This is a genomic window from Brevibacillus sp. BC25, assembly GCF_000282075.1.
In the GTDB taxonomy this organism is placed as follows: domain Bacteria; phylum Bacillota; class Bacilli; order Brevibacillales; family Brevibacillaceae; genus Brevibacillus.
In genome coordinates this window covers 1-56,026 of record NZ_AKIX01000012.1, presented here as the reverse complement: position 1 = coordinate 56,026, position 56,026 = coordinate 1, and the positions used below count along the sequence as shown (strand labels likewise).

Annotated in this window: 69 protein-coding genes (1 of these 69 cut by a window edge); 48 read left to right on the top strand and 21 right to left on the bottom strand. The window is 45.4% G+C overall.

Annotated elements, in window-relative coordinates; translation table 11 throughout:
- The 7 genes from PMI05_RS02455 to PMI05_RS31575 all read left to right on the top strand — a co-directional run.
- Positions 1-369, top strand: the 3' portion of a protein-coding gene (locus PMI05_RS02455) for an RNA polymerase sigma factor (protein WP_007716761.1). Its footprint begins 216 nt before the window's first position; 369 of the gene's 585 nt are visible here — the last part of the coding sequence; its start codon lies beyond the left edge, outside the window; the stop codon is at positions 367-369.
- Positions 344-1,261 carry a hypothetical protein gene (locus PMI05_RS02450; protein WP_007716759.1) on the top strand — a complete coding sequence of 306 codons (918 nt, stop codon included), beginning with the start codon at positions 344-346 and terminating at the stop codon, positions 1,259-1,261. Before PMI05_RS02455 ends, PMI05_RS02450 begins: the two co-directional genes overlap by 26 nt.
- 120 nt (positions 1,262-1,381) lie before the next feature.
- Complete coding sequence (locus tag PMI05_RS02445; protein WP_007716758.1) at positions 1,382-2,863, top strand: DUF4173 domain-containing protein; 1,482 nt, start codon at positions 1,382-1,384, stop codon at positions 2,861-2,863.
- A 144-nt stretch (positions 2,864-3,007) separates the two neighbouring features.
- Entirely contained in the window at positions 3,008-3,391 is a 384-nt protein-coding gene (locus PMI05_RS02440) for a cupredoxin domain-containing protein (protein WP_007716755.1), read from the top strand.
- A 392-nt stretch (positions 3,392-3,783) separates the two neighbouring features.
- On the top strand, positions 3,784-4,143 hold the full coding sequence (locus PMI05_RS02435; RefSeq protein WP_007716752.1) for a hypothetical protein: 360 nt from the start codon (positions 3,784-3,786) through the stop codon (positions 4,141-4,143).
- 42 nt (positions 4,144-4,185) lie between these two features.
- Entirely contained in the window at positions 4,186-4,806 is a 621-nt protein-coding gene (locus PMI05_RS02430) for a hypothetical protein (protein WP_007716747.1), read from the top strand.
- Positions 4,807-4,937: 131 nt separating this feature from the next.
- Entirely contained in the window at positions 4,938-5,072 is a 135-nt protein-coding gene (locus PMI05_RS31575) for a hypothetical protein (protein WP_255344484.1), read from the top strand.
- Positions 5,073-5,239: 167 nt separating this feature from the next.
- Here PMI05_RS31575 and PMI05_RS02425 read toward each other — a convergent pair whose 3' ends face one another.
- Entirely contained in the window at positions 5,240-6,250 is a 1,011-nt protein-coding gene (locus PMI05_RS02425; RefSeq protein WP_007716744.1) for an NAD(P)/FAD-dependent oxidoreductase, read from the bottom strand.
- 349 nt (positions 6,251-6,599) lie between these two features.
- On the opposite strand from PMI05_RS02425, the gene PMI05_RS02420 reads away from it, so the two are divergent.
- The 6 genes from PMI05_RS02420 (at position 6,600) to PMI05_RS02400 (ending at position 10,175) form a co-directional block, all read left to right on the top strand.
- Positions 6,600-7,790, top strand: a complete 1,191-nt coding sequence (locus PMI05_RS02420; RefSeq protein WP_007716743.1) for an NAD(P)/FAD-dependent oxidoreductase — start codon at positions 6,600-6,602, stop codon at positions 7,788-7,790.
- 4 nt (positions 7,791-7,794) lie between these two features.
- Positions 7,795-8,046, top strand: coding sequence for a hypothetical protein (locus tag PMI05_RS02415; protein ID WP_007716742.1), 252 nt, complete (start codon positions 7,795-7,797; stop codon positions 8,044-8,046).
- A 65-nt stretch (positions 8,047-8,111) separates the two neighbouring features.
- Positions 8,112-8,588, top strand: coding sequence for an NUDIX domain-containing protein (locus tag PMI05_RS02410; RefSeq protein WP_007716740.1), 477 nt, complete (start codon positions 8,112-8,114; stop codon positions 8,586-8,588).
- A 160-nt stretch (positions 8,589-8,748) separates the two neighbouring features.
- Positions 8,749-8,913 (top strand): YuiA family protein, encoded by a 165-nt coding sequence (locus PMI05_RS30865; protein ID WP_162130897.1) that lies wholly within the window; start codon positions 8,749-8,751, stop codon positions 8,911-8,913.
- A 206-nt stretch (positions 8,914-9,119) separates the two neighbouring features.
- Positions 9,120-9,380: a YuiB family protein gene (locus PMI05_RS02405; protein ID WP_007716738.1), complete on the top strand. Its 261-nt coding sequence runs from the start codon at positions 9,120-9,122 to the stop codon at positions 9,378-9,380.
- 159 nt (positions 9,381-9,539) lie between these two features.
- A complete protein-coding gene (locus tag PMI05_RS02400; protein ID WP_007716736.1) occupies positions 9,540-10,175 on the top strand; it encodes a 3D domain-containing protein in 636 nt (211 codons plus the stop codon).
- Between the two features lie 90 nt (positions 10,176-10,265).
- On the opposite strand, the gene PMI05_RS02395 is transcribed toward PMI05_RS02400, so the two are convergent.
- Positions 10,266-11,036: a cobalamin-binding protein gene (locus PMI05_RS02395; protein ID WP_007716734.1), complete on the bottom strand. Its 771-nt coding sequence runs from the start codon at positions 11,034-11,036 to the stop codon at positions 10,266-10,268.
- Positions 11,037-11,048: 12 nt separating this feature from the next.
- Positions 11,049-11,525, bottom strand: a complete 477-nt coding sequence (locus tag PMI05_RS02390; RefSeq protein WP_007716732.1) for a divergent PAP2 family protein — start codon at positions 11,523-11,525, stop codon at positions 11,049-11,051.
- Positions 11,526-11,678: 153 nt separating this feature from the next.
- Here PMI05_RS02390 and PMI05_RS02385 point away from each other — a divergent pair, with 153 nt between their 5' ends.
- From PMI05_RS02385 to PMI05_RS30860, 7 genes are all read left to right on the top strand, one after another.
- Positions 11,679-12,053, top strand: coding sequence for a DUF309 domain-containing protein (locus PMI05_RS02385; protein WP_007716730.1), 375 nt, complete (start codon positions 11,679-11,681; stop codon positions 12,051-12,053).
- Between the two features lie 49 nt (positions 12,054-12,102).
- On the top strand, positions 12,103-13,599 hold the full coding sequence (locus PMI05_RS02380) for a leucyl aminopeptidase (protein WP_007716728.1): 1,497 nt from the start codon (positions 12,103-12,105) through the stop codon (positions 13,597-13,599).
- Positions 13,600-13,646: 47 nt separating this feature from the next.
- A complete protein-coding gene (locus PMI05_RS02375; protein WP_007716726.1) occupies positions 13,647-14,078 on the top strand; it encodes a CoA-binding protein in 432 nt (143 codons plus the stop codon).
- Between the two features lie 30 nt (positions 14,079-14,108).
- Complete coding sequence (locus PMI05_RS02370; RefSeq protein ID WP_007716725.1) at positions 14,109-14,705, top strand: sulfite oxidase-like oxidoreductase; 597 nt, start codon at positions 14,109-14,111, stop codon at positions 14,703-14,705.
- A 413-nt stretch (positions 14,706-15,118) separates the two neighbouring features.
- Entirely contained in the window at positions 15,119-15,313 is a 195-nt protein-coding gene (locus PMI05_RS02365) for a bZIP transcription factor (RefSeq protein WP_007716724.1), read from the top strand.
- A gap of 60 nt (positions 15,314-15,373) precedes the next feature.
- Positions 15,374-15,868, top strand: coding sequence for a hypothetical protein (locus tag PMI05_RS02360; RefSeq protein ID WP_007716723.1), 495 nt, complete (start codon positions 15,374-15,376; stop codon positions 15,866-15,868).
- A 440-nt stretch (positions 15,869-16,308) separates the two neighbouring features.
- A complete protein-coding gene (locus PMI05_RS30860) occupies positions 16,309-16,524 on the top strand; it encodes an SOS response-associated peptidase family protein (protein WP_369751180.1) in 216 nt (71 codons plus the stop codon).
- A gap of 19 nt (positions 16,525-16,543) precedes the next feature.
- On the opposite strand, the gene arsC is transcribed toward PMI05_RS30860, so the two are convergent.
- From arsC to PMI05_RS02335, 5 genes are all read right to left on the bottom strand, one after another.
- Positions 16,544-16,948 carry an arsenate reductase (thioredoxin) gene (gene arsC, locus PMI05_RS02355; protein ID WP_007716722.1) on the bottom strand — a complete coding sequence of 135 codons (405 nt, stop codon included), beginning with the start codon at positions 16,946-16,948 and terminating at the stop codon, positions 16,544-16,546.
- A gap of 15 nt (positions 16,949-16,963) precedes the next feature.
- Positions 16,964-18,013, bottom strand: a complete 1,050-nt coding sequence (gene arsB / locus PMI05_RS02350; RefSeq protein ID WP_007716721.1) for an ACR3 family arsenite efflux transporter — start codon at positions 18,011-18,013, stop codon at positions 16,964-16,966.
- Between the two features lie 18 nt (positions 18,014-18,031).
- On the bottom strand, positions 18,032-18,469 hold the full coding sequence (locus PMI05_RS02345; RefSeq protein ID WP_007716714.1) for an ArsI/CadI family heavy metal resistance metalloenzyme: 438 nt from the start codon (positions 18,467-18,469) through the stop codon (positions 18,032-18,034).
- A 64-nt stretch (positions 18,470-18,533) separates the two neighbouring features.
- Positions 18,534-18,848 (bottom strand): arsenical resistance operon transcriptional regulator ArsR, encoded by a 315-nt coding sequence (arsR, locus tag PMI05_RS02340; RefSeq protein WP_007716712.1) that lies wholly within the window; start codon positions 18,846-18,848, stop codon positions 18,534-18,536.
- 204 nt (positions 18,849-19,052) lie between these two features.
- The gene (locus tag PMI05_RS02335) at positions 19,053-19,337 is read right to left on the bottom strand and encodes a hypothetical protein (protein WP_039960077.1); all 285 of its coding nucleotides are present in this window, start codon (positions 19,335-19,337) and stop codon (positions 19,053-19,055) included.
- Between the two features lie 118 nt (positions 19,338-19,455).
- Here PMI05_RS02335 and PMI05_RS02330 point away from each other — a divergent pair, with 118 nt between their 5' ends.
- On the top strand, positions 19,456-19,728 hold the full coding sequence (locus PMI05_RS02330) for a WGxxGxxG family protein (RefSeq protein WP_007716708.1): 273 nt from the start codon (positions 19,456-19,458) through the stop codon (positions 19,726-19,728).
- Between the two features lie 467 nt (positions 19,729-20,195).
- Here the strand turns inward: PMI05_RS02330 and PMI05_RS02325 are convergent, their stop codons facing one another.
- The 3 genes from PMI05_RS02325 to PMI05_RS31235 all read right to left on the bottom strand — a co-directional run bounded on the left by PMI05_RS02325 (position 20,196) and on the right by PMI05_RS31235 (position 21,760).
- Positions 20,196-20,600: a DUF4288 domain-containing protein gene (locus PMI05_RS02325; protein WP_007716706.1), complete on the bottom strand. Its 405-nt coding sequence runs from the start codon at positions 20,598-20,600 to the stop codon at positions 20,196-20,198.
- 21 nt (positions 20,601-20,621) lie between these two features.
- Positions 20,622-20,885 (bottom strand): hypothetical protein, encoded by a 264-nt coding sequence (locus PMI05_RS30615; RefSeq protein WP_157230827.1) that lies wholly within the window; start codon positions 20,883-20,885, stop codon positions 20,622-20,624.
- A gap of 515 nt (positions 20,886-21,400) precedes the next feature.
- Positions 21,401-21,760, bottom strand: a complete 360-nt coding sequence (locus tag PMI05_RS31235; protein WP_238543237.1) for a hypothetical protein — start codon at positions 21,758-21,760, stop codon at positions 21,401-21,403.
- 64 nt (positions 21,761-21,824) lie between these two features.
- On the opposite strand from PMI05_RS31235, the gene PMI05_RS02310 reads away from it, so the two are divergent.
- Positions 21,825-23,591 (top strand): FG-GAP-like repeat-containing protein, encoded by a 1,767-nt coding sequence (locus PMI05_RS02310; RefSeq protein WP_007716701.1) that lies wholly within the window; start codon positions 21,825-21,827, stop codon positions 23,589-23,591.
- A 38-nt stretch (positions 23,592-23,629) separates the two neighbouring features.
- Here the strand turns inward: PMI05_RS02310 and PMI05_RS02305 are convergent, their stop codons facing one another.
- On the bottom strand, positions 23,630-25,447 hold the full coding sequence (locus tag PMI05_RS02305) for an APC family permease (protein ID WP_007716685.1): 1,818 nt from the start codon (positions 25,445-25,447) through the stop codon (positions 23,630-23,632).
- Positions 25,448-25,668: 221 nt separating this feature from the next.
- Positions 25,669-26,562 (bottom strand): hypothetical protein, encoded by an 894-nt coding sequence (locus PMI05_RS02300; protein ID WP_238543236.1) that lies wholly within the window; start codon positions 26,560-26,562, stop codon positions 25,669-25,671.
- A 127-nt stretch (positions 26,563-26,689) separates the two neighbouring features.
- On the opposite strand from PMI05_RS02300, the gene PMI05_RS02295 reads away from it, so the two are divergent.
- The 5 genes from PMI05_RS02295 to PMI05_RS02275 all read left to right on the top strand — a co-directional run bounded on the left by PMI05_RS02295 (position 26,690) and on the right by PMI05_RS02275 (position 30,623).
- Positions 26,690-27,283: a YdeI family protein gene (locus PMI05_RS02295; protein WP_007716681.1), complete on the top strand. Its 594-nt coding sequence runs from the start codon at positions 26,690-26,692 to the stop codon at positions 27,281-27,283.
- Between the two features lie 153 nt (positions 27,284-27,436).
- Entirely contained in the window at positions 27,437-28,012 is a 576-nt protein-coding gene (locus PMI05_RS02290; protein WP_007716679.1) for a sigma-70 family RNA polymerase sigma factor, read from the top strand.
- Entirely contained in the window at positions 28,002-29,063 is a 1,062-nt protein-coding gene (locus PMI05_RS02285) for a hypothetical protein (RefSeq protein ID WP_193375242.1), read from the top strand. Before PMI05_RS02290 ends, PMI05_RS02285 begins: the two co-directional genes overlap by 11 nt.
- A gap of 165 nt (positions 29,064-29,228) precedes the next feature.
- The gene (locus tag PMI05_RS02280; RefSeq protein ID WP_007716675.1) at positions 29,229-29,597 is read left to right on the top strand and encodes a hypothetical protein; all 369 of its coding nucleotides are present in this window, start codon (positions 29,229-29,231) and stop codon (positions 29,595-29,597) included.
- Between the two features lie 192 nt (positions 29,598-29,789).
- Entirely contained in the window at positions 29,790-30,623 is an 834-nt protein-coding gene (locus PMI05_RS02275) for a serine protease (protein WP_007716672.1), read from the top strand.
- Between the two features lie 61 nt (positions 30,624-30,684).
- Here PMI05_RS02275 and hcp read toward each other — a convergent pair whose 3' ends face one another.
- The gene (gene hcp, locus PMI05_RS02270; protein ID WP_007716669.1) at positions 30,685-31,980 is read right to left on the bottom strand and encodes a hydroxylamine reductase; all 1,296 of its coding nucleotides are present in this window, start codon (positions 31,978-31,980) and stop codon (positions 30,685-30,687) included.
- Positions 31,981-32,125: 145 nt separating this feature from the next.
- Between hcp and PMI05_RS02265 the strand changes: the two genes are divergently transcribed.
- Entirely contained in the window at positions 32,126-33,625 is a 1,500-nt protein-coding gene (locus PMI05_RS02265; RefSeq protein WP_007716666.1) for a nitrate/nitrite transporter, read from the top strand.
- Positions 33,626-33,708: 83 nt separating this feature from the next.
- Here the strand turns inward: PMI05_RS02265 and PMI05_RS02260 are convergent, their stop codons facing one another.
- Entirely contained in the window at positions 33,709-34,416 is a 708-nt protein-coding gene (locus PMI05_RS02260; protein WP_007716662.1) for a Crp/Fnr family transcriptional regulator, read from the bottom strand.
- A gap of 187 nt (positions 34,417-34,603) precedes the next feature.
- On the opposite strand from PMI05_RS02260, the gene PMI05_RS02255 reads away from it, so the two are divergent.
- The 9 genes from PMI05_RS02255 (at position 34,604) to PMI05_RS31570 (ending at position 40,978) form a co-directional block, all read left to right on the top strand.
- The gene (locus PMI05_RS02255) at positions 34,604-35,644 is read left to right on the top strand and encodes a hypothetical protein (protein WP_007716658.1); all 1,041 of its coding nucleotides are present in this window, start codon (positions 34,604-34,606) and stop codon (positions 35,642-35,644) included.
- Positions 35,631-37,805 (top strand): molybdopterin oxidoreductase family protein, encoded by a 2,175-nt coding sequence (locus tag PMI05_RS02250; RefSeq protein ID WP_007716656.1) that lies wholly within the window; start codon positions 35,631-35,633, stop codon positions 37,803-37,805. The genes PMI05_RS02255 and PMI05_RS02250 overlap by 14 nt, the downstream gene beginning before the upstream one ends.
- Positions 37,798-38,367 carry a 4Fe-4S dicluster domain-containing protein gene (locus PMI05_RS02245; RefSeq protein WP_007716654.1) on the top strand — a complete coding sequence of 190 codons (570 nt, stop codon included), beginning with the start codon at positions 37,798-37,800 and terminating at the stop codon, positions 38,365-38,367. Before PMI05_RS02250 ends, PMI05_RS02245 begins: the two co-directional genes overlap by 8 nt.
- A 16-nt stretch (positions 38,368-38,383) precedes the next feature.
- Positions 38,384-38,917, top strand: coding sequence for a Rieske (2Fe-2S) protein (locus PMI05_RS02240; protein ID WP_007716653.1), 534 nt, complete (start codon positions 38,384-38,386; stop codon positions 38,915-38,917).
- Entirely contained in the window at positions 38,901-39,104 is a 204-nt protein-coding gene (locus PMI05_RS02235; protein WP_007716652.1) for a hypothetical protein, read from the top strand. The genes PMI05_RS02240 and PMI05_RS02235 overlap by 17 nt, the downstream gene beginning before the upstream one ends.
- A gap of 28 nt (positions 39,105-39,132) precedes the next feature.
- Entirely contained in the window at positions 39,133-39,450 is a 318-nt protein-coding gene (locus PMI05_RS02230) for a hypothetical protein (RefSeq protein WP_039960084.1), read from the top strand.
- 57 nt (positions 39,451-39,507) lie between these two features.
- Positions 39,508-40,020: a hemerythrin domain-containing protein gene (locus tag PMI05_RS02225; RefSeq protein ID WP_039960073.1), complete on the top strand. Its 513-nt coding sequence runs from the start codon at positions 39,508-39,510 to the stop codon at positions 40,018-40,020.
- 164 nt (positions 40,021-40,184) lie between these two features.
- Entirely contained in the window at positions 40,185-40,469 is a 285-nt protein-coding gene (locus tag PMI05_RS02220; protein WP_007716649.1) for a DUF4183 domain-containing protein, read from the top strand.
- Between the two features lie 107 nt (positions 40,470-40,576).
- Positions 40,577-40,978 (top strand): DUF4183 domain-containing protein, encoded by a 402-nt coding sequence (locus PMI05_RS31570; RefSeq protein ID WP_039960071.1) that lies wholly within the window; start codon positions 40,577-40,579, stop codon positions 40,976-40,978.
- Between the two features lie 96 nt (positions 40,979-41,074).
- Here the strand turns inward: PMI05_RS31570 and PMI05_RS02210 are convergent, their stop codons facing one another.
- The 3 genes from PMI05_RS02210 to PMI05_RS02200 form a co-directional block, all read right to left on the bottom strand.
- Positions 41,075-41,674 carry an undecaprenyl-diphosphatase gene (locus PMI05_RS02210; protein WP_007716647.1) on the bottom strand — a complete coding sequence of 200 codons (600 nt, stop codon included), beginning with the start codon at positions 41,672-41,674 and terminating at the stop codon, positions 41,075-41,077.
- Positions 41,675-41,838: 164 nt separating this feature from the next.
- A complete protein-coding gene (locus PMI05_RS02205) occupies positions 41,839-42,489 on the bottom strand; it encodes a hypothetical protein (protein WP_007716645.1) in 651 nt (216 codons plus the stop codon).
- 15 nt (positions 42,490-42,504) lie between these two features.
- Positions 42,505-43,128 (bottom strand): hypothetical protein, encoded by a 624-nt coding sequence (locus tag PMI05_RS02200; RefSeq protein WP_007716643.1) that lies wholly within the window; start codon positions 43,126-43,128, stop codon positions 42,505-42,507.
- A gap of 273 nt (positions 43,129-43,401) precedes the next feature.
- On the opposite strand from PMI05_RS02200, the gene PMI05_RS02195 reads away from it, so the two are divergent.
- The 7 genes from PMI05_RS02195 to murQ all read left to right on the top strand — a co-directional run bounded on the left by PMI05_RS02195 (position 43,402) and on the right by murQ (position 51,155).
- Positions 43,402-44,247, top strand: coding sequence for a MurR/RpiR family transcriptional regulator (locus PMI05_RS02195; protein WP_007716642.1), 846 nt, complete (start codon positions 43,402-43,404; stop codon positions 44,245-44,247).
- A gap of 171 nt (positions 44,248-44,418) precedes the next feature.
- Positions 44,419-45,750: a sugar ABC transporter substrate-binding protein gene (locus PMI05_RS02190; protein ID WP_007716640.1), complete on the top strand. Its 1,332-nt coding sequence runs from the start codon at positions 44,419-44,421 to the stop codon at positions 45,748-45,750.
- A 29-nt stretch (positions 45,751-45,779) separates the two neighbouring features.
- Positions 45,780-46,727 (top strand): carbohydrate ABC transporter permease, encoded by a 948-nt coding sequence (locus PMI05_RS02185; protein WP_007716638.1) that lies wholly within the window; start codon positions 45,780-45,782, stop codon positions 46,725-46,727.
- A gap of 17 nt (positions 46,728-46,744) precedes the next feature.
- Positions 46,745-47,572: a carbohydrate ABC transporter permease gene (locus PMI05_RS02180; RefSeq protein ID WP_007716636.1), complete on the top strand. Its 828-nt coding sequence runs from the start codon at positions 46,745-46,747 to the stop codon at positions 47,570-47,572.
- A gap of 23 nt (positions 47,573-47,595) precedes the next feature.
- Positions 47,596-48,558 carry a GNAT family N-acetyltransferase gene (locus PMI05_RS02175; protein WP_007716635.1) on the top strand — a complete coding sequence of 321 codons (963 nt, stop codon included), beginning with the start codon at positions 47,596-47,598 and terminating at the stop codon, positions 48,556-48,558.
- Between the two features lie 30 nt (positions 48,559-48,588).
- Entirely contained in the window at positions 48,589-50,202 is a 1,614-nt protein-coding gene (locus tag PMI05_RS02170) for a glycoside hydrolase family 3 protein (protein ID WP_007716633.1), read from the top strand.
- A gap of 38 nt (positions 50,203-50,240) precedes the next feature.
- A complete protein-coding gene (murQ, locus tag PMI05_RS02165) occupies positions 50,241-51,155 on the top strand; it encodes an N-acetylmuramic acid 6-phosphate etherase (RefSeq protein WP_007716630.1) in 915 nt (304 codons plus the stop codon).
- 33 nt (positions 51,156-51,188) lie between these two features.
- Here murQ and PMI05_RS02160 read toward each other — a convergent pair whose 3' ends face one another.
- On the bottom strand, positions 51,189-51,575 hold the full coding sequence (locus PMI05_RS02160) for a hypothetical protein (protein WP_007716629.1): 387 nt from the start codon (positions 51,573-51,575) through the stop codon (positions 51,189-51,191).
- 171 nt (positions 51,576-51,746) lie between these two features.
- On the opposite strand from PMI05_RS02160, the gene PMI05_RS02155 reads away from it, so the two are divergent.
- Complete coding sequence (locus tag PMI05_RS02155; protein ID WP_007716627.1) at positions 51,747-52,682, top strand: cation diffusion facilitator family transporter; 936 nt, start codon at positions 51,747-51,749, stop codon at positions 52,680-52,682.
- Between the two features lie 122 nt (positions 52,683-52,804).
- The gene (locus PMI05_RS02150; RefSeq protein ID WP_007716626.1) at positions 52,805-53,422 is read left to right on the top strand and encodes a DUF3267 domain-containing protein; all 618 of its coding nucleotides are present in this window, start codon (positions 52,805-52,807) and stop codon (positions 53,420-53,422) included.
- Here PMI05_RS02150 and PMI05_RS02145 read toward each other — a convergent pair.
- Positions 53,419-53,760, bottom strand: coding sequence for a DoxX family protein (locus PMI05_RS02145; RefSeq protein ID WP_007716624.1), 342 nt, complete (start codon positions 53,758-53,760; stop codon positions 53,419-53,421). The two genes, PMI05_RS02150 and PMI05_RS02145, sit on opposite strands and share 4 nt — an antisense overlap.
- A 109-nt stretch (positions 53,761-53,869) precedes the next feature.
- On the opposite strand from PMI05_RS02145, the gene PMI05_RS02140 reads away from it, so the two are divergent.
- Positions 53,870-54,613, top strand: a complete 744-nt coding sequence (locus tag PMI05_RS02140) for a Crp/Fnr family transcriptional regulator (protein WP_007716623.1) — start codon at positions 53,870-53,872, stop codon at positions 54,611-54,613.
- A 23-nt stretch (positions 54,614-54,636) separates the two neighbouring features.
- Here the strand turns inward: PMI05_RS02140 and PMI05_RS02135 are convergent, their stop codons facing one another.
- Positions 54,637-54,840, bottom strand: a complete 204-nt coding sequence (locus PMI05_RS02135; protein WP_007716621.1) for a DUF2892 domain-containing protein — start codon at positions 54,838-54,840, stop codon at positions 54,637-54,639.
- Between the two features lie 137 nt (positions 54,841-54,977).
- Between PMI05_RS02135 and PMI05_RS02130 the strand changes: the two genes are divergently transcribed.
- Complete coding sequence (locus PMI05_RS02130; RefSeq protein WP_007716619.1) at positions 54,978-55,976, top strand: D-cysteine desulfhydrase; 999 nt, start codon at positions 54,978-54,980, stop codon at positions 55,974-55,976.
- The last annotated feature ends 50 nt before the right edge of the window (positions 55,977-56,026 follow it).

Here is a 56,026-nt window from a genome sequence, read left to right as displayed (position 1 = left end):
TGGATGTATAAGATTGCGTATCATCATTGTCTGAACCTCTTAAACAGAGCGAAGCTGAATCGCGTGGTCACTTTTTTGCGAGCGGGGATTCAGACGGTCAGTCGCCATGAGGGTGAAAAGAAGATAGAAGATACCGAGTATTTGAACACCCCTCTTCATGTGGCCATTTCAAAGCTATCTGTAAAGGAGCGCAATCTCCTGATTTTGCGTGTGGTGGAAGACCGAAGCTACGATGAGCTGGCCTTGTTGTTTGATACGAAGCCAGCTACGCTGCGAAAACAGTATGAACGTGCATTGAAAAAGTGCAAATCCTACATGCTCCAGAATGAAGGCGGTGATAGACATGACTCGATCTCAGCAACCCGATGATTGGAAACAACAGTTAACCGCCGCCGCCGATGATTTCGATGTCAAGGAACAGGTCCTTCAAAAAATCAAGGAACAAAAAATGAGGTCGGAGGGGAAGCAAGTGAAAAAAAGATTGGGATTACTTGTCGCGGCGATTCTTGTGTTTGGGGGAACATCCGCTTATGCAGCCATGAAGGTATACGAATTGAAGAATGAAAAAGGGGAATCCGTTGTAAAAGTGCAGCAGACAGCTACTCCACAACCGCAAAGTAGTGCGGAAAGTATAAAAACCTTTGAGGATGCAAGAAATTCGCTTAAGCCAGGCGAAGGAGCAGCCGTATATATGGTTGGCCCGGACAATCCGAAAAAACGTGTTTCCTTCACCTATATTCCTGTTATTCATGAATCCACACCACCGCTTCAGAAAGAAGTGGGGAGCTTTTATGAGGTACCAGATGAGCTCGCGGGTGGCTACAAATTTGTAAATGGGCATGTAAACTACCCATTTGATTATAGCCAACCAGAGTTATTCGAAGAAATGTACAAGGAGGCAGAGAAGGAGAAGAAACAAATCGTCGTGCGAAAGGTATCTCCTAAGCCAAAATTTGATAGAGTCTATACGTTGTACAAAGGAAGTGAAGGAAAAGAGAGGGAAGGGGACGTATACATCGCCATCACGAACTTTGAAGGTTTGAAATGGATCGAAGAAGAAGCAGGACAGGATGCTATCGTAGAAAAAGTGAAAGTGCAACATTATGAGGGACTGTATATAGCTGGCAAGCTAATGGATGGAACCGAAGAGAAAGTCGTAAAGGTCTATCAAGAGGACAAGAATAGACTCATCGAAGTGGTTGCCTTGAATCATGCTCTGACGAAAAAAGATTTACTGATGATTGCCGAGAAATTAAAATAGATACACCTGACCAAAAATGTAACATTTATCCAAACATACACGTACTTACGAGAGCAGCTCCTTTTTGGAGACTGCTCTTAGCTCACTTGTAGGCAAAAGCATGAGTAAGGAGTGAAGAAGTTGGCTGATGTTACGCAAGAACAAAAAGGCTTGCAGTGGCTATTGCTGGGGGCATTTGGGAGCGGCTTACTGTTTGACTGGATGTTTTACGGTAAAGGATTTGGCATCTCTTTTCTATTGTTCGTAATCGGCTTGTACGGTCTCTTTATTTGGCAGGCTAGGCAACGCATTCATATACGCTTTTCTCGAAAGCAAGTATTCGACTGGATATGGTCGCTTCCGATTTTTCTATTGGCCTTTACCTTTTTTCTATTTTCCAATCCACATTTTCACCTGTTCAACCTGTTACTGATCCCGTTTCTATTCGTGATCCAAACGATCCTGATCACCAAGCGCCATCAAGAGAAATGGTTCGAGGCAGGCTTTTTCATGGAGATGATGGAGACACTGCTTCTTTATACCCCGAAGAATACGCGCCTGCCATTTAGTCTGACAAAGGAATGGGTTAAGGGCAGGTTGAACCAAGAGAAGTATGGGGTGATGAAGAAGGTTTTCATCGGAATCGGCATCTCGGTGCCTCTATTAGTGATTGTACTCTCCTTGCTCTCGAATGCGGATAGTGTGTTTGGCCATTTTCTGGGTCAAATACCGCGAAGGATGATTGATGTCGATTCACTTGAAGCAATTTTTCGAATGATGCTAATCGGGCTCATTACGATCCTTGTGTTTGCTTACATGTATTCTCTTTTCGGGAAACGAGAAGAAGTAGTGGAATTGCCTGTACCCGGAGATGACCAAAAGATCGTCTGGGACGGAGTTATCCTTGTGACGATTCTGGCGATCATCAATATGGTGTACACAGCGTTTACATACATTCAGATATCGTATTTGTTCAGCGGGGCGAAGCGAGTTTTACCAGATGAATTGACGTACGCCGAGTATGCTAGAAATGGTTTCAATGAGCTGGTGACGGTCACCGTCATTAATTTCTTGATTCTCCTATGCACGATGCACTTTGCATCACGGGCAAAACCAATGCTCTACCGGATCATTCAAGTTCTGCTGAGTATGCTGACGATTTGTACGGGTTTCATGCTCGTGTCTGCCTATTTTCGCCTCTCGCTGTATGAGGATGCTTACGGGTATACGCATACGCGGCTGTTAGCTCACGTTTTCATGATATTTCTGTTTGTGCTGTTTATCATTGCTCTCTTGAAAATTTGGCGCGACCGTTTCTCCCTGATCAAGTATTACGCGATTGTGACACTAGTGAGTTACGTCATTCTGAATTACATCAATATGGACGTCATCATTGCCAAAAACAATGTACAGCGCTATCATGCGACTGGACACATCGACATCGAGTATTTGAGCGAGCTGTCTTATGACGCCATACCAGTGGTTATGGAGCTTGTGCGGGATAAAAAGGTAGAAGAGAGGTTTATGGAGATGCTGCAGGAGCGGAAAGAAATTTTGTATGAGGACAATAGCTGGCAGTCCTTTAATCTCTCGGAGTATCGGGCAAAGGCATATCTTCCATGAAATTAGAGACGGAGACGAGGTGATCTATCGTGTGTTCATCAATCGTTCCCCAATTCGTCACTGTTCGTTCACACGATCCCAGATTTTGGATTGATTTCATCGAGTAAGATGGAAGTGTAGAAAAAGAAGAAAGAAGGGGTCATTGTGAACAAGAAGTGGGGTCTGTTGGTTTCTTCAGTTGCATTGTCTGCAATGTTGATTACAGCATGCGGCGGAGGAAAGGATCAAGCTGCTAGCACGGATGCAGCGGCTCCTGCAGCGACTACTGGCACACAAGTGAATATCGAAGCTAGTAACTGGAAATTCAATCAAGAAACCTTTGAAGTAAAAGCTGGCGAAGAGTTCACGCTCAACTTTAAGTCGACAGAAGGCTTTCACGGTATTGGTATCCAAGGGCTGGATGTAGACCTCCAAAAAGATGGCAGCAAAACGATGAAAATCGATACAGCTGGTGAGTACACCATCTTTTGCAACGTGATTTGTGGACCGGACCATGGTAAAATGGTAGCAAAATTAGTCGTGAAATAATTCGATTCTCTTATTGGAATAAAACAACAAACAAGCACTTTGGCCTGCATAGCGGGTCAAGGTGTTTTTTCATTTCACAGGTGGGGACATACTACATGGGCAGCCACTCATCGAGTAAGGGAGGGAACCACATGTCCAAGCACAACAATAAAGACAAACGCCCAACAGAAGCATCTGCCGGCTCACGCAGCACTCCTCCGAAAACGGGAGAGAACACCGGGCATAATTTGCGGAAAGAAGATCGATCGTAGCATACAAGAGAGAAGCTAGCAGGCAAAAGTCCTCCCATAACGGAGGGCTTTTTTGCTTGTCATATACATGTTTTCGCGATTTTTGCACAAGGTAAGGAGGAAAAGTTTTCAAGTCGGTGATGCGATCCAAAAAGGAGATGAGTGACACTGGATAAGAAACACTACTACGTGACCTTGCAAGCAGGAACGACAGTGGCAGAAATCCGCGATGAAAAAGGCTCCGCCACGTACGATTTTGAGATCGAAGCGACCGATGTTCAAGTGGGCATGATGCGAGATTTGTTCAATAACTGCGTCCATGGGGATTTCATGATGTGGATGCATGGACATACGTTATGGTCTGACATGCCGGATCGGGACAACGACGAATACGATGACAACCTGAGGGCCATCTACCAACTCATTTATCAGTATGGCACCGAAAAAACAAAAAGTGATCTCGAGCAAATGGGCCTTGTAAAACTATTGGGGCTGGATAGAGAAGAGTTGCGTCCTTTTTAACGGACCAATCATAGACGTTATCTACCAGAAGGAGTGAAAAGTATGAAGATGTGGAAGCAAGGAATGATGACAACAGCGCTGGTAATGGGTCTCGCCATGCCAGGTGTTGCGTTGGCCCAAGAAGTATCAGCAACAGTTGCCCAGGTGATCAAACCGACTCACAGCCATGATGAGCATGGAGAGAAGCACATGAAGGTGCGACACAGCTCAAACAGAGGCGTTCATCAAAAAATGTACATGCTCTTGCTAGCGGAAAAATATGCACCAGATAGCGTGGTGAAATGGCAGGCAGCGTTTAAAGAACGCGATCGGTTAATGGGCGAGTTCGAGGCGCTGAGTGACGACCCGAAGTGGCAGGCGAAGCATGAAGAACGCAAGCAACTGATCAACAAGCTGAATGAACAAGTGAAAAAGGGCGAAATCACCAACGAACAGATGGAAAAGCAGTTCAAGGAATGGAAAGACAAAAACATGGGGCCAAAAGAAGAGCGTGACGCCCGAAAAGTTCGGATCGAGCAAATGAAAAAAACACACGAAGCTTTTGACTCGGCGATTGAATCTGGCGATACAGCCAAGATTAAGGAGTCACTTCAGCAAATGCTGGAACAAATGCAAGCAAACAATTCTCGCATGGCGGAAAAGCTGGCCATGAAGAAAAAATAACGTTTCGAACAAAAAAGGACGTGACCGACTTACTGGTACGCGTCCTTTTCCATATCTGTTACAAGCATAGCAGGGGTCCATTCATTCAGGAAGACCCTCTGTTCGGTTTGGCAGGAGGGACACCAGCCTGTATGGATGCATTGGTGGCGCGTACGATCTATGTAACCGTTGTCCATCTTGGCATCGTCTATCTCCCGGTATGGGCTGTAGCTCCCATAAAAGTCATACAGACGGCCTACATCTTGCAGAGCTTGACCGCACGTTGAACACGCTTGTCGGAGCGGCGTGAAGCCATTGCACACTGGGCACAGATGATTCAAAGCGTAATCGCCTCCTCGTTGCTTCTACTGTGCACGCCAACAAAAGCGGTTATGCAATGGAATTAAAAATCCCTGTCGCAGCCATCGGAGGCAACAACAGGGACCAAACATTTTTACGATTTGAAGTTGTCCATGCTTGAAGAATGACCAGGCTGCAATTTGGCATCCGGATTAAAGTAGGAAACCGCGTTGTTGACAGCAGTAGGTGCTTCACCAAATCCGACAGCGATCAGCTTGACCTTACCAGGGTAGGTTGCGATGTCGCCTGCTGCGAAAATGCCTGGAATGTTTGATTCCATGCGGGTATCGACCACGATGGAGCCTTTTTCGAGCTCCAGCCCCCAGTTCTTGATCGGACCGAGAGAGGAGATGAAGCCGAAGTTGACAATGACTGCATCAACTTCCAGATCGATTTCTTCTTTTGTCGTGCAATGGGCCAGCGTGAGTTTTTCGATGCGCTCCTCGCCGTGCAAAGCTGCAATTTCATATGGTGTCGTGACGTTTACTTTGGAGGACATGAGCATTTCTACGCTGTGTTCATGTGCGCGGAACTTGTCTCTGCGATGGATGAGGTATACTTCTTTTGCGATAGGTTCTAGCATGAGGGACCAGTCTAGAGCGGAATCACCGCCGCCAATAACAGCTACACGCTGTCCCTTGAAGGAGTTCAGATCGGTAACAAAATAGTGCAGATTGGATTTTTCATATTTGACGGCATCTGGGTGTTCCAGCCTGCGAGGTTCGAACGCTCCTACCCCAGCAGTGATAATTACGGATTTGGAGTAGTGAGTGCCTTTGTCCGTTGTGATTTCAAACACATCGTCTACTTTTTTTACGACATTTTCCACTTTTTCTTCCAGACAAACGGTTTGCTGAAATTGGGAAATCTGATCTTTCAGATTATTGATCAAATCTTGTGCTAAAACCTTTGGAAATCCGGCTACATCATATATGTACTTCTCCGGATAAAGAGCGGATAACTGCCCACCTAACTGGGGCATGCTCTCAATGATTTTTACACTGGCCTGCCTCATCCCGCCGTAAAAAGCGGTAAATAACCCGGCAGGGCCGCCACCAATGATCGTAATGTCGTAGATTTGCTCGTCCTTTTGCAGAAAGTTCAATCCAAAGCACCTCCGAATTAATCGTAAGCGAACTCCTCAACCATTATAACCCATACAAGTAGAAAAAAAGGAGAGAAAATTCGAAAGATGATAGGCAGAAAAACCTTGCAAATCCAATCGGTTGCCGATAAGATGAGGATGACTGTAAAGAAATTGTCACATTTTTCTACGTCTGACTTTGTGCATTTTTTCACAGAGTGGTTCGGATGACATCACAGGGCAATAATTCCGATACTACACGGATCATGAAATGGGGCATCTTAATCTGTATCAGACCACGTGAAAAATAGCACAATCTTCCTTAAGTTACCATGAACAATGACATCATACATGATTGGAAGGGATACTGATGGGTACACCCAAAATCCTGATTCTTGGCGCTGGATACGGTGGTTTGCTCACAACGTTGCAGCTACAGAAAAAGCTCAACTACAATGAGGCAGAAATCACCTTGGTCAACAAGCACAACTATCACTACATCACGACTTGGCTGCATGAGCCGGCTGCAGGTACGGCACCTGCGGATCATGCCCGCGTCAGTCTGGATGGCATTTTGAACAAGGACAAAGTCAACTTTGTCAAAGGAACGGTGCAAGCCATTCAGTCAGAGGAGCAGACCGTCACGCTCGAAAATGGCGAGGTGCTGTCGTATGACTATCTCGTCATTGGATTGGGCAGCGAGCCAGAAACGTTCGGAATTGAGGGACTCAAGGAGCATGCGTTTAGCATTCGCAGCATCAATGCAGTCCGCAATATTCGCGAGCATATTGAATACATGTTCTCAAAATTTAAAAATGAGCCGGATCGTACGGACTACCTCACGTTTGTTGTGGGTGGAGCTGGCTTTACAGGCATTGAGTTTTGCGGAGAGCTCGGCGATCGTCTGCCAGAGCTGTGCCGAGAATTTGATGTCGACCCAGAACTGGTGAAAGTCTACTGCATTGAGGCAGCACCAACTGCATTACCTGGCTTTGATCCAGAGCTGATCCAATACGCAATGGATGTATTGGAGAGAAAAGGCATCGAGTTCAAAATTGGAACACCGATCAAGCAGTGCACCCCGGATGGCGTACTGTTGGCTACCGGAGAAGAAATCAAATCAAAGACAGTTATCTGGGCAGCAGGTGTCCGCGGCAACAGTATCGTGGAAAAAGCAGGATTCGAAGTCATGCGCGGTCGCGTCAAGGTAGATGAATACTTGCGTGCGCCTGGACATGAGAATGTTTTTGTCGTAGGGGATTGTGCATTGATCTTTAACGAAGAAGGACGTCCTTACCCGCCAACTGCGCAAATCGCGGTACAGGAAGGCGAGACGCTGGGTGAGAATCTCGCTGCATTGGTTCGTGGCGATCTGCCTCAAAAATTCACCCCGCATTTGCAAGGGACACTGGCCTCTCTTGGAAAAGGTGAGGGCATCGGGCAAGTTGGTTCGAAAAAGCTGTTCGGCAGCACAGCAGCCATGATGAAAAAAGCGAGCGACCTCCGCTACTTGTACAAAATTGGCGGCGTAGGTCTCGCACTAAAGAAAGTAAAGCTGTAACACGATGCGTCACGCGAGCATTCAAGTCCGGGGGCTCATGGTCCGCGAAGAGATGGATCGGTACAACGCTATGATGGAAGTGGGCCTTTATCTGGAGGAACAGGGGCGGCACGATTTGGCATGGCATGTACAGCGTGAAGTAGATATTCTCATCCTGCCTGCCATCGAACGGCTGAAGGAAAAGGGCCGCGAGAGGGATCGGGAAAATCTGCGATACATGATCGATAATGGGCTCCTAGATGACGAGGATGATTGATAGGTACCCCCGGCGAAGAAGAGCCGGGGGTTTCGTTTAGCTAGGACTTGGGAGGAGCGAGCTGGATGCGCGAAGGGAAGGTTTGGCTAGGTGCCTGCGGGATCGTCATTCGTGGGCAAGAAGCATTGGTTGTCAAAAAAACGTACAGCGGACTAAAAGGACAATGGTCATTTCCTGCGGGATTCGTGCAGGAGGGCGAGACTGTAGATGAAGCAGCAGTGCGTGAGGTACTGGAAGAAACGGGTGTCGAGGCGGTCGTGCGACAAGTAGCGGGAATCCGTTCAGGCGTCATCCGGGAGTCCATTAGCGACAATATGGTCGTTTTTTGGATGGATTACATAGGTGGGGAACCGCGCCGGCAGGAAGGTGAGATCGCGGAGGCGAGATTTATGCCGATACAGGAGCTGCTTCATGACCCGCTGTCTTCGACTTATTTGAAAATCATATTGCCGGACTATATCAAACGGGAGCAGGGAATGACAGGTCAATCATTTGATATCGATCCCATTTTTCAATACACTTCCTATAAAATCTTTAAGTAATCCTGCGAAAAAGCTAGATAAACTGCAATGTTTCCGCTTACATTGCGGTTTTTTTATGGTTTTTTCGCGATGAACTGCATTGTGAACCAAGGGGAGATTCTGATATAGTTAGATACATCAAAATAATCAGAAAATACATGCAATTAACTCTCGCGCATGTATGCCGAAAGGGGAGCTCAACATGAGACAAAAACAAGAACAGTGCCCGTACTGCCATGGCCAAGGGTATTTCCAACTGCTCCTGGGGGGCTCGGAGAATTGTCCTAACTGTGACGGAGCTGGTACACAGGAAGCTCAGAAGGAAGCTATTTCATCTCATCAATAATGATTAAGGAACCTCGCATAGAAAACCGTCGAAGCGAATGCATCGGCGGTTTTTTCTGTCAGGCATGCAACACATACGACAGGCTTCTCTTATTGACCGATCCCTCGACTTTTTGCTACACTTAATACCGAAAATAGCCCGTCTTTCCTATATTTGCCGAAGAAGTGGCAAAAGGTGGAGAAGGTGGCAGGAGGTCTTTTTCGTCGATGAACTTGATGCAATTTATGGTATCCATTGTTCTGTTCTCCGTGCTAGGGTTTGGCATTGGGTTTATTTTAAACATGATTTTGAAAACAACATGGTTTCCTGTTGTGATCAGCGTTGGTGTAGTGGTAGGTGCACTTGTCTATCAACAAATCGTTCCGGGAATTTGGGATTCGCTTATTCTGGGCTGCGGCATGGCAGGAACAGTGGCGAGTGGCTGGACCATTCAAACGCTTCGCAAAAAAGGATATCGGATGTTTTAAAACAAGTACAAGCAGGCCTTTATTTTGGGCCTGTTTTTCTTTTGGCATTTTAGTGGGAAAATGTGTAACTGACTGAATATTTCTGTAATCAACCAAAATTTGTGTATACTTTCCTCCTCGTCGGGACATGACTAGAAACGAGAGGAGGTTTTCCAAGAAATGAATGGAAAGCAGTTCGTAAGTATCGTCGCGCTGTTCATCCTGGTCTTGACGGCCTTCGCAAGCGATGGATACAGCTATAATGTTGTGGGAGACCACGGTGTCTCAGCCACTTTTGGAATCAAGGAAACGAAAGAGGGGCAACGTGTCGTCAAAAAACGGACGGTATCTGCCAGTTCTCTTACTCAAGTGATTGATAAAGCGGAAGTATTTCACGATCAATATCCAAAAGTACGTGTAGTAGCGACTGGCTACTATGCTGGATACGAATCGACCGGCAAAAATCCATCTCACCCGTCCTATGGCATTACATATTCAGGTGTAAAAGTACGTAGAGACGACTATTCCACGATTGCAGCTGATTTGCGCGTTTTCCCGCTGGGGACCATTTTGTACATTCCCGGTTATGGATATGGCGTTGTAGCTGACAAGGGTGGAGCGATTCGCGGCCATAAGATTGACCTGTATTTCGAGACCAAGCAGGACGTATTCTCGCAATGGGGGAAAAAATCGGTGGACGTGTACATCGTAAAAAAAGGCGAAGGCAAGGTAACGGAAGCTTTTCTGAATGGCTTGAATGAAAAAGGAATAGCAGCCATGGCGGAACCCGTCAGCGGCAAACAACAAACTGAATAGCAACGAATGAAAACGAATGGATGCCGCATTGGTGGCATGAAAGAAAAAAGAAAAAAACGTTCAAGGCAGAAGCTTTGAACGTTTTTTATGTCATTTTGTATGGATCAAATTAACCAGCTTCTCCAGTCCTTCCAAAATGCGAGGAGAAGGGCGGCAATATAGGCCTTCTTCCAGCAAATGGACCTGATTGTTTCGAATAGCGGTCATGTTCATCCACTCTGGGCGGTTTGTGATCATGTCAGGCTTGATTCGCTTCAGTTCAATTCCGCACCAGACGACACAAATATGATCGGGATTGCGTTCCATGACCATTTCCCGCGTAGCCTTGACGTTCGCGACAGGATAATCTGCAAAAATATTGGTGGCACCCGCAATCTCACTGACATCGGTCAGCCAGTTTTCCTGACCAGGTGTATAGATGGGATTCGGCCACCATTCCCAGTACAGCTTCGGTCGTTGAGCGTACTTTGCAGCCTTTTGTCGGATGCTTTCAATGGTTTCGTCAAATTGAACCGCAAGCTGCTCGGCTTGCCTCTGTGTTCCTGTCGCCTCACCGACGAGTCGGATATCATGAGCGATTTCTGCGATCCGGGAAGGGTTCAGCACGATATGAGGAATATCTCTATCGCGCAGAGCCTCTATATTTTTCTCCATGCCAGGAACAGAGAGTGACGCTACGACCAGATCCGGTTGGAGGGCAGCGACCAGGTCCATATCGATTGTCAAATCGGGTCCAACCCGGGGGAGGTGCTGCCACTCCTGCGGCCAGTCAGAGTGATCATCCAAACCGACGACATGCTCATGCAGGCCTAAATAATACAGGATTTCGGTATTGCTGGGACAGATGGAAACAATGCGCATGGGAGCCCTCCTTTAAAAAAACGGATGGAGCAATAACGCAATCATGACGCCTAACCAACCGCCGATTAATACCTCGATCGGTTGATGACCGAGCAGTTCTTTCAGTTTTTTCGCTTTTTCCTGGTTAGGGCGTACTTTTAACGATTTCATTCCTTCTAACAGGTGGTTGAATTCATCGACCAGCTTATTTAAGACAACGGCTTGCATACCGGCATGGCGGCGGACACCTGCGGCATCAAACATCACGATCACACCGAGAATGGCAGAAATAGCGAACATGTTGCTGCCAAAACCCTCACGTAGTCCCACGGCTGTGGATAGTGCTGTCACGGCAGAAGAGTGTGAGCTGGGCATACCGCCTGTACTCAAGAGCAGTGACCATTGCCACGTTTTCGTTGCAAAAAAATGGAGGGGAATTTTGATAAATTGGGCGATCCCTATGGCTAGCAATGCTGCCCATAAGGGGAAGTTTTCAAAAAAATCCGCCACGGAAAATCCATTCCTTTCTACTGTGCGCTTATCTCTAGGATTATTGTAACAGAAGGGCGTTGTCTTAATCCGTGAAGTTTTTGTTTGGATGTAAAGTCATTGCCAATCTGTGTTACCATGAAGACGGAAGGTTCGAAACGGAGGCATGCATCCATGGGGTATCCCGAGCAGTATTTACAGTTCATTGAAAAATTCAATGATGGCGAATACTACGAATGCCACGATCTGTTGGAAGACATCTGGATGGAAGATAAGTCAGACAAGTTTTTGCAAGGATTGCTGCAATTGTCAGTCGGACTGTATCACCAAGAATACGGCAATATAAAAGGTGCTCGCTGGATGTTAGGCAATGCACGAAAGTATTTGACTCGTTACCAGCCAGTTCATTGGGGACTGGACGTAACAAGAGTTCTTCGTTACATAGATGAATGCGAGAAATTGTTGCCGGAAAAGGATGTCATTTCTTATACAGAGGCAAAAGCCATGACGTTTCCACCCTTGCGCTTATATGTCGACACATCGTTCTAAACAAATGTGCCCATATTGTATCCTACCACAGAGAAAGAGGGAAGAGTATATGAAAGTAGCAGTAGAAAAACGCATACAGCTTGTGAATATCGCGTGTGATGAACTGATTGTTCCGCTATGGAAGGGTGAGGAGATTTCGCAAGTATACCCGGAATTGGACGAAGCTTTTGGAGGCAGTCTGAGTGGCTTGCAGCAGGACAAGGAAATTACGGGTGAGGCAAAGGAAATTACGGTTGTCCACGGAATGAACAACGTAGCTGCAAAAAAACTGTTGATCGTCGGGATGGGTGAACCAGGCAAATTTGATTTCGTCGCAGCCCGAAATGCATGGGGACGTGCAGCCAAAACGGTTGTGGGTAAAGGCAACGGCAAAACAGTGGTGATTGATTTGCCAACAACAGAGCATCTGAGTGCTGACCGTCTGGCGCAGGCAGTGACGGAATCCTTTGGACTTGCCGAATACAATTACGAGGGCTACCGTCAAAAGGCAAAGCGTGAGTCTGACCCAATTGCGACGGTGCAAATTTTGTCAGCAGATGCCGATGCTTCATTGGTACAGGCAGGTGTTGCACGTGGTTCGGCGCTCGTATCCGGGACGAATCTGGCACGCACGCTCGTCAATGAACCAGCTAACTACTTGACTCCACGCGCATTGAAGAATGCGATGGTCGAGGTAGCAGAGCGCTATGGCATGACTGTGGAAGTAATGGAAAAAGCGAAGCTGGAAGAGCTGGGAATGGGCGGAGTGCTCTCTGTAGCGAAAGGCAGCGAGCTTGAGCCTTATGTCGTCGTAGTCAAATATCAAGGAAGAGACACGTGGGACGATGTCATTGGCTTGATCGGTAAAGGCGTGACATTTGATACAGGTGGGATCTCCATCAAGCCAGTAGCAGGCATGGAAGACATGAAATCGGACATGGGTGGAGCGGCTACGATGATCGGCGCGTTGGAGGCACTGGGGCAAATTAAACCAAAAGTAAACGTACTGGCTGTCGTAGGTACCGTGGAAAACATGCCTTCCGGAACGGCATTCCGCCCAGGCGATGTCATCACGACCATGAGCGGCAAAACGGTAGAGATCATTACGACAGACGCAGAAGGTCGCCTCGTGCTGGCTGATTGCATCACTTATGCCAAAGAGCAAGGTGTGTCTTGCCTGGTGGATGCCGCTACCTTGACAGGTGGTATCGTGGTCGCGCTCGGTCATTTCTGCTCTGGTGCCATGACCAATGACAATGCACTGTTGGATGAACTGATGAAAGCAGCAGACGTGGCGGGTGAGCGTTTGTGGCAGCTCCCTACCTTCGATGAGTACCGCAGCCTGAACAAGAGTCGCTTTGCCGATTTGAAAAACTCGGGAGGACGTTATGGCCACGGCATCATCGGCGGTGTTTTCCTGCAAGAATTCGTTGGCGACACACCGTGGGTACATCTGGACATCGCGGGTACAGCGTACACAGCAAGTGCTGGCGACATGCAACCAGCTGGCGGTACCGGAGCGATGACGCGGACCATCGTTGAATTCGTTTCCAGTCGTAGTGAATAAGAGGTAGTTCAATATCCCATTTCCATATAAAAAAGGAGTGTTTTCACATGGCACAAAATCCAAGCAACGAAGCACGTCGTCAACTGCTGGAGGATGCAAAAACGATCGCAGTAGTGGGTCTGTCCAACAAGCCGGACCGCACCAGCTATATGGTATCGCAAGCCATGCAGAGCGCGGGCTACACGATCATCCCGGTCAATCCTGTCATCGCAGGTGAAACGGTTTTGGGTGAAAAAGTATTGGGGAGCCTGACCGAGATTGATCAGGCAGTAGACATCGTCAACGTGTTCCGCCGCAGCGAAGACATGATGCCTGTTGCAGAGGAAGCATTGAAAATGCAGAACAAGCCAAAAGTGTTCTGGATGCAACAAGGTATTGCCAACGAAGACGCGGCTAAATTGGTTGCAGATCAAGGTATCGAGGTTGTACAGGACATGTGCATCAAGGTAGATCACGCCCTTTTGCGGGTCGGAAAATAAGAGACTGACAATCGAGGGAGTGGAAACAACATGTTTATCAACCCAGCGGCAGATACCAAGCGCGATCGCATTCCACCCAATCAAAAACAGACGACGGGCTTTCCTGTCCTGCACTATGGAGAGGTTCCCGAATATACAGATCTGTCTACGGAGTGGAGCTTTCGCCTTTTCGGTCTCGTCGAAGAAGAAGTGACGCTGAGCTACGAACAAATGATGGCACTGCCAAAAGGCGGCACGACTAACGATATTCACTGCGTGACAGGCTGGAGCAAGCTGGACAATGAATGGGAAGGCATTCCGGTTGAGGAAGTTCTGAAGCTGGTAAAGGTGAAGCCGGAAGCGAAGTACGTCATGCTGCACGCTGAGCACGGATGGACTGTGAACATTCCGCTTGTCGACTTCATGAAAAACGGCAATCTGTTCGCGACGAAGCATAACGGCGAAGATTTGACCCCTGAGCACGGTTGGCCGCTGCGCTTTGTCATTCCGCATCTCTACTTCTGGAAAAGCGCCAAGTGGGTGCGTGGGATTGAGTTTATGGAGAAAGACAAGCAAGGGTTTTGGGAGAAGAACGGATATAATATGTATGGAGATCCTTGGAAAGAACAGAGGTTTGCTTGGGATTAGATAGGAAGATGAAGAGGCGGGAGACCGTCTCTTTGTTTGTTTTTATGGAGGTACTACACTGTGCCAAAGCGTAAACGACCCCTTCACAAACGAAGAATTCGTTGATTTTATTTGAGTATTCCATTACGTTCGAAGGATTGAATTTTACTAAATGCTACATAATCTTTTCGAGATGTGAATGGACCTTTGTTAAAGTCTTTTATCGAACATGTAGGTTTTATTGCCGCGACCGTCTGCGCGGCATGTGTGCCCCCTAGAAAGAGCAAAAGTTTGCGTGGATTAGATAGAATGATGAAGAGGCGGGAGACCACCTCTTTTTTTATAACTTCTATTCAAATCTGTTATTCCTATCCGTGACTTTACCAATATATGGATCGTAATTCTTTTTGTGATAGATGAAGGAGGTTTTAAGGATGGGGCATCATTATGCGATAGGAATAGAGTGGGATTGGATTGGTTTCCTAATGGGGCTCATCTTTGTAGGGTTACCTGTTGGTATCATCACTTTTATCATTACTTATTTTGCAGTTCGATTTAGATTCAAGAAAAAGATAGATGAATTAAAGAAACAGATAGAGAAACTCGAGAATGAAAATTCAACAAAGTAAGTTTTACGATGGTGGCATAAACATAGTAATGACTGTGCACGCTTTAATAGGAGGAAGCAAATGGATAAGATAATCATTGAACCCGGTGTTGGAATTGGCAACATAAAATTTGGTATGAGTAAAGAGGAGGTAGCATTGTGCATTCAAGAGTATGAGTCGAAGCATAACAAAGAGTACTTTGTTACTAGCTATTTTGAAAGTGCCTTTATGGTTAAGTATGATTCAAATGAAAAAGTGGCTTTTATTCAAATTCCATCGAGCTTGAAGAATGTATTTCATTGCGTATTTTCGGATATTGATGTTTTCAGAACAAAAGTTACAGATCTTGTAGAAAAGTTAGATACAATATCGAATTACGATCGGAATGATCGTGAACTAGGGGGGACTTACGATTTTCCAGAGTTAGGTTTACTATTTTGGAGACCTAATGTACTCACCGAGGAAGATTTGGAGAAAGAGTGGTTTAAAGAGTTAGATCCTGAGATTCAAGAAGACGAAATGAGAAATTTATACTTTGAAAGTGTGTGCATACGGACGGAGTCTTTCGAGTTATAAAAACAACGATGGTAAGTACGAACGAATACATAAATAAAACTAAGTAATTACTTCTGTTGCTGAAGAGATGGTCGTGTCGTTTATGGGCAATCTTGGAACACAGCGTTTCATGATCCGTCCCTGTTTAAAGGGACTAATACACATAAAAAATCCTCGAGTGGTTACACAAGACTATGTACGGTGATCCCTGGAAAGAACAGAGGTTTGCTTGGGATTGATTGGGGAAAAGAGGCGGTGATTATCCGCCTCTTTTTTTGTTTTAAAGAACTTAATTTCGCAAACTACTCGTCGTCCGGGTCCATCTACGGCTTCGCCATATGTTCGCACAAGAAACATATATTTTAAAACCAAATCAGTTCATAAACCAAGAAGAAATTTGTAAAGAAAACAAAACACGGGCTACTCAGTGGTTGTATTGTGTTGATTTTTTGTAACTAGAAATGATTAGACGCATTGAATCGTGGCTCACTTTCCATGAAAATGAAATCTGTGCACAAGCAGATGACTGGATGCCTGTAGTACTGCGGCAGCAGGACGAAGTAATCTGGCTTGATCAGGAGAACTTTGACACCAATCTTTTGCAGTCACTGCTCGTGCCATATGACCATGATCAGATGAGAGCCTATCCTGAAATAGCTAACCCGTCCCTGTTTTGAGGAGGCGGGTTTTCACCTTTTATTCTCCTATATCCGCGAATCTCTTAATTCGTACACCGATTTCATCACGAACTCGTTGAAACTCAGACCATTCTTTTCCAGCGGGATCGTCAAATCCCCAATGGACACGTTTTATATGAGTAGGAGTGGTTGGACAAACGGAATCTGCATGGCTGCATAGTGTCACGATTAGATCGGCCTTGTTTAAAAGATCAGGGTCAATGACATCTGATGTTTGATCGGAAATGTCTATGCCAACTTCATTCATCGCTCGAACGGCATTTGCATTCACACCATGGGCTTCAATCCCAGCAGAAAAAACATTCCAGGCTGTACCCAAGTATTTCTTTCCCCATGCTTCCGCCATTTGGCTTCGGCAAGAATTTCCTGTACATAAAAAGTAGATTGTTTTTTTGTTTTCCATGATGTACTCACCTTTTCAGCTTCCATTAGGATATGTGCTGGCAAAATACTTGCGCTTGAACCATAAAGCTACATGAACCAATGCAATCATCACAGGTACTTCAACAAGAGGACCGATGACGGCTGCAAAGGCGGCACCTGAATGAATCCCAAACACTCCGACTGCCACAGCGATAGCTAATTCAAAGTTATTACTGCCCGCTGTGAAAGCAAGCGTCGTAGTAACAGGATAATTTGCGCCAATCTTTTTCCCCATATAGAAAGAGATAAAGAACATTAGGATGAAATAGATGAGAAGTGGAATGGCGATGCGAACAACATCAAGTGGAACGCTTACGATGTTTTCTCCTTGTGTTGAGAACATGACAATAATGGTAAAGAGTAAGGCAATCAAAGTCATAGGGCTAATTTTTGGGATGAATACTTTCTCATACCACTGTCTACCTTTCACTTTTACAAAAGTAAAGCGTGTCAGCATCCCTGCAAGAAAAGGAATACCCAGGTAAATAAACACCGATTTTGCCACTTCTGCCATCGTAATGCTAATAACAGCACCTTGAATACCAAGCCATTCCGGTATGACAGTGACAAAGACATAGGCATATACTGAAAAGAAAAGCATCTGAAACACAGAATTGAAAGCCACAAGCCCTGCAGCATATTCTGCATCACCTTTTGCGAGGTCATTCCACACAATCACCATGGCAATACAACGTGCCAATCCAATCATGATCAGCCCCACCATATATTCTGGTTTATCTGGCAAGAAAATGATGGCTAATAAAAACATCAAAACCGGTCCTATAACCCAGTTTTGAATAAGGGATAGCACAAGAACCTTAAGGTCTTTAAATACACGTCCCATTTCTTCATATCGAACTTTAGCTAAAGGGGGGTACATCATCAGGATTAAGCCTATAGCAAGCGGGATGGATGTTGTACCAATTTGTAAGCTATTTAGTCCATTTGTGAAAGTAGGAAAGAAAGTCCCGATCATAATCCCTACTGCCATAGCAAGGAAGATCCAAAGGGTCAAGAAGCGATCTAAAAATGATAATTGTTTCATTGGGCCTCCCACTTTGTCTTAGCAGCAAGAATTGGTTGCTTCTGTTTTTGAATCTACGCAGCAGGACGTGGATTCGATTTTATGAACGTCACTGTCAGACTTTGTGTAGAAAAATTCCCACTCATTACCGTCTGGATCAGTAACCCAAAATTTATCCTGCACGGCATAACAACATGTCGTATCCATCTCGTCACGAGCGAAGAAGCCTTCTTTTTCTAGTCTTTCCTTATGAGCAAGGATTTCATTTGCACTTTCAACCTGGAATCCGAAGTGGTTAACTTGATTTCCGCTTACGACGTCCCGGACATTCAATGTAAAGTTTAGCCCTGGGGATTCAAGCAAGAACTTCGCATAATCAGGTTTTACCTTTACAGGATTAACCCCAAAAACCTTTTGATAGAACGCAATAGATTTCTCCAAATTGGTAATGTTAACGCCAACATGTACATACTTCATTTCAGAATCCTCCTTTAATTTATAAACTATTAATCAAAAAAAATTGATGTAGTGTCTAAAAAAATTAGCAGCAGCTACCTTTGCCTGTTTTCCTGAAAATACAACAAAGCTCTTCCGATAAGAGGTGATTCACTTCATCATCATTCAAATCGTAATAACTCCAGGTACCTTTTGTCTCTTTGATAATCAGGTTGGCATCCAATAATATCTTGAGATGATACGATAATTTAGATTGAGGCATATCAAAAACCTCGGTAAGGTCACATACGCATGTTTTACCTCTTTGACAAAGCTCATACATAATTTCAAGTCGCTTCTGATCGGAGAGAGCTTTGAATTTCTTCTCATATTGTTCCAATTTGTGCTTGATATCGTTCATCGATTACAACCTCATTCATCAATTTTTTTTGATGATTTTATTATATGCACGGTTACCAAGAAGATACAATAATTAAATCAAGTTTTTTTGATCTAATCAGTTTTTCCGTAGAGACGTGTTTGTTTAATAATTGCTTTAGCTTGGGATTGATTGGATGAAAAGAGATGAGGCACCTACCTGTTTTACAGGAGGTGCCTCATCGTGTTATTTGGTATATTCCATGACTTCAAAGGATTGAATCTTGCTGAATGCTACATAATCTTTTCGAGCGGTGAATGGCCCCATATTGAAGTCTTTTTCAAACATGTAGATTTCCTTGCCGTTCCCGTCAGCACGATTGTTATACCAGTTGATAAAGTCTTCAATCTCAGCAGCAGTTAGCTCAAACTCTTTTTCAAGACCACTGATCATTTTAATAACAAGCAATGCGTCATTACCGGTTGGAGTTGGCTCTGGTTCAGGTTCGGGATCTGGAACTGGACTAAACATACAATCGTGTGGAAGGAACATTTCAACGTTGGAAGTGGGGTGAGTAAATTTGTATAAATTTTATGCGTATGGACATTATACAAGTAGTAAATACGCATGAAATAAGGGGGAAATTAAATTGAAAAAGTTCAATGCAATTATTTTGGCTCTAGTGTTAACGGTAACAATGGGCTTAACCGTATATGCTGAAGCTGGTGGTACCGAAGGTGCCGGGAACACAGGAGGAACAAACACCCCAGGTAATACGACAGGAAACACAGGTATCAATAACAACACGTACAGAACGACAGCAGTGGACACTGATTCAGACTGGGAATGGATAGGTTTGCTTGGATTAGCTGGTCTTTTTGGTTTGAGGGGAAGAAATAGGGAACGAAATCCACAGAAGTAACCAAAATCAACAACCCGTCCCTGTTTGAGGAGTCGGGTTTTTTAGTTGAATAACTGAATAATAGTTACATAAGAGTATGTACGGTGATCCTTGGAAAGAGCAGAGGTTTGCTTGGGATTGATCAGGGAAAAGAGGCGGTGATTATCCGCCTCTTAATTCTTTTTTAAGGACATAATTTCACAAGTTATTCGTCGTCTTGATCTACCAACGGCTTCACCAAAATGATCGTCTGTGGCATTCTTGCCATTGTAGGAGCATGTAAGGACTACTTTCAAGAGCAATCCAGGGAGGGAGTTTTGACGTTATGCGTTCTATTTAAAAAGACCCAGGTGCTTTTTTCGGAACGGGTTGTGCAGAAAGTGAGAGAAATCACTTTGGCATGGTCACGCTTTCTTAGCGGCACGTTTCTCCACTCCGTCAAAGAATGCATACATACACACATAGTTCTATAGCTGTAAAAGCTTCAACTATTCAATATGCGCAGCCTCTGGGTAATAGCGCTTTATAATATCCATAGCTGTATTCTCGTTACTAGCGTGGATAAATCTTGCATAGATTTCTGTTCCGTCAGTGAGCTCGTCATCGTTGAGCTCAAAAGTGTGCAAAATTTTCACAAACTGAACCAGAATTGAAACACCATATGTGTTCAAGTATTCATCTTCAGAGTTTTTGGCATTAATCTCTGCTTTTTCATTAGCCTGACCCTCATTTAACGCTTTCACGAGTATAATACGTTCCTCAAAAAGCTTCAAATTGTTATCGTCATCGTCTAAATCAAGCTTATCAGGGAGCGGATCTCCAGAATGAACAGATTCAAATAATACTTTTACCGCATACCATCTTGTTTGGGATTCTGTTGATTTGGTATCCATAAAAATCCTCCCTATAGTGAATTAATCTTTTTTGAACCTATTATCATTTAGCAATTTTTTGGCTGTCCTTGCCTTTCTCTCCCCATTTTTTGCGTCTTTTTCAATTTCATTAAGAGTTTTATCGAGATATTCACTTGGGAATTCTCTTCTGATTGAACCCTTTCTGTTTTTTGAAATATATTCATCAGCGGTTTCAGCATTGAGCCAAGAATCTACACAATCATAGAGCCAATCACCTGCATAGTAAAGAGCTGTCCCTATTAATACAGCACCTGATACTACCAAGGCAACTTGCCCAATACCTGGAACGAAATAAACCGCTACAGCTGGTGTCTTTTGGGGGATTGTCCGCAGAGCTTACGAGCGTTTTATCTTTCGCTTCAATTTCTTTTAGGATACTTTCAAATTTTTTAATTGTTTGGGGATCTTTTATGGCTTTTGGATGATTTGGGTCAAAAAACTCGCTTGGAATCATAATTTGAGTTGGTGCATTTTCGTTGACTTCGAGACGAACTGATGAATCAGTCTTAGTAGATGCATAAGCACCTCCGGAGTAAACTGCCAAAATACTAGTAGCAATTACAGCGGATAAAATCTTTTTCATTACACCAAACCTCCACACTATATTTATTAGCCACCTAGGCAATCGAGTAACTAATGAATTAATTATATACCAAATAATGTAAAAAAATTAAGTAACAAAAATTCAGCTTGTATTCTTCGACTTTATACTTTCAGCATAAACCAGCACTTAAAAAGCACGAGGCACCTTCCGATTTTTAGGGAGGTGCCTCATCGTGTTATTTGGTATATTCCATAACTTCAAAGGATTGAATCTTACTAAATGCTACATAATCTTTTCGAGCGGTGAATGGCCCCATATTGAAGTCTTTTTCAAACATGTAGATTTCCTTGCCGTTCCCGTCAGCACGATTGTTATACCAGTTGATAAAGTCTTCAATCTCAGCAGCAGTTAGCTCAAACTCTTTTTCAAGACCACTGATCATTTTAATAACAAGCAATGCGGTGATCCCTGGAAAGAGCAAAGGTTTGCAGGGATTGATCGTACAAGAAGAGGGGCGGGAAACCACCTCTTCATTTGTTTTAGTGAATTCACGTTCATGCCTAAACAGCCATATCATGATCAAAGGCATTTGCATAGTATGCACCACGTGCAATTATTAGCCTTTATTCGTGTTTGGAGTAAAGCATTTCGATTAGGGAATGGCTGCCAGTATTCCTATAAGAAAGGGTGAATCCAAATTGGCCTGCCCATTTTTTCAGCCATCAGTCGAATATAATACGGGAGGAACCTCTCCTTCCAGCATTACTTCTGGCGATTTTAACAGAGACGGTCGCATAGACTTGGCCGTAGTGGATATTGGGTCCAACGATGTTTCTATTCTGGTTAACAATGGGTCCGGCGTGTTTTCCGTATCGCAAACGATACCCTTCAATACTTTATTTCCTGGGTCTTTATTAGGGCAAATTGCAGCAGCAGATTTTAATGGAGATGGCTTCATTGATTTGGCTGTAACTGATCAAACTCCCAATGACCGAGTTTTTATCCTTTTGAATAACGGGGATGGCACCTTTGCTGCACCTGTAGCTTATAGTACAGGTGTGTTTCCTGCTGTTTCGCAATCTTTTGCTATTGCTACAGGTGACTTTGATGGTGTAAACGGTGTGGACTTAGCTATAGCAAATGTAGGCCAAATTACAGGAACTAGTTTCGTTACTATCTTGTTGAATAATGGATCAGGTGTATTTACCATGGCGCCAGGGAGTCCATTTGACACCACTCCTGGTTTGGCCCCTTTTGATATTGTAGCGGCTGACTTTAATGGAGATGGGAGACTTGATCTGGCCACTGCCAATCGAGACACGAATGATGTAACTATATTTAGAGGGAATGGGAACGGTACGTTCCAAACTCCTGGAGTGAGTTTCTCTGTACTTCCAGGGGGATCATCCCCCATTAGCCTTGTAGCTGCTGATTTAAATGGTGATGGGGCCATTGATATTGCTGTTGGGAATATTGCTACGAGTAATGTAACCGTCTTTCTAAACGATGGATTCGGTTCTTTTACAGAAGCAGCAGGAAGTCCCTTTACCTTGGGCACTGATGCATTTCCTTTTGATATAACAGCGGCTGACTTTAATTGTGATGGAGTCATTGATTTGGCTACCCCAAACGCAGGTTCTGATAATGTTTCTATTCTCATAAACAACGGAACAGGCGGGTTCTCGACTCCCTTTCAGTTCCCTACAGGAGCAGGTCCTTTCAGTATTACAGCGGCTGATTTTAACGGAGACGGAAGAATTGACATTGCTACTGCAAACGAGGATTCGAGCGACGTTTCTGTTTTGCTTAATGGATGTGTGCAGTCACCAACCTGCCCACCTGACATGGTAGTACCCTGCCCTATTGTAAACTATCCAACACCTGTATCTCTTTGTCCTGGAGTTACCGTTACCTGTTTTCCACCTTCAGGCTCCCTTTTTCCAGTGGGAGATACGGTTGTCACCTGTACGGCACAAGATATATTTGGGAATACGGAAGTATGTTCATTTACCATCACGGTTATTGACGAACCTCCAACCATCACTTGTCCTGAGGACATCACAGTCCTTGTTTTACCCGGGCAAACTTCCGCTACTGTTACCTATGAAGTCACTGCCACTGATACTTGTGGTGTAACCTCTATTACCTGTCATGGAATCACACGGTCCTTTACCCCTCCTGTACCAATTGCAGTTGCAACTTTTACCATGGACTTTCCTGTGGGAATGACGATGCTCACCTGCACAGCCAGGGATCAGTCAGGAAATATGGCCTCCTGCAGCTTTGTGGTTACCGTTACTTCTGGAGCCTCCAACAGTATTCAGCCAGAAATCATTCGAGTAAAAAAAGTGTATGATTGGGTAGTCTTTCAATCTAATTTTAGGCTCATACTGGATTTAAATAACAGTCAAGATGATCAAGGGTAACAAAAATGATGGAACTATATAGGGAAATATTTACTGCTTCATTTCTTTAATCGGTATGGAACCGTAGCAATTTTTACATCTTGGCGGGCGAATAAATACGCGCGGATTAATAAACTCGTCTGGTTATGGAGTAAGTTATGCCACCAACGCTTGGTAATAAACTGTGGAATCATGACAGTAACATGATCCGTTTCTGCCTTTTTCCACTCAACCGTGTCAATAAACTTAAACAAAGGCCTTATTATACTGCGATAATGTGAACGCAGGACGATCAAGCGTACTCCGGGATTCCAGATCTCCCATTTTTCCTCCATTTTTTTCATGTCTTCCTCATTAAATCCGACGTAGACAGCGACAATGTCGTCTGACAATGATTGCGCATAACTAATGGTGTTTTTCACCACCTGCGAAATCCCAGCCACAGGAATAACGATGACACTCCCTTTTGGTTCGGGTTTGTCTGTTTCCATATCAAGTCGTAACTCATTTGCCAAATCTCTATAATGCTGATTTATCTTCCTAAAAATGAAAATGACGATAGGAAGGAATACAAAAATCGGCCATACCTGTGAGAGTTTTGTAATGAAAAAGATCAGGCAAATGGTAAGGGTTGTTAGCATTCCTAAAGTATTAATAACAAAAGGTGCTAGCCACCCTCGGGGCTTTTTTGAAATCCAGCGTTTCATCATTCCTGCCTGTGACAAGGTAAACGGTATAAAAACACCAAGCGCATACAAAGGGATTAAGTTTTCCGTTTCTCCTTTAAACGCAATCACAAATAGTGCTGAAAGAATAGCCAGGAAAATAATCCCGTTTGAAAACCCAAGACGATCTCCTCGAACCATGAACATATTAGGCATAAATCTGTCCTTGGCAAACATAAAGGCGAGTAAAGGAAAGGCTGCAAAAGCAGTATTAGCGGCCAGGAATAAAATAAGTGCTGTAACAGCCTGAATCGAGTAATACATGATTCCTCGTCCAAAAACAGTAGAAGCGATTTGAGATACCACCGTTTCCTTTGGATTCGGTGCGATCCCATATAAATAAGCCAACAGGCTAATGCCCATGAACATAACACCGAGGATAAGTCCCATCATGAGAAGCGTTAATGCTGCATTTTTCGGTGCTGGGTCCCTGAAGTTGGGAATTGCATTGGATACGGCTTCTACCCCTGTTAATGCAGAACACCCTGAACTAAATGCTCTCAATAGAAGGAATAAAGTTATTCCTGGAACAACTGCCCCATATTGTGGGGGATGAGCTTGCACATTTCCAACCATCCATTGATATCCGCCGCCAATAATTAAGATGAGAATAGCGACAACAAACAAATAAACAGGATACATTAAAATCGTTGCCGATTCTGTGATGCCACGTAAATTTAATACCGTTACGATTGCAATCATGAACAGAGCAATAAGAACGCGATGATCATGTAGCACTGGAAATGCCGAAGTAATAGCGTCTGTAGAAGCAGACGTACTCACAGCAACCGTTAAAATGTAGTCCACGAGCAAAGAGCCACCTGCAACCAGTCCAGTAGTGGTTCCTAAATTGTCCTTTGCGACAATGTAGGCTCCACCACCAGTTGAATAAGCAAAGATGGTTTGGCGGTAAGACAAAATGAGGATGGTTAAAAGACCAACAACCGCAATGGAGATGGGGATAGAGTACCACATCGCTACTGCACCCAAAGTAATTAACACGAGAAGAATCTGTTCTGTTCCGTAAGCGACAGAAGATAGAGCATCAGATGAAAGAACCGCCAAAGCTTTTACTTTATTTAACTTTTCTCCGGCAAGTTCACTTGATTTCATAGGTCTACCGAGTAAAAATCGCTTGAATTCTGAGATCATGTGTATTCCCCTATCTGACATTTCCCGTTAGTTTTCCCACTGCCACAATAATATTACGCAACTACATGATCAATGACTTGGCGCGTGCGGATAGGATGGTCACTTTTGAGTAAAAAGAAAACGGGTTCTTGTCCTTTAGCTTCATGCTTTTGGACAAAACCCGTTGCCATCATGTAATTAGATTCACCTGAATTTACTTTTGTACCCTTAACATCAGCCGTTTACAGAATACGTTGAAACAATCGAAAATCGGATGGACTGCGGCCCGATATTCGGCAAAGTCTCAAATAACTGTACGCGTATTTATAAAAATGGCCATGCTTGCTTTCAACTAATGCTTGTTCCCAGTAGGAAGGTTCTAATGGATTCAACTCGCCTTCCATAACCATCGAATCGGATTCAACAACCCGATTTTCCTCAAGTGTATTAGCATAAGCCAAGAGGTTGATTCTTGTGTAAAAGGCCGGATCGAGATTGGCGTGTACATAATAGCGATAAGCTTGTTTCGTTTCTACAATAGCATGACCATGTGTAAGGATATGCCCCAACTGCATATCGCCTTTCTCCATTTGCAGCGGTCTCTGAAAGTTATGGAGTAAGTCAAGCAAAGTCTCCGGAGTCAGCTGTAATCTTACACCTGTATTTGGTACGCCGTCAGGATCAATGACGATATTCTCTCCATTCACAGTAACAAAACCAGGACCTGATGCTGCGAAACTACTAACCATTTTCCCCATGGCATCAAACAATTCGGCAGTTGCTGGAATATGGGAACGAGAGAGCATACTCAGCAAATAAAACGTGTAAATCACGTCATGACCAAGCGCATGGCATGTATGGCTCTTTTGGACGAGCAGTCTCATCATTTGAGCAGGAAAATCTTCGTATTCTTTGTTTGCCCGATACTGCTGTTCGTTTGCATGTTCTTCCACAACTTTATCAAGATTTTTACGAATCAAATCTTCCAACTTGGCAGGTACAAGTTTTTCTTCCAAGAGTTCAGTCAAGGCTATAACCGCACACGCCCAATGTCCTTCCCACATATTGCTATGTGACGATTCGATCATTTTTTGGCATGCCCATTTCCTATAGAAATCGATATCCAAATCAATCACCTCTCAATCTGATAGAGCTTTTTCTTTAAAAGAAGGAACCTGAATACATGATGATAGAATAATACAAATACCATAATGTCAAAACTAAAAATTGACATGACACCAACTAGATGAGAGGTGTTCCTTGATGACAACAAGTAAAACGAATCCTAAGGTTGATGAATTTTTAAGTAAGGCGAAAAAGTGGAAAGCAGAATACGAGAAGTTGAGAAGTATTGTTCTTGACTGTGAGCTGACCGAAGATTTTAAGTGGATGCATCCTTGTTACACGTTTGAGAAAAAAAACATCGTTTTAATACATGGATTTAAAGAATATTGCGCGCTTCTGTTTCAAAAAGGTGCCTTGTTAAAGGACCCACACGGGATTCTCATCCAACAAACGGAGAATGTACAGGCGACCCGCCAGATCCGGTTCACCAATTTGGAAGAAATCATGGAAATAGAATCTATTTTGAAGGCCTATATTCAGGAAGCCATTGAAGTTGAAAAATCCGGTGTGGAAGTGAACTTTAAAAAGCATGAAGAATACATCATTCCTGAAGAATTTCAAAATAAATTGGATGAAAATCCTGCCTTGAAAACTGCTTTTGAAGCATTGACTCCGGGACGGCAAAGAGCCTACCTTCTTCATTTTTCAGCACCCAAACAAGCCAAAACGCGAGAGTCAAGGGTTGAAAAATGTATCCCTCAAATTCTTGAGGGAAAGGGATTAAATGATTGATGGAAAGAAAAGAGGCGGAAACTACCGCCTCTTTTTCGTGCTTCGCTATACGGGTCGTTGCATTTTGTAAAAAAAATTAAGAAGAAAACCGAACCTTTTTTCGATCGAGAGACAATATAGGGTGTAAGCTGCTTACTCAGGAGGGCCCTCTGAATGGAAAATGAAGAGATGTACCAATTACTTATAAAAATGAAAGAGGGTGATGAACAGGCATTTCATACGATGTATGATGCGACCTTTCAGGACGTATACCGGACCGTCTCCTTTCTGGTGGATCATAAGCAGGATCGGGAAGATGTCATGAATGAAATCTATATGCAAATGTGGACCTCACTTGCTAATTACGATACGAACCGTCCTTTCCAGTTCTGGCTGCATGGCCTGGTAATCCGTCAAGTGCAGAGATTTCGGGTCAAGAGCTGGAGGAGATTCCGCATTGTTGAACGCATTCGTTCCTTCTCTCATGAAGAGTCTTATTTGGATGAACATACTGCGTTGATGGATGGAACAAACCAAATGATATCCCAGTCCATACGAAAACTGACCGACAAACAGCGGACAGTGATTATCTTCCGCTTTTATCACGACTATACTCTTGAGGAAATTGCGACTTTGCTCGATATTCCGCTGGGTACAGTCAAGTCCAGATATCATGCTGGCCTCCAGGCGCTTAGAAAAACCTTAGGGAATCTCCCTCTGGAAAGGATGGAAAAGATCAATGACTATTGAACGAAAAATCCGTGATCATCTGCACGAAGAGGCAGAAACGATGGAGTGCCCGTCGGCCATTTCCAAACGAATCGAACAATCTTATTCTCACTATTTGCAACGAAAAAGGAGCGAAATAACTATGAAAAAACGATTAATTGGTGGAATTGTTGCTGCTGCGATTTTGATTCCAACCGCAGCATTTGCGGCCCCTGTTGTGATTGATATGCTTACTCGAGCACCAATGACTTCTGAACAAGTCACGCTGGATGAGGCTGGGAAAGCAACACTTGAGAAGCTGTATCGTGCCATTCCCGAAACAAAATCGTTTGAGATTATCGATGCTAGCTACCTTGGAGACCCCAATGATTCAACCAAAAAGGTCCAACTAAGCATCGTCTTGCAAGAAAAAGGGGGAACTGGCAAAAAGCTTACCCTCCATACAAACGGTATTACGGATGAGATTCAAGACCTGACGCAAGAGAATTGGGAGCCTACGGAGAAGCCGCTCATTACTTTACCTGATCAGGAAATCAAGGGGAAGGTAGATCAGCTCATTGATAAATTGTATGGCAACATCAAAGATTACGAGGTTGCCATGGAGCAAATGGACAATCCAAATCAAAAAACATTTATCTTGAATTACACCAAGAAGGGATCAGGAGGAGAGGGTTACCAAGTATTTGTTCAGGGGAATAGCATTAGTCTTGCTCCGGTAGATTTTGAACCATCTAACGCTGAAGTAGAAGGTTATTTCTCTAGAGACGGTAAGCCTGATTATTTTGCTGATAATTTTATAAACGATGAAAAACTGTTTGCTCTACTAAAAATGAGCCCGACAGAGTTAAAAGAAGAACTAGCAAAAGGGAAATCTGTTGTGGAAGTTGCAGCATCGAAAAATATCTCGAAACAACAAGTTATTGATGTGATTGCAAAAACACAGGCTGAAAGACAGCTTCAAGATGGGAAAAATAAAGTAACGATTAGCGATGATTTACTGAAACAAATGATGAAAGAAGTCGAACCAAAAGTCGTACACGTAATTGAACACAAAACGGAAACGGAATGGTAGTAGTTTGCTAGGAATTGATTGGAAGAAAGAGAGGCGGGAAACCGTCTCTTTTTTCGTCAAAAATAAAGTTGTGCGTCCGCCTACGGGAAGATTCATGATGGCTACGTATACTGTAACGTACTATTTTGACTTCACGCTCAAGTCAATCGAAAGGAGAGGTCGACCGTGGCAATTGGACAGACGACTCGGGTCAGCTTGCCGTACCCCTCTACATGGGAAATTCAAGCGAGCTTCGGTGGAAGACCCACCACGTTGGGCACATTGGTGATTTCCAATGTCTCGAATGGCAGGGTCAGTGGTACCGTTAATTTCCGTGGTACTCCGATTCCCATACAAGGGAGTTGGGATGAGAGGTCCAGGCAAATCACGATTGAATCACCTTATGCCAATTTTGTTGGCACTTTTGCTTACAAAGACGAGCCAACACTTGGGTTGCGACATTATGTATTACGAGGAACGGTTCGAATGAAGCCCCCATCTGTGCGGGCAGGAGAAGTGGGAACATGGACGGCCGTTACGAATATGCCGCTGTAAGGAAATAGGAGGGTCTTATCTACCGATGGATAGGGCCTTTTTTTAATTCCATCAGGATCACTCGCAATGGGAAAAAATGAAATGTTTGGTAGAATAATAACAGAACAAATAGAATCTCAACCATTTGGTCAGCAGGGATTCCGGTAAGAAATGAAGACTGGCGAACACAAGACTAGAGAAGGAGGAAAAACTGTGAATAAACAGGCGGACAAGCAGACAAAAGAGGCATTAAAAGTATTACAGAACCAATCAGTCATCCAATCAGCTGAATACTGGGTACAAAATGCTCATGAAGGCGGGGTTGTCCGTGGAGACTTGGTAGCATTGCTCATCCAAAACATGGCGAAAAAACTGACTGCAACAGTTCCTCAACCCGAGCCGCCAGAAAAGCCGAAGCCTGAACCAAATCCAGACCCTACCAAACCTGCCAAGCAACCGAAGCCGTGGAGTGAAATCGAGAAGCTGGCAAAGGCTGCTTCGGTTCACATAGACATTGGATTCGGCGGTACGGGTGTATTATTGAAAGGCGGCCTATTGCTGACGGCAAAACACGTATCCAAAGGTAGAGTCTCTTTCAGAGTGAAAACGTACGCGCGGGATTGGTTAGATGCGACTTTGGTTGCGGAGCACCCGGGAATAGGAAAAGATGCTGTTGATCTGGCGCTGTATAAGATTGGGCGACCGTCTGCAAAATTACCATTCCTGCCTTTGAGCGCTGATCCACTTGTGAGTGGTCAAAAGCTACTGACTGTCGAAGCGGAGTATACGGACTGGATTGTAAGGACTGGAGAGTTGTGTCAGTTAAGCACCAAGATGCAACCGTGGGAATTTGACTGCTCTGTTCCTGTGGAGAATGGCAACAGCGGCGGAGCCGCCGTCAATGAATATGGAGAAGTGGTCGGTATTTTCGTCAACGTAACGGCTGTAGGCATCCAACGAGGAAGCATCCGGGAAAGCGTTCCTGGTGGAGAAGCAATCAATTTGCAGCACCAAGTTGTTTCAGAATGGCTTACAAAATGGTTATAAAAAAATAGAATGAGGCACCTTCCTGTTATAAGAAGGTGCCTCATTTTTGATTGGCGACAGTCTATTGAGTGATTCCGAGCATTTGCTTCATATCTTCTTGGGCATCACCAATCAACTGAATATGGAACAAGTCTTGCAATACTTCCAGAACACCGGGCTGAATGAACTCAGGCAATTTTGGACCGATCCGTATATCTTGTATCCCCAGGCTAAACAGACCGAGCAGGATGGCAACCGCTTTTTGTTCAAACCAGGAAAGAACGATACTTACCGGCAGCTCGTTCACTTCACATTCGAAGGCATCGGCTAATGCAGCCGCAATCGTAATGGTAGAAACCGAGTTATTGCACTGTCCCAAATCGATATATCTTGGGATATTGGTACCTGGCACGGTGCCGAAATCTACATCGTTAAAACGGAATTTTCCGCAGGAGGTAGTAAGAATGACTGTTTCTGGCGGTAAGGACGTAGCCAATTCACGGTAATACTCGCCTCCCTTGCCAGGAGCGTCACAACCAGCGATGACGAAGAAGCGTTTGATCTGTCCTTCCTTGACTGCCTGAATAATTTCAGGGGCGATGCCGAGGACCGTTTTGTGGTGGTAGCCGGTCGTCAATGTCAGTTCCGATTCGATGGAAACCTCAGGAAGAGACAATGCTTTTTCAATGAGCGGCGCAAAATCGTTATCTACAATTTTCGTCACGTTCTCCAAACCGGTTATATCATACGAAAAGAAACGATCGGCGTAGCTGCCACGAATAGGCATTACACAGTTTGTTGTAGCGAGTATGGCGCCGGGAAATTTCTCAAACAATTGACGCTGATCGTACCATGCTTTCCCGATGTTTCCTTTCAAATGAGGATATTTTTTCAGTGCGGGGTAGCCATGTGCAGGCAGCATTTCGGAATGCGTATACACATTGATTCCTTTGCCTTCTGTCTGTTTTAACAGCTCTTCGAGAGCAAACAGATTGTGTCCCGTAACAACGATGCATTTTCCTTCTATTTTGTTTTGCGAGACTGTGATTGGCTGCGGCACTCCGAAATGATCCGTATGAGCCCGATCCAAAAGCTCCATGACTTTTATCGCGGCCTTTCCTACTTTCATGGCCATTTGCAAATGTTCGTCTAAGTTAAAATTCACATTCGTCAATGTAAAATAGAGAGCTTCCTGTGTAATCCCATCCACTTCAGGATCGATATAGCCCAGTTGTCGAGCATGTGTGGCATAAGCCGCAATTCCTTTTAAAGCAAAAATAATTGTATCCTGAATACTCGCAAGATCTTCATTCTTTCCGCAAACGCCTATGACCTTACAACCACCTGATGGAGTCTGTTCACATTGATAACAAAACATGTATAATCCACTCCTTCGATTCAAGATTTCGCCTTGATTATAAGCGGATTGCTCGGAAGGAGCTGTGATTAAAATCACAACGAAACCAAACTTTGCCTTTTATCATAGTGGATGAAGAAGATTTCCCAAGTGAGGGGTGTTGTTTATGGTACGAAAATGGCAGTTGCCGTTACAGACGTTGAGTCTTACGGTCGGTTTCATGGTATGGGTCATTCTGTCATCGCTCATGCCTTTTATCAAAGAAACCGTACCTATGAGTGCAAGCGAAGTGGCGTGGGTGACAGCGATTCCTGTTCTTCTTGGATCGTTGCTGCGAATCCCCGTTGGATATTGGAGTAACCGATTTGGCGCGAGAATATTATTTAGCATCAGCTTTCTCTTGCTATTGGCTCCTGTGTTTTATATTAGCCAGGCGACCACGTATACAGATTTGTTAATCGGCGGGCTATTTATAGGGATAGGCGGAGCGGTGTTTTCCGTTGGTGTCACTTCTCTACCTAAATATTATCCGAAAGAAAAGCATGGTTCTGTAAACGGAATCTACGGTATGGGAAATATCGGTACAGCGATCACCACTTTTGCAGCGCCCGTTCTGGCTAAATCGTTTGGGTGGGCAACTACTGTACAAATGTTTATGTTATTGCTTGTGGGATTCGCAGTGCTTACCTTCTTGATGGGGGATAAAAATGAACCTAAGGTAGTGACTCCTCTTGGTCAGCAGATCAAGAGTGTCTACAAAAACGAAAAGCTATGGTTAATCAGTTTGTTCTACTTTATTACGTTTGGTTGCTTCGTCGCTTTCACCGTGTATCTCCCGAATTTTTTAGTGAGCCATTTCCAACTGGATAAAGTAGATGCAGGTATGAGAACAGCAGGATTCATTCTTTTGGCGACACTTGCAAGACCATTGGGAGGCTGGCTAGGTGATAGGTGGAACCCCTTCAAGGCATTGATGATTGTGTTTGCCGGGCTCGCCTTGTCTGGAATTGTCTTATCTTTCTCGCCATCGATTTTAATGTATACGGTAGGATGCTTGTTGGTAGCGATATGCGCAGGTATCGGTAACGGTGCCGTGTTCAAATTAGTGCCGATGTATTTCTCGAGACAAGCGGGGATTGTGAATGGGATCGTATCTGCCATGGGGGGATTAGGAGGATTTTTCCCACCGTTGATCTTAACGCTGCTGTTTAATCTGACGGGGCATTACGCGATCGGTTTCATGGCGCTATCTCAGTTTGCACTGGCAAGCTTGGTCTTGGTGATGTGGATGTTTTATCAAGAGAAGCTGCAGCTCTCCGCCACCATTATGGAAAAGACGGGAGAGGCGATACTGATTACCGATACACGAGGAGTCATTAAAAGTGCGAACCATGCTTTTACGAAAGTGACTGGGTATGAGATGAATGAGGTGATTGGCAAGTCCCCCAATATTTTAAAATCAGGCAAGCAGAGTGCCGACTTCTATCAAAAGATGTGGGATTCGATCAAGAAGAATGGCTATTGGCAAGGAGAGATCTGGAATCGCCGGAAGAATGGGGATCAATATCTCCAATGGCTAACGATCAGCGCGATTGTGGACGATGCAGGAGACGTCGAGTACTATGCTGGTATGTTCAGCGAGCTCGCGGAGCAAAGACATGGATAAAGAAGCTTGAACCCCTTATGAAAAAAAGTCTTGGACGGACAAGTCCAGGACTTTTTTCGTGCAGGAAAGGATGGAGACTTTGCTCACATTTGGCAAATATCTGGAGGGCAGTCATCACAAAAAATCGCTTCTTTTAAATAGGCAAGGTCCTTAATCAAGATATGCCCGTGGGGAAGCAGATCGATGGTGTCCTGTTTTTTTAGATCGGAAAGCATCCGGTTGACACTCTCTCGTGTCAGACCAATGAATTGCGCCAAATCGCGATTGGTAAGGGAAAGGTCGATGAGGATTCCTTCGGGGTGTGGCTTGCCGTACGTGTTACTCATGCGGATTAACGTTGAATACAAGGCGCCAATTTTGCCATTGAGTAGCAAATCGCGAAATTTGGATTGCATCCGCCTGTTCATCAATCCCATCCAACGCAGGAAGTCTACGCAAAATTGACCGTTTTTGATGAGCATTTTTTCCAACCCTTGTCGCGGGATGATCCATATCTCACCCTCCATCAACATGGTGCCTGTGGAGGTGTACTTCAATTCCTGTTCGAAGAGCCCTGAGACGCCGACTAGCTCTCCTTCACCAAATACTTGCAATGTTAATTCTTTTCCATCGTTTGTGTTTTTTGTGAGCTTAATTTGGCCCGACGAAATCAAGAATAGCTGATCGGCACTTTCACCATCCAAAAACAGAACGGCTCCGGGAACGAAATTTTTCCTAACAGAAAACGTTTCAAGGCTATTCACAAAATCGGAAGAAATCTGCTCTACAAACGTTGTGCCATTTCCGGTCATGTGGGTCCTCCCTACAACAAGGATACAAAGGTAACTCATTATATCATCTGAAATCAATGGTTTGGGAAGAGAAAATCGTCCTAGATTGTGGCAATGGTGTGAGGTAAATCACAACCTGGGTTACGAGCCATTGCTACAATGGACTCGAGTGAAAGGAAAAAATGAGCAGCAGCAGGGAGGGTGTTGTATGAATTATATATTTGCTTCCAAGGTAGCGAAGCGTGCTTTTATCATCATTGCTTGCTTGTTCGTCCTAAGTTACGTGGGAACACGTTTTTTCACGCATATCGATTTGGCGCTTTACGGCTATATGGTGGGGACTCTTGTCTTTATTGGAGGTTTCCTATACCGATTTTCTGCGTGGGCAGATCGCCCGCCAACGAATGTTATTTTGAAAAAGGGGCTACGACTTCTCTTTCGTAAAAGTACGGCGAATACAACGGTGGATCATCTGGCCATCTATCGCTTTATTTGGAATCGGGGATGGTACCGCTGGACACAGCACATTTTGCTGGGATGGGGATGCATCTTGGCCGCGTTTGTCACCTTTCCGTTAGTTTTTGGCTGGATGTATTTCACAATGACGGACAATGGTTTCTATCAGGTCGTGTTCATGGGTGTGGATGTTCTGACCGTAAAAGCGGATGGCTGGGTTGCCTTTCTCTTTTACAACGCGTTGAACATTACTGCTTTTATGGTCATCAGCGGAGCAGTCATGGCATTGTATCGCAGATTCAAGAACATGCAGGCACGGGCTGAACAATCCTTTGTCTACGACTTTTTGCCTTTATACCTGCTACTGTTTATCAGCGTGACAGGCTTGATGTTAACCGCAAGCAACATGTTCTTAGGGGGCTTTGGGCACCCGGTCATATCAGTCACTCATCAATTTGCAGTGATTGTGACATTGATATATCTGCCATTCGGAAAACTGGCTCACATACCGTTCCGTCCCATGAGTGTGTTTGCACGTAATTATCGCGAACACTACGGCGAGCAGGAAATGAAAAAGTGCAAAGTGTGCAGCAATGAGTTTGTTTCTGCGGAACAGTCGGCAGATGTAATCAACGTGCTGGGTAAAAACGAAATGGCTTTTCAAATGGAAGAAGGATTCCACTTGGCTGAACTTTGCTTGCCGTGCCGCAGAAAATACCGGATGTTCCGCTTCACAGGAGTTCCTACGCACGAGATCAATGCCAGGGAGGCAAATCAACATGCCAAAGGATAAATTTTTTAAAGTAATTGAAAACAAGATACATCCGAACGAGAAATTGGTCAGCACGCACTGCTGCTACTGCGGTATGCAATGCGGGATGAACCTGCGTGTAGATACATCGACGAACAAGATTATCGGAGTGGAGCCACGGTACGATTTTCCTGTCAACCTGGGTAAGATGTGCCCAAAAGGCGTGACGGCTTATCAGCAGGTGAACCATCCGGATCGGATACAGCGGCCGTTGATTCGAACAGATGCGTCATTAAAAGGCACGGCGGAAGGATTTCGGGAGGCGTCATGGGAGGAAGCACTTGACTTGATCATTTCCAAGTTCAAGGAATTGCAACACAACTATGGCAAAGATACCTTGTCAGTTTACTCTGGCGTTTCCATGACGAATGAAAAATGCTATCTCACGGGTAAGTTTGCGCGGGTCGCCTTGCAAACGCGCTATATCGACTACAATGGTCGCTTCTGCATGTCCTCCGCTGCGGCAGGATTGAATCGAAGCTTGGGGATTGATCGCGGTTCTACCATTCCCTGGACGGATATTCATCAAACAGACTGCTTGTTTTTAGCCGGTTCAAACGCGGCAGAGTGTCATCCAACCAGCATGTTTCGCATTTGGGAAGTGCAAAATCGAGGCGGTTATCTAATCGTAGCCGATCCAAGGGAAACACCTCTGGCACGTCGAGCTGATATCCACCTGGATCTGCGACCCGGTACAGATTTGGCACTGGCAAACGGAATCGTTCATCTCCTGATCAAGAACGGACATATTGATGAAGACTTTATTCGAAATCATACGAATGGTTTTGAAGAAACAAAAGAAGTGGTTGCTACCTTCACACCGGAGTATGTCAGCGAAATAACAGGGGTTTCGGTGGAGAAGATTGTGAGGGCTGCCGACATTTTCGGGAGGGCACCCGATGCGATTGTGATGTTTTGCCGTGGTGTGGAACAACAGGCGAAAGGGACGGACAACGTATCGGCCTATACCAACATGTCGCTCGTCACAGGCAAGATTGGCCGTCCAAAATCAGGTGTTGCAACCCTTACTGGTCAAGGAAACGGTCAAGGGGGGCGGGAACACGGGCAAAAAGCCGATCAATTGCCTGGCTACCGCAAGCTCGATAATCCTGAACATGTGCGTGAAATAGCATGTGCCTGGGGCATTCCCGCGGAAGAGATGCCGCAGAAAGGTGTCTCTGCCTATGAGATGTTCCAGCTGATGAAGGATAAAACAATCCGTAGCTTATACTTACTCTGCTCCAATCCGGTTGTAAGTGCGCCAAATCTAAACCATGTTCGGGAATCCCTGAAAAGTTTGGACTTTATGGTTTGCTGCGACTTTTACTTGTCCGAATCAGCTGAATACGCCGATGTCGTTCTTCCCGTTACGACTTGGGCAGAGGACGATGGAACGACTACCAACCTCGAAGGTCGTATCATTCGTCACCGTCAGGCACAGGAATGGTTCGAAGAATCCAAGCCTGACTGGTGGATTCAGGTAGAAATCGCCAAAAGAATGGGGCGCGGACAATTCTTTGCTCACTTGAAGTCTCCCCAGGATATTTTCAATGAAATACGTCAGGTATCCAAAGGCGGAATAGCTGACTACTATGGGGTCACCTACGAGAAAATTGATCAAAATAATGGTGTTTTCTGGCCGTGCCGTGAGGAGGGCGACGAGGGGCAGCCCCATTTATTCCTGGATAAAAAATTTTATCACCCGGATGGCAAAGCCAAAATATGTGCGTTGCCTTATCGCCCGCCAGCGGAGGAGCCGGATGAAGAATATCCTTTGCGGCTAACTACGGGACGAGTTGTGTTCCACTATTTATCCGGGAACCAGACAAGACGAATCCCGTTTTTGAATGACATGTATCCTGATCCTCTGCTAGAGGTTCATCCAAAAACAGCGACTCGTTACGGCATTGAACACGATGAGATGGTCACTCTGAAAACAAGAAGAGGCGAGGCGCAGTACCGCGTGAAAGTTATCGAGGCGATTCGAGAGGATACGGTGTTTGTTCCGTACCATTGGGGAAAAGCGCAGTCTATCAATCTGCTGACCAACCCGGCATTGGACCCTTACAGCAAAATGCCAGAGTTTAAAGCGTGCGCCGCGAAAATCATCAAGCACAAGCATGGAGGAGTTCGCCATGGGTAAACAAGTCTTATACATCGAAATGGATAATTGCATCGGTTGTCGAAGCTGCTTGGCGGCGTGTACACAGTGTGGAGGTCACGACAACCGAAACCGAAACTACGTACTGGATGTGGACCCGTTTATCAGCAGACAAACGATTCCTCTCATGTGCTTCCATTGTGTCAATCCTGCTTGTGCCCGCAGCTGTCCTGCTCAGGCGATTCAAATCGGAGATAATGGAGCCGTATTGTCAGCTTTGGTAGAGAAATGCATCGGTTGTCAAAATTGTACGATTGCCTGCCCCTATGGGATTCCCAAATTTGATGAAGAACAGAATCTCATGTACAAGTGCGATCTATGCTACGACCGTACGAAAGAGGGAATCCCGCCGATGTGCGCTTCGGTTTGCCCGACAAACACCTTGCAGTGGATTGAGGAAGCAGAGCTGGAAGAAAAACGGGCACAGATTCCTTTGGCCAATGGCAAATGGACTGCCAGCCACGACCCGGATGTGCTGGAAGGCGAAACCAATGTGAAAATTAGCCTGCCTGGCATTCTGCAGGGCAAACAGAAGCTATTCTAGAGGGGAGAAATACCTTATGGAGAACGAGAAAACCCGCCCAATTCCGTTGAAGGATGACAATTATACACATAACATTAATCGTTCTAATGAGCGAAGTCTGGATCGACGGAGTTTTATGAAAACAATGGTAGGAGCAGCCGGTCTATTCGCGGCATCTACTCTACCATGGGGGGCATTAGCTGCCAAGGAGCTGATGAGTTCATCCAGCAAGTCGTATCCCACACAAAAAATCGCGAATCTCAGCGATATAAAACCCGGAGATGCGATTGAGTTTGCTTATCCAGGAGAGCATGACAGCGCGTTGTTTGTATATGTGAAGGAAAAGGAATACAAGGCGTATCAAAATGCATGTACCCACCTGCGTTGTCCGGTATTTTGGGACCGAGATGAGAAAGAGCTGCTATGTCCTTGCCATCATGGGAAATTTGATATCGCCACAGGTAATCCGCTCGCTGGTCCCCCAAGAAGACCACTTCCGGAAATTGTGCTTCAAGAGAAAGATGGAGCTGTATACGCTGTAGGGGTGAAGAGATATGAAGAGCAGCTATAGAAGTGTCATCCTATTAGCATTGATCTTGTTCGCCAGCATTGTTTGCACCCAGTACACAGTCAATATGTATTTTGCACAGCGATATTTGGAGGTGCTATTGCTCAGCGGTGCAACGGTAGTGTTGTTCCCACTGGCATGGATGGTATTTAGAAAAGACCAGCGGGATCGAAGAGAACAAGGGAAATAATCTGCGGAAGGGAGTGTGATCAGTGACCATGAATCCTAGTAAGAGAACAATTGCCGAGCTTCACCAAGAGCTGCCTGCCTTGGTGGATAAAAAGATGGGGATACTCATTCAAGATTTGGCGGATAATGCCGAACCACACAGTCCGGCTCTCTTGGAAAGGCAGCTGGCAAAATGGGAGATCACGGAGGATGAGGAGCATCTGCGACTCTATTTTAATCCTTGCCAGTTTATTGCGATTCCCATCCAGAATGGACCGGTTGTTTTTTCGCAAGAGGATGACTGTATTCAAATGGTTGCGAGGGACAATCGGGGACAGCTAGCGTATCGCATTTCTTTTGGTAACTAACTCCCACTAGTAGATGGAGGGATTGTAATGGGACCACCGCCTATAGGATGTATGGGGATGATGCAGGAGTTTGAAGGGAGAAGGAAGCTGTGTCCAGCTCTGGAAAAATTGAAAGACGAGCACCTATCATTAGTTGAGCAGTTGAATGAGCTCGTACATCTAGCAAATAACCTGAAATCTACTGCTGAACCTACTAAAAGAAAGAAAGGCTTAACAGAGCTTCATGAGCTGGCGTCCTCGTTTCGGGCGGAACTGGAGAGACACTCCAGACGCGAGGAGGAAGACCTGTATCCCCTAATGGCTAACTATATCGAACGGGAGATGGGACCGATTGCTGCCATGGAGGAAGAGCATGATCTTATTCATGAAAGCCTGATGTCGTTCATGCAAATCGTAGAAAAGGAAAAGTCTGAACCTGTTGAAGTAGAAGCTGTCCACACTCATTTGCTGAAGTCAGTAGAAATACTCTTGGAACATTTCTTTAAAGAAGAGAGTGTGCTGTTCCCGATGGCAGAATACGTATTGAGTGACGCAGAGAAAGAGCAGTTGCGAGTACTGTTTCAAGATTAAAAATTATGTAGCCCTCCTACTGGTAAAAGTGGGAGGGTGTTTTTGTTTTCCAATTATATTATTTTAAGGGAAAATGTGCGTGTTTCTACTGTCATTTGTCGGTTTCAATCGGATGAAACCAAGCATTAACTAGTAGGGAATAAATAGAGGAGGGGGTGTTCTAAGTGCCGATTATTAAACCGTATCTAACCTCATTGAGATTTACGTCCACGATGAGTGCTGGAACTGGTACTGGTGCAACGTTTGCCATTGCGGCAACTGCATTTACCACTGACACTGGCGCTGCTGCGACAGCATTTCCTAGTACGTTTGCTTTTTACAATCTCTACGTCAATGGAGTGCTTCAGGCAGGTAATACTTCCACAATTACAACGACAGCGATCACGATTCCAGATGGAAATGCCGAAAACGGTGGTACACCCATAGTTGTAGAGTTTGTCGTTAACTAAGATGAATAGGATGGTGGCCCCAGGTGGTTGGAATGTGCCTGGGGTTCACTCATGTGTGAAAATCGGAGTGAACGGTCGAAGCACTTCGAGAAAGGACGAGTGATTTCATGAGGCGCAATGTCACACAGTCATACACAGTGAGGAGACAGTGTCTGCAAATCGTCCCGCCATTAGGTTGTCCCGGGATTTTTCCAGTAAAACCCTCCCCAACTTGTCCTCCCTGCCCCCCATGTCCATGTACGCCTGGTTTAATACGTACAGAAACCTATCAGTATACAGCAATATCAGATGGAGTCAAAAATATGTATACCAACAGTGATGCTGTCATGCCATTCAGTACTTCGGGGATTCTGGACCCGAATGAAGTTTCTGTTGTGAATCTTTTCATCAATGGAATGCTTCAGCCTCCCAATTTATATGTTGTCCAGCAGGGAGTTTTGATTCTGAGTGACATACCTGTACAAGGTGTTCCTCTTATTCTTCAGTTCATCAAGATGATTGTCTCATAAATGGTTGCTTCCAAAATGGGAAAAGGTCATGTCATACATACATGTCATTTTCCTTCCATGTTGTGCCTTACCAGAGATATGATCGGCTCGACATACTTAAAAGTCTCTCGTCTTCGATTTGGCAGGCAAGATCGCTTGCTCTCCTTTTTCATAGAAAGCAAGTAGAGTATGGACAAAACTCAATCTCGGCACGATCATATAAACGGTCAAGGCAGACCCAATACTGATCAGGGCCCCCACAATGACATCTGCCGGATAATGAACGCCTACCAAAATGCGAGAAAGCCCCACACAAGCTGCAAGCAGCATCCAGAGTGGCCCCGTCGTCTTTCTAAAAAGCCAGTAGGTCATGCAAAAGGAAAAAAACAGGATCGTATGGTCACTGGGAAACGAATTGTCGACCGCTTTTTGTACCAATTGATTGACGTTCGCAAGCTCTGCGAATGGCTGATTATTCGCATGAAGGCTTCCGGCTACTTTCCCGAATAGCTCGGCGATGACAAACGTAAACATCGCACAAACGACCATGATGCGATTCTCATGTTTTCTCGTAAACCAATACACCAAAGCACTCAACGCTAAAATAAACACCGTATATTCTGCTACGTAAAAAGCCACGGGATTGAGAGCCGGATACTCTTTCCCCAAGTCATTAATCAAGCGAAAATAGTGAATGTTGATTTCCATGCCATTCATTTTTGGTGATCCTCCTTTACATGTAACAGGAGAATCGTAATCGATAGGAGAGAAATGGGAAATTGATTTACCTTACGAAATATTACAGGGTTGTAAGGTTGGTTTCGTAGCATCAAAAAAGAGACGGCAGAACCGTCTCTTTTTTGTTGGACAAAAGGTCCATATTATTTGTTGTTGCCATCTAATTCTGCTTTGGGGTAGATGTCTTTTTTGACAGCCTTTAATTTTCCGACACGATCCATGGTTACGTTGATGTAATGATCCGGGGAAGTGTAAATGACAAGAATCTGTGTCTTGTTATCCTGGACAGTAGAGGAGTGGATCTGTGAGAACTTGTATTTTTCCGCTTGCTTTCCAAACAAAAGTTTGAGATGCTCCTTGCCTTTTTTGATCGCTTTCTCATCACCTAAAACTTCTTTCGAAGAGGGGAGTCCGTTTTGGATGTTGATGTCGATCAGCTCTCCCGTACTTGCGTTTACATGGACAACTCCGAAGTCTGGGGTAGTTCCCTCTGGTGTGCTCGACAAAATCACTTCCAAACGTTCGATAGGACCAGAAGTGGTGACGACATTCTCTTTTACGATGGAGGTGATGTGATAGTTCTTCAGGTCAGGGATGACTTCTTTGACGTGATTCAGAGTCACTTTTGCTTTTTGATTCAGATCTTTTATGGAAAGCTCTTCTAACTTGGTCGCAGTTACAGTTGCTTTCGCTTTGTGGGAAGAGGCTGCTGCGGCTTCGTTTAACAGAACAGGTGTGTTTGGCAAAAGGAGAGCCGCTATCAGGGTGAAGGGTAGTACTTGGTGTTTGAACATTCGAAGCAACCCCTCTTATTCTTCGATATACATATCTTTTTTGGCAGCCTTGAGCTCCCCTTGGCTATCCATGGTCACGTAAATGTCATGGTCCGGTGCGGTGTAAATCACGAGAATTTGTTTTGAGCCATCTTCGAAAACATAGTTACGAACATCGGATACCTCATAGATGTCTGCTTTCTCATCAAAAAAATGTTTTAGGTACTCGAAGCCCTTCTTGGTTGCTTCTTCTTCGTTCAACTTGACTTCCGATTTAAGCAGACCGTTGGCTATTTCGGCGCCAATGAGTTCTCCCGTTTTTGCGTTCATTCTGACAAGTGCGTGATGAGGCTTCTCACCTTCAGGGGTGCCCATCAGTTCCACTTCTAACTGGTCGATTCTATCACCGTTTCTGGTTTTTAAATTTTCATAGACTCTCACGTGGATAATATCATATTTTTTCATATCCGGCATGACTTCTTTGACCAGTTCTAGTGTCGCTTTTGCATTGTCATCAAGGTCTTCTGCTGTCAATTTTTTGCTAATGAGTTCTTCTTCGGTAGAGGATGCTTTTGCGGCAACTTCGTTCGTCAAAACGGCAGAGTTCGACAAAAGTAAAGCAGTCATCAGTGTGAATGCTAGTGCCTTACGCTTGGACATTCCTAATCAGCTCCATTATTTGTAAATTTGGCGTACATGGATTAATACGGAAAGAGATCTACATAAGTAACTGTGAAAATTGTTAAAAATTATAATAGAGCGAATAAAGGGAGAAAGTGTCGAAAAATAGTTTTGAAATTTTATTTCAAATCTGACAATTCATATTGATATTTTATTTCAAGTGTCTATAATACAAAATATGTAATGATTTACCAAAGTCACACTTGAATGTAAGCGCTTAACAAATTCATGGACTAAAGGGGTGGTATCGTGTTGAATGGCGGGTTGCTGCGCATCCGCGAATCGTTGCACAATATCAAGCGTTCTGAACAAAACGCGGCGCATTACATTTTAGCTAATCCGGATGAGGTGATTCGTCTTTCCATCAAGGAACTCGCGGAAAGAAGCGAATCCAGCCAAGCTGCCATCATACGCATGTGCAAAAGTATCGGTGTAGATGGTTTTCAGGAGTTGAAAATCAGAATAGCGGGTGATCTGCAATCGTCTACCGCTCAGGATGAATTCAAAGAGATTCTTCCCGATGCTGATATGTACACCTTGATTGAATCGGTTTCGCTCAACAACATCCTCTCCTTGCGGGAAACGATCAAAATTTTGGATACAGAAGCAGTGGGGCAGGCGATTGGTGAGCTGTACGGTGCCACCCGGATTGATTTTTACGGAGTGGGTGCTTCGCAATTGGTTGCCCAGGATGCCCAACATAAATTTTTGCGCATCAATAAAATGTGCACGGCCCATTCGGATTCCCACTTGCAGCTTACTTCGGCAGTCACCTTGACGGCTGGTGATGTGGCAGTCGGCATCTCGAATTCGGGGGAAACCTCGCAGATCATAACCACGATGAAACAAGCCCGCAAATCGGGTGCTGTGACCATTGGCATTACCAAATACGGCACAAACTCCTTGGCGGAATGCGTGGATATTCACTTAACCACGTTTTCAACAGAAGCGGATGAACGCAGTGCCGCCACTTCCTCACGAATCGCACAACTCAATGTGATCGACATCTTGTTTAGAGGTGTTGCTGCCAAAAATTACGATGTCTCTGCTGCGTACTTGCGCCAGACGCGTAAAGCTGTTCGGGAGCAGTACAAATAAACAAATCCTCCTTAGAATACACAAACTCCTGCCTTTATCCTTTTATCCTTATCAGTCAGTAAAGAGTCCCTTACCTTCAAAGAGCCCACATATGTCTAGTAGTACGTTAGGTGTTTGGAAATATCGTTAGCTATGCAAGTTTTTTACTTCATGCAATTGGGGAGGTTTTCCATGAAAAAGAGAAGGTTTCTCTCAGTCCTCGGTTTGATTGGCTTAGCCGCGGCATTGCTTATTTCCGGATGTAGCAGCCAGTCCTCCACACAGCAGGGGGACAAAGTCGAATTGTATATGGGCTACAGCTCTGATCCACCAACGAAGAAAAAGATGGAAGAAATTATTGCAAAATTCGAACAATCACACCCTCACATCAAAATCAAAACAATGACGGCTCCTTATGATGACTTCTATCAAAAGCTGACGACTCAAATCGCGGCCGGGAATGCGCCTGATCTTTGGCAGAGCGACGGGACAAAAGTATTTGGTTACGCCCAACGCGGCGCGATTCTCGACATCACCGACTACGTCACGAAAGAAATCAACAAAGAGGAGCTCAACGGTCTGGAGTTCAACAAAGACTCAGATGGGAAGTATTGGGGAGTGCCACAGGGAATCCAAGTCGGAGCCCTTTTCTACAACAAAGATTTGTTCGACAAAGCGGGCGTACCATACCCTACGGCTGACTGGACCTGGGATGATGTGAAGGCGGCTTCCGCCAAGCTGACCCTCGATGCCAACGGGAAAAATGCAGACGATCCTGCTTTTGACAAAAAATCAGTGAAGCAGTACGGCTTCGCGTTTTTCGGTAGCTCACGCGGTGCATTTAACATCTTGAAAGCGTATGGTGGCGGGGTATTGGACCCGACTTTGAAAAAATCGATTATCAACAGTCCGGAGAACAAAAAAGCGGTCGAGTGGATGGTCGACGGCATGCAGCGCAAGCTATTCCCGAATCCGGCTGATCTAAAGGCGTTCCAAAGCAACTTCAAAGCGTTTTTGAGCGGGGCTGTGGCGATGCAAATCGATATTTACGCAGCAACGACCTCGATGAATGGTGCAGGGTTGAATTACGATGTCGCTCCTATGCCAAAAGGGCCGGACGGCAAACGCTTCGCACCCGTCATCGCCAACTCATGGGTCATCAACAAAAAGGCAGAGGAGCAGAAGGTCAAGGCCGCTAAAGAATGGATCACCTACTGGACGACATCTGATGAAGCACAAAAAGAGTGGACAGAAGTAGGGGAAGCCATTCCGGTGAAAAAATCAGTGGCGAATTCCGAGATGTTCCTAAACCCAGCCACGAAGCCAGAAAACAAAAAAGTCTTCCTCGACACCTTGGAGTTCGCGGGCACGATTGATACCAACGCTGTCTTTACCGAGTGGGTGAAGGTGTTCACGGATAATCTGGCAGAACTGTTCATGGATAAATACGGAACGGATGAATTCATCACGAAAACAGACGAAGGCATTCAAAAAGTTCTGGATGACTTCTTCAAGAAGCAGTAGTCATCAATCAGTGAGGATGTGTGCCAACCATGCTAGAACTGCAAACCAAGCAACAGGCGAAGCCTGCTGTGAAAAAGAGAAAATGGTTGGATAGCGAGGGGAGATGGGGACTGCTCCTGGTCTCCCCTTATCTCATCCACTTTCTCGTGTTCGTCGTAGGAACTTCGGTCGCGTCATTGTACTTCAGCTTTTCGGACTACGATATTTTAAATCCGCCTAAATGGACTGGCTTGGACAACTATGCAAAGCTGTTTGAAGACCCGCTGTTTTATCGCGCGTTATGGAATACGGTCTATTTTACGATCCTGTACGTACCGGCCAAAACGTTTTTGGCGTTGCTGTTAGCAGTGGCCCTGAATCAAAAGCTAAAGGGTTTGAAATTTTTCAGGATGGTTCACTTTTTGCCGGTTATCTCCTCATGGACGGTGATCGTGTATGTAGCAGATGCGGTGTTTAACCAGCGGATCGGTTTTGCCAATGCTTTTCTATCTAAAATTGGGCTAGCTCCGCAAAACTGGCTGATTGATGAATTCTGGGTCATCCCGGTCTTGGTTCTCATCGCCATCTGGAAGTCAGTCGGCTACATGATGATTATTTTTCTCGCTGGGCTGCAAGGAATTTCTTCTGATATGTACGAGGCAGCCTCGATTGATGGAGCAAACGCTTGGCAAAAGTTTTGGCGGGTGACAGTCCCGATGATTTCCGGCACGACGTTTCTGGTCGTCATCTTGAACACGATTTACTCTTTCCAAAACTTCGAACAGATTTTTGTGATGACCGGGGCCTCTACGGAGGCAGGCTCGACAGGTGGTGCGAACAACGCCAGCCTCGTCCTGATGCTCTTCATGTTCCGCCAAGCATTCAGCTTTTTCAAAATGGGCTATGCCTCTGCTATCGCGTGGGTGTTGTTCCTCATCCTGCTTGCCATTACGCTCATCCAATTCAAGCTGCAAAAGAAATGGGTTCATTATGATTAAGAGGCAAGGAGGTAGCCATGCAAAAGCGTTTTCCTCTAAATAAAATCGTTGGATACCTGTTTGTCATAGCGAGTGCGTTGATTATGCTGGTTCCGTTTTTGACGACTGTATTTAACTCGCTGAAAACTTACAAGCAGTACATGCAATTTCCGCCAGAATGGCTGCCCAATCCAGCACAGTGGAGCAACTATACAACCGTGTGGGAACAGGCGAATTTTAGCAGCTATACGATCAACAGTCTGATTGTCGCGATTCTTTCGGTTATCGGGGCCTTATTGTCCAGCTCGATGATTGCCTTTGCTTTTGCCAGGCTGCGCTTTCCTTTCCGCGACACACTGTTCATGATCGTGCTGGGAACGATGATGATCCCGGGGATCGTCACGATTATCCCGCAGTTTATTATCTTTAAAAATTTGGGTCTGCTCGATACGTTGGCTCCGCTTTGGCTATTGGAGTGGCTCGGACAGCCGTTTGCCATTTTTTTAATGAGGCAAGCATTTTTAAATATCCCGAAGGATTACGAGGAAGCGGCAAAGCTGGATGGCTGCAATCCGTTCCAGATTTACTGGCGGGTGTTTTTGCCGATGTGCAAGCCATCCTTGGCAACACTGGCGGTCTTTACGTTTATGGGGAAGTGGAATGAGATTTTGGCGCCAGTCATTTATCTCATTTCGGACGAGAACTTTACGCTGCCGATTGGGATTTTGTCTTTGAGCGGTCAGTACAAGACAGAGGATCAACTGCTGGTAGCAGGGGCCTTGATCAGCTTGATCCCGATTTTGATCGTGTTCTTGTTTGCGGAGAAATATTTTGTGGAAGGCTCAAAAACTTCTGGATTGAAGTAGGGCGTAAAGGAGGCTAGCATCCGATGCAATACGTACCTTGGGACGATCGATATGCGGACGCTCTGTGCGAGCTGTGGAATCAGGAGTTGGGTGATCGCTTTCCCATGCGGCCTGGGCTCATGCAGCAAAACAGCTTCGAGGATCAGAATGTAGTCAAAGCTGGGTCGTGGATTGCGGTAGATGCTGTGACGCAGCGTCCTGTCGGGTTTGTCGTGGCCAAATGCTGGCAGGAAAAGCTCGACATTCAATTGGGAAAAGGCATTGGCTGGATACAGGTCTTACTCGTTTCTACCGCACATCGCGGGCAAGGGGTAGGGCGTGAATTGCTGGCAAGGGCAGAGAATGCGTTGCGAGAGCAAGGGGTGGAAAAGGTCTTGCTGGGGCGCGATCCGTATCATTATTTCCCGGGCATACCCGATGAATTTGCAGACGTAAAAGCGTGGTTTGAGAGACAAGGGTATCACTCGGAGGAGCGGTTGGAGAACGATCTGTTAGGCCAGTATCTCGAACCAGCAGAGCTGGAATTGCCAGAGGTACCGGATGGCCGCTTTCGACTGTTGACGAGGGAGGACCAAGATGCCTTCTTGGCCTTCTTGCATCGATGCTTTCCCGGGCGCTGGGAGTATGAAGCCATTCACTATTTTAAGCGGGGAGGAACCGGACGCGAATTCGTCGTGGTGGAGCTGCACGGTGAGATCGCCGGTTTTTGCCGGATCAATGATGCCGATTCTCCGTTTGTTGCCCAAAACGTATACTGGGCACCATTGTTTGCGGATGGGCTGGGCGGCATCGGTCCATTGGGCGTGGATGCGGAGTATAGGGGACGAGGCTTGGGACTGGCGATTGTGGAGGCGGGCATTGTGGCTTTGCGGAATCGCGGTATTCCAAACATTGTCATTGATTGGACGACGCTGGTCGATTTCTATGCGAGGCTCGGATATCGTAGCTGGAAGCAGTATGCGAAGTACGGCAAAGCATTCTCATAACAAGAGTAAGTCGGTAGGGAGGAGGATTCCATGCAAGCCGAACTTATGACAGTGGAACAGAAGGTCGGGCAACTGCTGATGATCGGTTACCCTACACTGGATATTCCCGAAGAAATGGAAGCGTGGATCAAACAAAAACAGATTGGCAACGTGATTCTTTTTAGCCGCAATATCGGGACACCGGAGGAGACTTATCAACGCGTACAGAAACTCCAGAGCTGGGCGTATGAGTCTTTGCATCCCTATCCGCTGTTGATCGGGACCGACCAGGAAAATGGCGTGGTCTCCCGACTGCAAAAAGGAGCGACGCGCTTTCCAGGAGCGATGGCTTTGGGGGCCACAGGCAATCTCGATCAAGCCAAGCGCATCTACCAGGCAACAGGTGAGGAGCTGCGTGCAGCAGGGATTTCAGTCAATTTCGCCCCGACGGTCGATGTAAACAACAATGCGGACAATCCGGTCATTGGGGTGCGGTCTTTTGGAGAAGCGCCAGAGCAGGTGGCTCGTTTTGGTGAGGCCGCCATTCAAGGTCTGCTTGCGAGTGGTGTCATTCCCTCTATCAAGCACTTCCCCGGTCACGGCGATACGAGCATCGATTCCCATGAAGCTGTTCCTGTGCTCGGACATGATCGGACGCGACTGGATCAGGTCGAGTTGGTTCCATTCCAGCGCAGTATCGCGGCAGGAGTCCCCATGGTGATGGTTGGACATATCAGTTTGCCCAGTATGGATGAGTCGGGTTCTCCTGCTACGTATTCCAAGGAGATCGTGACGGGAATTTTGCGTGAGTCGCTCGGCTTTGATGGGGTCGCAATAACGGATTGTATGGAAATGGCTGCCATCGCGGGTACCATCGGGGTTCCGGAAGCGGCGGTGCGTTGTGTGCAGGCTGGGATCGATCTTGTTCTGGTTTCCCACACGCATGAAGTTCAGCAAAAAACGTATGAACGACTCGTCGCGGCCATTCATTCGGGGGAGCTGTCAGATGCGTGGGTCAACGAAGCAGTAAATCGCGTGCTTCAATTAAAGAAACGATTTCTTTCCTGGGAGCATTGCTTGCGAGCAACAGGCCCTTCCTTTGACCGTGTCCAGCATGCAGACATGGCGAGAAGTGCGCTCGCCCAAGCCATAACCTTGGTGAAAAATGAACATCAGCTGCTTCCTTTACAGAGAAGTACGCAACCGCTCGGTGTGATTTTTCCGGGGATTTCCAACCTTACGTTGGCAGAGGATGGGCAAGCAGCTTCTGGCGATCTGGTCGCACCATTGAGAAAATATCGTGAAGTTGAATACCATATGATGTCGACGCTTAACCCGACAGAAGATGAAGGGGAGATGGTGGCGAATGTGATGTCATCCATGGAGCAGATCGTCGTTTTTACGTACAATGCCCATATCTTTAAAGGCCAATCGCTGCTGGTGAATCGGCTAGTTCAACAGGGGAAAAAGGTCGTGGCTGTCGCTCTGCGAAACCCGTATGATCTCTTGGTAATGCCAGAGGTCGATGCGTATCTCGCCGTTTATGACCATACGTACCATGCCATAGAGCTTGTGGCAGACATTTTGTTCGGGGAACGAAAGGCCGCTGGACATCTACCAGTAAGCCTGTTTCCATCGGAGAAAAAGCAGCATGGTGTGGGGTAGAAAGAGAAGATGAGTGTAGATGGGTGGGAGGTAACTGGATGAAGTTTCACCTGCGTGATTTAACGACAGAAACAAGAAATCGGAATACGGAAGAGCTGGATAAATTCTCTACGATGGAGATTGTCCAGATTATGAATGAAGAGGATAAAACAGTTGCGTTTGCCGTTGAAAAGGAGCTGGCTTCGATTGCAGCGGCCGTTGACTTGATCGCAGAATGTCTGGAAAACGGCGGAAGACTCTTTTATTTTGGAGCGGGAACGAGTGGGAGATTGGGCTTGCTCGATGCTGCTGAATGCCCCCCGACCTTTGGGACGGACCCCTCGTTGGTGCAGGGAATCATAGCAGGCGGGGAAAAAGCTATCGTCAGGGCAGTCGAGGGAGCCGAAGACGTGGAGCAGAACGGCAGAGAAGATGTCATTGCCTATGGCGTAAAGGCAGGGGATGCCGTAGTGGGAATTGCGGCGAGTGGTCGGACACCCTATGTCATCGGAGCATTGGCGGAAGCAAGAAGGCAGCAGGCAAAAGTCATTTCGTTGTCCTGCAACCAGATGGCGCAGATCAGCCAAGGTATGGATGTAGCGATTAATGTGGTGGTAGGGCCAGAGGTGGTGACTGGATCGACACGCTTAAAAGCAGCGACGGCGCAGAAGATGGTTCTCAATATGATTACGACGGGCTGCATGGTGCGATTGGGGAAAGTGTACAAAAATTTGATGGTTAATGTGCAGGTAACCAATGAGAAACTGAAGGAACGGGCAAAACAAATCGTGGCAGAAGCGACCAATGTCTCTACCGATGAGGCAGACGTACTGTTGCACAAGGCAGACGGTGACGCAAAACTGGCGATCGTGCTGCAAAAGACCGGGTTGCCAACAGAGGACGCAAGCCGTTTGCTCACCCAGTATAAGGGCAATATTCGACGGATTTTGGAAGGGAATCACAATCAGGAATGATCAGCCTAATCCTTTTGGATGAGGCTTTTTTTGTTATTCGAGGTCTTTAAGATAGCGGAGTGCTTTATCAAATTGTTCTACTTTTGAATTCGCCTTAAGCCACTGCAAACCATTCTTTCGAGGACGATATCCGCCCTTGCTAAATTGGTACTGTTTTATCCATGAAAGTATGTCTTGTGCGTTGTCCAATCCCAAATAATATAAAGGTTCGATCGCTATTTTTAACAATTCTTCTTCCAGCTGAGGCCGAAAGTGAAGGACTGTCGATACAACCATAAAATAACCTTCAGCTGCAGTGGGACAAGTATAGCTTGGAATCCATGAGTGGATTTTTTGGATGATTTCTTGGTCTGAAGCTGTACATGTATGAGATTCAATGGAATATATCAAAGTCATGATTTCATCGAAGTTTGTTGACAAATTCTTCGCCTCCCAATAATGCTTTTTCCATCATTATAAGACACAACTGGTAATGAAAATCACTTGTATGATCCATAAAATGTTCATTTGAATATTGGCGAAAAAGAGGATATGATTACATTAATTATTAGATTATAATTCTTATAATTTAAATGGACAGAGGTGATACGTATGAAAAATGGTGATTTTCACCATCTTGATCATGTGAAAGAACAGCAAACATCGAAGAAAACATTGTGGATTACGCTCCTACTGACGTTGTTTTTTACGATCGTGGAGATTGTGGGAGGCTTGATGTCCAATTCACTCGCGCTCCTGTCCGACTCCGCCCATATGATTTCTGACGTCTTTGCTTTAGGGTTGAGTATGACCGCTATTTATATGGCGACACGTAAGCCGACTAAGAAGTACACGTTCGGATTTCTCCGTTTTGAAATTATTGCTTCGTTCTTAAATGGCTTGGCTCTTGCTGTAATTTCGATCGGGATTGTGATTGAAGGGATCAAACGGATGATCAATCCGCAAGACGTTGATTTGCAGTTGATGCTGACCATTGCATCCATTGGTTTGGTTGTAAACATCGTGCTGACCATCGTACTTTCCCGCAGTATGAAGGAAGAAGACAACCTCAATGTAAAAAGCGCGTTGTGGCATTTTATTGGGGATTTGCTCAGCTCTGTCGGTGTAATTACGTCGGCGATTCTCATTTACATGACAGGCTACTACTTGTTCGACCCGTTGATCAGCATGGTGATTGGGGGAATTATTTTTACAGGTGGTGCCAAAATCATTCGTGAGTCGCTGCTCGTGTTGATGGAATCTGTTCCTGAGCAGTTTGATCTCGAGCAAATCCGTCAGGACCTCAGTGAAGTAGAGGGCGTGGAGGATGTTCATGAGCTGCACCTGTGGGCGGTATCCACGGAACATTACTCCCTGACAGCGCATGTGTTCGTTCGTGAAGGCATCCAGCCGTATTGTGTCATTCTGGCGATTAATCACATTTTGCAAACGAAGTACGGAATTGACCATTCGACGATTCAGATCGAGCACCCGACTATTTTGGATCACGGGGAATATGGCAAGCAGTTTTTGCTTCAGCAAGCATAAATGACCATGAGGAAAAGGCTAGTCTCCGAGCAAGCTCTGGAGATAGCCTTTTTTATTTATCTCCCCATTAAAGAAACTGATTACATAGGGTGAACGTCTTACTAGAAAGGGGAGGTTTTTTTATGAGAATCACAACCAAATTGCCACAGTATCATGAAAATGTACATGTTGAGTTGATGAAAAATGAATGGATTCCACTGAATGAACCACAGAGTTTGGGCAGGGCAACTCTTTTATCGATTCCTTTCATGCTGATCAATGCACTCATCGTTTTTGGGATCATCCATATTTTTTCGCCAATAACCTTGCAGGAATTGGGGCTGACATCTGACTCGCTATCCATATCCATTGACTTCGGTGTGATATTCTCTCTACTGGCCTTGGTCATTATTCATGAATGCTTGCATTTGATTTTTATCCCGAATTTCTTGAGATCAGAAAAAACATGGATGGGGCTAACGTTGTTTGGCGGGTTTGTAGCAACGGAAGAAAAGATTCCAAAAGCAAGATACATCCTGATTACTATCGCTCCATTCATTCTCATTTCGGTTATGTTGCCTTTTCTTCTAGGTTTTTTGGGGCTGTTCACTACTGTATTAAAATTTATGATTTTGATAAACGCAATCGCTTCATCGGTCGATATGCTGAATCTTTTTCTGGTGATGAAGCAAGTTCCGAAACAGGCAAGCTTGATCAGTAACGGACAAAAGACGTACTGGAAAGCGCTCGGGACCGATTAAAGCCAAAGGAGAAGCAACGAACAAATAAGCATAATTCCTGCATTTATCGCCATGACGGGTTTATGCTTTGCCCGAAAAAGATGGGCATGGATAGCACCGAGCATGAGGATGGCGAACAGGATACAAGCGAATGTTAATACTTCAGGAATCCAAAAGGAGCTAACTACGCCGATGATCCCGACCAGCTCAAGTGAGGCAATCACGTCCATAAACCAAAGGGGGTACCCATATTCCTTCCAGTGCTGGAGCATAGATTTTGCGCGTAAAAACTTCATTAACACAGAGATGGAAAACATCAAAGCCAAAATCAGTGAAAGAATCATGATGAATGTGTTCAACGATTTACACTCCTTTGTTCATTCGAAATCTATTGCTTAACGAGGAGTATAATGGGAGTGATCCATACAATATGTAGTCCAGCCTACAGTGAGCAGGAGGAAGTGAACGGTGATCGAAAAGGAGAAGTTTTTATCCCGCATCAATTTGTTTCAGTCGTTAAGTGAAGTAGAGCTAGCCCAATTGGAACCGGCGACCCCTATGGAAATGGTCAAAAAAGGAACGATGATTTCCTCCCCTCACCTGGAGCAGAAAAGGTTGTTTTTGATCAAGGCAGGGAAGGTTCGCTTATACAAGCTTTCGGCTGATGGCAAAGAGCTAACGATTGACTTGCTCGGCACAGGCCATGTGTTTGGCGAGATTGGCTCGTTTACGATTAGTTCAACCAATCTGTACGCCGAAGCGTGGGAAGATTCGGTGATTTGTTCGATTGATAAAGGCCAATTTGAAGAGCTGATGCTAGAGAAGCCGAGGCTTGCCTTGCATTTTATCGAGATTATATCGAATCGTTTGCAAGAGGTAGAAGAAATGATGGAGCTCATGGCGTATGGAAGTGTGCGACAGCGTCTAGTATATTTGCTCGGCAGGCTGTGCGAAAAATACGGGGGAGAGCGCCAGGCTGACGCACCAGAATGGGTCGAGCTGGCAGTGAACCTTACGCATCAGGAGCTGGCGACAATGATGGGGTGTATTCGTGAAACAGTAACAGAGACACTCCATGAGCTAACAGTAGAAGGTATCGTGAAGAAGGCGGGACTGCGTAAGCCGTTATGGGTGCATCGGGATCGATTGAGGGATAACGGATGCAAGCAAGGAAAGTGGGCTGAGAACGACAATAATGGTCGGCCAGATTAACCAGCCGCCCAATCCAGAGAAACTTACGATTTTTGCGAAGGAAGTTGGCAAGAGTTAATCCCAAAGATACGATAGAAGAAGCATTGTTTGGTCAAGGCTGTATACAGGAGCGGAATGCCCATTAACGAAAGGAATTGGTAGCCTCCTTCCAGAAAGAAGAACAAGGACAGAAAGGCTAACCCAGTAACGATACGAAACATTTGATCAAAACGACCGACGTTTTTCATTCTTATCCCTCCGGTTAGGTGTTTGAGATTGATGAGACTTATTGTACCGGAGTACTTTTTGGCTGCATGTAACAAAGTCACATAACGCAAAGATTTTTCCGTCCCATAACAAACGCCAAGCAGAAGGGAAGAAAAGCATGAACCAAATCCGTTACCATCGCAGAAAATACACGCAGGGTCATACACCAATCGAAAGGCTGGAGCGACTGTCCAAAGAGTTAGGCGGACCGAGCATTTCTATCAAGCGAGACGACATGCTTGGCTTGACAGCAGGGGGAAACAAGACGCGGAAGCTGGAGTATTTGGTGGCGGAGGCAATCGAGCAAGGGGCAGACACGTTGATTACATGTGGAGCTGTCCAATCCAATCACTGCCGGTTGACTCTGGCGGCGGCAGTTCGCGAAGGTTTGAACTGCCAGCTCGTGCTGTCCGCGCCTGAGACGGGCGAGTACCAACCGCAAGCGAGTGGCAATCATCTGTTGTTCCACTTGCTCGGAGCAGAAAAAATTGAGGTCATTCCCGCAGCGGCAGATTTGTTTGCAGCTATGGAAGAGCTCGCTGAAAGTCTGCGAAAACAAGGCAGAAAACCATATCTGATTCCTGTAGGAGGCTCCAATGAAGTAGGGTCATTGGGGTACATGGCGTGTGCGGAGGAAATCGAGCAGCAGGCCTGGGAAACGACGACTCCGTACGATTATGTCGTGACGGCAACGGGAAGTGGCGGTACCCAAGCCGGTCTGCTTGCCGGTTTTATGGCGCGCCAGTCCAACACAAAAGTAATCGGGATCAATGTCAGCCGTGATCGGGCTGCACAAGAAGCAAAGGTGATGGGGTTGCTGCGCAGTACAGCTGCACTGATCGGTTTGCAAGGGGACATACGGGCAGAAGCTGTGCTTTGCGACGACAGATTTGTCGGACCAGGCTATGCGATTCCGACGGATGGCATGATTGAAGCCGTTCAGCTGATCGCTCGGACAGAAGGGATTTTGCTAGATCCTGTCTATTCCGGAAAGGCGATGGCAGGGTTGATCGGACTGATTCGCGAAGGGCATTTTAACAAGGGTGATCACGTATTGTTCCTGCATACGGGAGGTTCCCCTGCACTCTATACGGTTCCACAGTTGTTTTTGCCGTGAAAAATACAGGCAGTGGCAGCGATGACGTACATTTGCGTCTAGAGCTGCCA

Bases quoted from the DNA above. Each gene is read 5' to 3' on its own strand.
- PMI05_RS02370 (WP_007716725.1), top strand. From the start codon at position 14,109: ATGTTTATCAACCCAGCGGCAGATACCAAGCGCGATCGCATTCCACCC.
- PMI05_RS02400 (WP_007716736.1), top strand. From the start codon at position 9,540: ATGAATGGAAAGCAGTTCGTAAGTATCGTCGCGCTGTTCATCCTGGTC.
- PMI05_RS30865 (WP_162130897.1), top strand. From the start codon at position 8,749: ATGCCGAAAGGGGAGCTCAACATGAGACAAAAACAAGAACAGTGCCCG.
- PMI05_RS02135 (WP_007716621.1), bottom strand. From the start codon at position 54,840: ATGAAAAACGTCGGTCGTTTTGATCAAATGTTTCGTATCGTTACTGGG.
- PMI05_RS02285 (WP_193375242.1), top strand. From the start codon at position 28,002: ATGACTATTGAACGAAAAATCCGTGATCATCTGCACGAAGAGGCAGAA.
- PMI05_RS02185 (WP_007716638.1), top strand. From the start codon at position 45,780: ATGCTAGAACTGCAAACCAAGCAACAGGCGAAGCCTGCTGTGAAAAAG.
- PMI05_RS02430 (WP_007716747.1), top strand. From the start codon at position 4,186: ATGAAGATGTGGAAGCAAGGAATGATGACAACAGCGCTGGTAATGGGT.
- PMI05_RS02305 (WP_007716685.1), bottom strand. From the start codon at position 25,447: ATGATCTCAGAATTCAAGCGATTTTTACTCGGTAGACCTATGAAATCA.
- PMI05_RS02245 (WP_007716654.1), top strand. From the start codon at position 37,798: ATGGGTAAACAAGTCTTATACATCGAAATGGATAATTGCATCGGTTGT.
- PMI05_RS02250 (WP_007716656.1), top strand. From the start codon at position 35,631: ATGCCAAAGGATAAATTTTTTAAAGTAATTGAAAACAAGATACATCCG.
- PMI05_RS02180 (WP_007716636.1), top strand. From the start codon at position 46,745: ATGCAAAAGCGTTTTCCTCTAAATAAAATCGTTGGATACCTGTTTGTC.
- arsB (WP_007716721.1), bottom strand. From the start codon at position 18,013: ATGAAACAATTATCATTTTTAGATCGCTTCTTGACCCTTTGGATCTTC.
- PMI05_RS02130 (WP_007716619.1), top strand. From the start codon at position 54,978: ATGAACCAAATCCGTTACCATCGCAGAAAATACACGCAGGGTCATACA.
- arsR (WP_007716712.1), bottom strand. From the start codon at position 18,848: ATGAACGATATCAAGCACAAATTGGAACAATATGAGAAGAAATTCAAA.
- PMI05_RS02260 (WP_007716662.1), bottom strand. From the start codon at position 34,416: ATGACCGGAAATGGCACAACGTTTGTAGAGCAGATTTCTTCCGATTTT.
- PMI05_RS02345 (WP_007716714.1), bottom strand. From the start codon at position 18,469: ATGAAGTATGTACATGTTGGCGTTAACATTACCAATTTGGAGAAATCT.
- PMI05_RS02255 (WP_007716658.1), top strand. From the start codon at position 34,604: ATGAATTATATATTTGCTTCCAAGGTAGCGAAGCGTGCTTTTATCATC.
- PMI05_RS02325 (WP_007716706.1), bottom strand. From the start codon at position 20,600: ATGGATACCAAATCAACAGAATCCCAAACAAGATGGTATGCGGTAAAA.
- PMI05_RS02310 (WP_007716701.1), top strand. From the start codon at position 21,825: ATGGCTGCCAGTATTCCTATAAGAAAGGGTGAATCCAAATTGGCCTGC.
- PMI05_RS02190 (WP_007716640.1), top strand. From the start codon at position 44,419: ATGAAAAAGAGAAGGTTTCTCTCAGTCCTCGGTTTGATTGGCTTAGCC.
- PMI05_RS02290 (WP_007716679.1), top strand. From the start codon at position 27,437: ATGGAAAATGAAGAGATGTACCAATTACTTATAAAAATGAAAGAGGGT.
- PMI05_RS02210 (WP_007716647.1), bottom strand. From the start codon at position 41,674: ATGAATGGCATGGAAATCAACATTCACTATTTTCGCTTGATTAATGAC.
- PMI05_RS02230 (WP_039960084.1), top strand. From the start codon at position 39,133: ATGAATCCTAGTAAGAGAACAATTGCCGAGCTTCACCAAGAGCTGCCT.
- PMI05_RS30860 (WP_369751180.1), top strand. From the start codon at position 16,309: ATGATTAGACGCATTGAATCGTGGCTCACTTTCCATGAAAATGAAATC.
- PMI05_RS02410 (WP_007716740.1), top strand. From the start codon at position 8,112: ATGCGCGAAGGGAAGGTTTGGCTAGGTGCCTGCGGGATCGTCATTCGT.
- PMI05_RS02380 (WP_007716728.1), top strand. From the start codon at position 12,103: ATGAAAGTAGCAGTAGAAAAACGCATACAGCTTGTGAATATCGCGTGT.
- PMI05_RS02385 (WP_007716730.1), top strand. From the start codon at position 11,679: ATGGGGTATCCCGAGCAGTATTTACAGTTCATTGAAAAATTCAATGAT.
- PMI05_RS31570 (WP_039960071.1), top strand. From the start codon at position 40,577: ATGAGGCGCAATGTCACACAGTCATACACAGTGAGGAGACAGTGTCTG.
- PMI05_RS02150 (WP_007716626.1), top strand. From the start codon at position 52,805: ATGAGAATCACAACCAAATTGCCACAGTATCATGAAAATGTACATGTT.
- PMI05_RS02170 (WP_007716633.1), top strand. From the start codon at position 48,589: ATGCAAGCCGAACTTATGACAGTGGAACAGAAGGTCGGGCAACTGCTG.
- murQ (WP_007716630.1), top strand. From the start codon at position 50,241: ATGAAGTTTCACCTGCGTGATTTAACGACAGAAACAAGAAATCGGAAT.
- PMI05_RS02175 (WP_007716635.1), top strand. From the start codon at position 47,596: ATGCAATACGTACCTTGGGACGATCGATATGCGGACGCTCTGTGCGAG.
- PMI05_RS02235 (WP_007716652.1), top strand. From the start codon at position 38,901: ATGAAGAGCAGCTATAGAAGTGTCATCCTATTAGCATTGATCTTGTTC.
- hcp (WP_007716669.1), bottom strand. From the start codon at position 31,980: ATGTTTTGTTATCAATGTGAACAGACTCCATCAGGTGGTTGTAAGGTC.
- PMI05_RS02205 (WP_007716645.1), bottom strand. From the start codon at position 42,489: ATGTTCAAACACCAAGTACTACCCTTCACCCTGATAGCGGCTCTCCTT.
- PMI05_RS02240 (WP_007716653.1), top strand. From the start codon at position 38,384: ATGGAGAACGAGAAAACCCGCCCAATTCCGTTGAAGGATGACAATTAT.
- PMI05_RS31575 (WP_255344484.1), top strand. From the start codon at position 4,938: ATGGATGCATTGGTGGCGCGTACGATCTATGTAACCGTTGTCCATCTT.
- PMI05_RS02265 (WP_007716666.1), top strand. From the start codon at position 32,126: ATGGTACGAAAATGGCAGTTGCCGTTACAGACGTTGAGTCTTACGGTC.
- PMI05_RS02200 (WP_007716643.1), bottom strand. From the start codon at position 43,128: ATGTCCAAGCGTAAGGCACTAGCATTCACACTGATGACTGCTTTACTT.
- PMI05_RS02450 (WP_007716759.1), top strand. From the start codon at position 344: ATGACTCGATCTCAGCAACCCGATGATTGGAAACAACAGTTAACCGCC.
- PMI05_RS02415 (WP_007716742.1), top strand. From the start codon at position 7,795: ATGCGTCACGCGAGCATTCAAGTCCGGGGGCTCATGGTCCGCGAAGAG.
- PMI05_RS02375 (WP_007716726.1), top strand. From the start codon at position 13,647: ATGGCACAAAATCCAAGCAACGAAGCACGTCGTCAACTGCTGGAGGAT.
- PMI05_RS02295 (WP_007716681.1), top strand. From the start codon at position 26,690: ATGACAACAAGTAAAACGAATCCTAAGGTTGATGAATTTTTAAGTAAG.
- PMI05_RS02365 (WP_007716724.1), top strand. From the start codon at position 15,119: ATGGGGCATCATTATGCGATAGGAATAGAGTGGGATTGGATTGGTTTC.
- PMI05_RS02225 (WP_039960073.1), top strand. From the start codon at position 39,508: ATGATGCAGGAGTTTGAAGGGAGAAGGAAGCTGTGTCCAGCTCTGGAA.
- PMI05_RS02335 (WP_039960077.1), bottom strand. From the start codon at position 19,337: ATGTTTAGTCCAGTTCCAGATCCCGAACCTGAACCAGAGCCAACTCCA.
- PMI05_RS31235 (WP_238543237.1), bottom strand. From the start codon at position 21,760: ATGCAAATGCCTTTGATCATGATATGGCTGTTTAGGCATGAACGTGAA.
- PMI05_RS02155 (WP_007716627.1), top strand. From the start codon at position 51,747: ATGAAAAATGGTGATTTTCACCATCTTGATCATGTGAAAGAACAGCAA.
- PMI05_RS02405 (WP_007716738.1), top strand. From the start codon at position 9,120: ATGAACTTGATGCAATTTATGGTATCCATTGTTCTGTTCTCCGTGCTA.
- PMI05_RS02395 (WP_007716734.1), bottom strand. From the start codon at position 11,036: ATGCGCATTGTTTCCATCTGTCCCAGCAATACCGAAATCCTGTATTAT.
- PMI05_RS02420 (WP_007716743.1), top strand. From the start codon at position 6,600: ATGGGTACACCCAAAATCCTGATTCTTGGCGCTGGATACGGTGGTTTG.
- arsC (WP_007716722.1), bottom strand. From the start codon at position 16,948: ATGGAAAACAAAAAAACAATCTACTTTTTATGTACAGGAAATTCTTGC.
- PMI05_RS02360 (WP_007716723.1), top strand. From the start codon at position 15,374: ATGGATAAGATAATCATTGAACCCGGTGTTGGAATTGGCAACATAAAA.